This is a genomic window from Streptomyces thermocarboxydovorans, assembly GCF_039524635.1.
Classification (GTDB): domain Bacteria; phylum Actinomycetota; class Actinomycetes; order Streptomycetales; family Streptomycetaceae; genus Streptomyces; species Streptomyces thermocarboxydovorans.
Window position 1 is genome coordinate 1 of sequence record NZ_BAAAGU010000034.1, and the last position, 57671, is coordinate 57671.

General features: G+C 71.5%; 52 protein-coding genes and 1 pseudogene (1 of these 53 running past the window's edge). 4 read left to right on the plus strand and 49 right to left on the minus strand.

Annotation, left to right across the window (positions count from 1 at the left end; all coding sequences use genetic code 11):
* Positions 1-261: 261 nt before the first annotated feature.
* Both ABD198_RS17115 and fmt read right to left on the minus strand, forming a co-directional pair.
* Positions 262-1680, minus strand: a complete 1419-nt coding sequence (locus ABD198_RS17115; protein ID WP_344002091.1) for an RsmB/NOP family class I SAM-dependent RNA methyltransferase — start codon at positions 1678-1680, stop codon at positions 262-264.
* Positions 1681-1755: 75 nt separating this feature from the next.
* Complete coding sequence (gene fmt, locus ABD198_RS17120; protein ID WP_344002094.1) at positions 1756-2688, minus strand: methionyl-tRNA formyltransferase; 933 nt, start codon at positions 2686-2688, stop codon at positions 1756-1758.
* A gap of 293 nt (positions 2689-2981) precedes the next feature.
* Here fmt and ABD198_RS17125 point away from each other — a divergent pair, with 293 nt between their 5' ends.
* The gene (locus ABD198_RS17125) at positions 2982-3530 is read left to right on the plus strand and encodes a hypothetical protein (RefSeq protein WP_344002097.1); all 549 of its coding nucleotides are present in this window, start codon (positions 2982-2984) and stop codon (positions 3528-3530) included.
* A gap of 136 nt (positions 3531-3666) precedes the next feature.
* On the opposite strand, the gene ABD198_RS17130 is transcribed toward ABD198_RS17125, so the two are convergent.
* The 15 genes and pseudogenes from ABD198_RS17130 to pyrR all read right to left on the minus strand — a co-directional run bounded on the left by ABD198_RS17130 (position 3667) and on the right by pyrR (position 20725).
* Positions 3667-5820 carry a primosomal protein N' gene (locus tag ABD198_RS17130; RefSeq protein WP_344002101.1) on the minus strand — a complete coding sequence of 718 codons (2154 nt, stop codon included), beginning with the start codon at positions 5818-5820 and terminating at the stop codon, positions 3667-3669.
* Positions 5821-5989: 169 nt separating this feature from the next.
* Positions 5990-6199, minus strand: a pseudogene (locus ABD198_RS30730) (primosome assembly protein PriA); the annotation flags it as partial.
* Positions 6200-6309: 110 nt separating this feature from the next.
* The gene (metK, locus tag ABD198_RS17140) at positions 6310-7518 is read right to left on the minus strand and encodes a methionine adenosyltransferase (protein WP_344002103.1); all 1209 of its coding nucleotides are present in this window, start codon (positions 7516-7518) and stop codon (positions 6310-6312) included.
* A gap of 237 nt (positions 7519-7755) precedes the next feature.
* On the minus strand, positions 7756-8958 hold the full coding sequence (gene coaBC / locus ABD198_RS17145) for a bifunctional phosphopantothenoylcysteine decarboxylase/phosphopantothenate--cysteine ligase CoaBC (RefSeq protein ID WP_344002105.1): 1203 nt from the start codon (positions 8956-8958) through the stop codon (positions 7756-7758).
* A gap of 111 nt (positions 8959-9069) precedes the next feature.
* Entirely contained in the window at positions 9070-9342 is a 273-nt protein-coding gene (gene rpoZ, locus ABD198_RS17150; RefSeq protein WP_004933985.1) for a DNA-directed RNA polymerase subunit omega, read from the minus strand.
* A 62-nt stretch (positions 9343-9404) separates the two neighbouring features.
* Positions 9405-9998, minus strand: a complete 594-nt coding sequence (gmk, locus tag ABD198_RS17155; protein WP_344002110.1) for a guanylate kinase — start codon at positions 9996-9998, stop codon at positions 9405-9407.
* Positions 9999-10035: 37 nt separating this feature from the next.
* The gene (locus tag ABD198_RS17160) at positions 10036-10359 is read right to left on the minus strand and encodes an integration host factor (RefSeq protein ID WP_344002112.1); all 324 of its coding nucleotides are present in this window, start codon (positions 10357-10359) and stop codon (positions 10036-10038) included.
* 253 nt (positions 10360-10612) lie between these two features.
* Positions 10613-11458 carry an orotidine-5'-phosphate decarboxylase gene (pyrF, locus tag ABD198_RS17165; protein ID WP_344002115.1) on the minus strand — a complete coding sequence of 282 codons (846 nt, stop codon included), beginning with the start codon at positions 11456-11458 and terminating at the stop codon, positions 10613-10615.
* Entirely contained in the window at positions 11455-12561 is a 1107-nt protein-coding gene (locus ABD198_RS17170) for a quinone-dependent dihydroorotate dehydrogenase (RefSeq protein ID WP_344002118.1), read from the minus strand. Before ABD198_RS17170 ends, pyrF begins: the two co-directional genes overlap by 4 nt.
* 144 nt (positions 12562-12705) lie before the next feature.
* Complete coding sequence (gene carB, locus ABD198_RS17175; RefSeq protein ID WP_344002121.1) at positions 12706-16014, minus strand: carbamoyl-phosphate synthase large subunit; 3309 nt, start codon at positions 16012-16014, stop codon at positions 12706-12708.
* Positions 16007-17161, minus strand: a complete 1155-nt coding sequence (carA, locus tag ABD198_RS17180) for a glutamine-hydrolyzing carbamoyl-phosphate synthase small subunit (RefSeq protein ID WP_344002124.1) — start codon at positions 17159-17161, stop codon at positions 16007-16009. Before carA ends, carB begins: the two co-directional genes overlap by 8 nt.
* A complete protein-coding gene (locus tag ABD198_RS17185) occupies positions 17158-17727 on the minus strand; it encodes a PH-like domain-containing protein (RefSeq protein ID WP_344002127.1) in 570 nt (189 codons plus the stop codon). The genes carA and ABD198_RS17185 overlap by 4 nt, the downstream gene beginning before the upstream one ends.
* Complete coding sequence (locus ABD198_RS17190) at positions 17724-19010, minus strand: dihydroorotase (protein WP_344002130.1); 1287 nt, start codon at positions 19008-19010, stop codon at positions 17724-17726. Before ABD198_RS17190 ends, ABD198_RS17185 begins: the two co-directional genes overlap by 4 nt.
* A gap of 5 nt (positions 19011-19015) precedes the next feature.
* Positions 19016-19996 (minus strand): aspartate carbamoyltransferase catalytic subunit, encoded by a 981-nt coding sequence (locus ABD198_RS17195; RefSeq protein WP_344002133.1) that lies wholly within the window; start codon positions 19994-19996, stop codon positions 19016-19018.
* Positions 19997-20140: 144 nt separating this feature from the next.
* Positions 20141-20725, minus strand: a complete 585-nt coding sequence (gene pyrR, locus ABD198_RS17200; protein WP_344002136.1) for a bifunctional pyr operon transcriptional regulator/uracil phosphoribosyltransferase PyrR — start codon at positions 20723-20725, stop codon at positions 20141-20143.
* Positions 20726-21009: 284 nt separating this feature from the next.
* On the opposite strand from pyrR, the gene bldD reads away from it, so the two are divergent.
* Entirely contained in the window at positions 21010-21513 is a 504-nt protein-coding gene (gene bldD / locus ABD198_RS17205) for a transcriptional regulator BldD (protein WP_020938842.1), read from the plus strand.
* Positions 21514-21637: 124 nt separating this feature from the next.
* On the opposite strand, the gene nusB is transcribed toward bldD, so the two are convergent.
* The 18 genes from nusB to ABD198_RS17295 all read right to left on the minus strand — a co-directional run bounded on the left by nusB (position 21638) and on the right by ABD198_RS17295 (position 41113).
* On the minus strand, positions 21638-22069 hold the full coding sequence (nusB, locus tag ABD198_RS17210; RefSeq protein ID WP_344002142.1) for a transcription antitermination factor NusB: 432 nt from the start codon (positions 22067-22069) through the stop codon (positions 21638-21640).
* A 2-nt stretch (positions 22070-22071) separates the two neighbouring features.
* A complete protein-coding gene (gene efp, locus ABD198_RS17215) occupies positions 22072-22638 on the minus strand; it encodes an elongation factor P (RefSeq protein ID WP_167990694.1) in 567 nt (188 codons plus the stop codon).
* A gap of 68 nt (positions 22639-22706) precedes the next feature.
* Complete coding sequence (locus tag ABD198_RS17220; protein ID WP_344002146.1) at positions 22707-23822, minus strand: aminopeptidase P family protein; 1116 nt, start codon at positions 23820-23822, stop codon at positions 22707-22709.
* Between the two features lie 420 nt (positions 23823-24242).
* Complete coding sequence (locus ABD198_RS17225; RefSeq protein WP_344002149.1) at positions 24243-25091, minus strand: Pro-rich N-terminal domain-containing protein; 849 nt, start codon at positions 25089-25091, stop codon at positions 24243-24245.
* Between the two features lie 149 nt (positions 25092-25240).
* Positions 25241-26884, minus strand: a complete 1644-nt coding sequence (gene aroB / locus ABD198_RS17230; protein WP_344002152.1) for a 3-dehydroquinate synthase — start codon at positions 26882-26884, stop codon at positions 25241-25243.
* Complete coding sequence (gene aroC, locus ABD198_RS17235; protein ID WP_344002155.1) at positions 26881-28065, minus strand: chorismate synthase; 1185 nt, start codon at positions 28063-28065, stop codon at positions 26881-26883. Before aroC ends, aroB begins: the two co-directional genes overlap by 4 nt.
* A gap of 165 nt (positions 28066-28230) precedes the next feature.
* Positions 28231-28593, minus strand: coding sequence for a hypothetical protein (locus ABD198_RS17240; protein ID WP_344002158.1), 363 nt, complete (start codon positions 28591-28593; stop codon positions 28231-28233).
* Positions 28594-28644: 51 nt separating this feature from the next.
* Entirely contained in the window at positions 28645-29472 is an 828-nt protein-coding gene (locus tag ABD198_RS17245) for a shikimate dehydrogenase (protein ID WP_344002161.1), read from the minus strand.
* A complete protein-coding gene (gene mltG, locus ABD198_RS17250; RefSeq protein ID WP_344002164.1) occupies positions 29469-31145 on the minus strand; it encodes an endolytic transglycosylase MltG in 1677 nt (558 codons plus the stop codon). The genes ABD198_RS17245 and mltG overlap by 4 nt, the downstream gene beginning before the upstream one ends.
* A gap of 126 nt (positions 31146-31271) precedes the next feature.
* A complete protein-coding gene (gene ruvX, locus ABD198_RS17255; RefSeq protein WP_344002167.1) occupies positions 31272-31736 on the minus strand; it encodes a Holliday junction resolvase RuvX in 465 nt (154 codons plus the stop codon).
* Positions 31736-34405, minus strand: coding sequence for an alanine--tRNA ligase (gene alaS, locus ABD198_RS17260; protein WP_344002170.1), 2670 nt, complete (start codon positions 34403-34405; stop codon positions 31736-31738). Before alaS ends, ruvX begins: the two co-directional genes overlap by 1 nt.
* The gene (locus tag ABD198_RS17265) at positions 34405-34764 is read right to left on the minus strand and encodes a hypothetical protein (RefSeq protein ID WP_344002173.1); all 360 of its coding nucleotides are present in this window, start codon (positions 34762-34764) and stop codon (positions 34405-34407) included. Before ABD198_RS17265 ends, alaS begins: the two co-directional genes overlap by 1 nt.
* A gap of 7 nt (positions 34765-34771) precedes the next feature.
* A complete protein-coding gene (locus ABD198_RS17270) occupies positions 34772-35236 on the minus strand; it encodes a DUF948 domain-containing protein (RefSeq protein ID WP_344002175.1) in 465 nt (154 codons plus the stop codon).
* 679 nt (positions 35237-35915) lie between these two features.
* A complete protein-coding gene (rpsD, locus tag ABD198_RS17275; protein ID WP_344002178.1) occupies positions 35916-36530 on the minus strand; it encodes a 30S ribosomal protein S4 in 615 nt (204 codons plus the stop codon).
* A gap of 301 nt (positions 36531-36831) precedes the next feature.
* On the minus strand, positions 36832-38187 hold the full coding sequence (locus ABD198_RS17280) for a replication-associated recombination protein A (protein ID WP_344002181.1): 1356 nt from the start codon (positions 38185-38187) through the stop codon (positions 36832-36834).
* 44 nt (positions 38188-38231) lie between these two features.
* Entirely contained in the window at positions 38232-38900 is a 669-nt protein-coding gene (locus tag ABD198_RS17285) for a vitamin K epoxide reductase family protein (RefSeq protein WP_344002184.1), read from the minus strand.
* 231 nt (positions 38901-39131) lie between these two features.
* Positions 39132-40394: a histidine--tRNA ligase gene (hisS, locus tag ABD198_RS17290; RefSeq protein WP_344002187.1), complete on the minus strand. Its 1263-nt coding sequence runs from the start codon at positions 40392-40394 to the stop codon at positions 39132-39134.
* 11 nt (positions 40395-40405) lie between these two features.
* On the minus strand, positions 40406-41113 hold the full coding sequence (locus tag ABD198_RS17295; protein ID WP_344002190.1) for an MBL fold metallo-hydrolase: 708 nt from the start codon (positions 41111-41113) through the stop codon (positions 40406-40408).
* A 179-nt stretch (positions 41114-41292) separates the two neighbouring features.
* Between ABD198_RS17295 and ABD198_RS17300 the strand changes: the two genes are divergently transcribed.
* The gene (locus ABD198_RS17300) at positions 41293-42114 is read left to right on the plus strand and encodes a peptidylprolyl isomerase (protein ID WP_344002193.1); all 822 of its coding nucleotides are present in this window, start codon (positions 41293-41295) and stop codon (positions 42112-42114) included.
* Between the two features lie 135 nt (positions 42115-42249).
* Positions 42250-43479, plus strand: a complete 1230-nt coding sequence (locus ABD198_RS17305; RefSeq protein WP_344002196.1) for a DUF349 domain-containing protein — start codon at positions 42250-42252, stop codon at positions 43477-43479.
* Between the two features lie 95 nt (positions 43480-43574).
* On the opposite strand, the gene relA is transcribed toward ABD198_RS17305, so the two are convergent.
* The 14 genes from relA to ABD198_RS17375 form a co-directional block, all read right to left on the minus strand.
* Positions 43575-46103 (minus strand): GTP pyrophosphokinase, encoded by a 2529-nt coding sequence (relA, locus tag ABD198_RS17310; protein ID WP_344002199.1) that lies wholly within the window; start codon positions 46101-46103, stop codon positions 43575-43577.
* Positions 46104-46426: 323 nt separating this feature from the next.
* Positions 46427-46966, minus strand: a complete 540-nt coding sequence (locus tag ABD198_RS17315; protein ID WP_344002202.1) for an adenine phosphoribosyltransferase — start codon at positions 46964-46966, stop codon at positions 46427-46429.
* Positions 46963-48075, minus strand: a complete 1113-nt coding sequence (secF, locus tag ABD198_RS17320) for a protein translocase subunit SecF (RefSeq protein ID WP_344002205.1) — start codon at positions 48073-48075, stop codon at positions 46963-46965. Before secF ends, ABD198_RS17315 begins: the two co-directional genes overlap by 4 nt.
* A gap of 3 nt (positions 48076-48078) precedes the next feature.
* Complete coding sequence (gene secD / locus ABD198_RS17325; RefSeq protein WP_344002208.1) at positions 48079-49833, minus strand: protein translocase subunit SecD; 1755 nt, start codon at positions 49831-49833, stop codon at positions 48079-48081.
* Between the two features lie 134 nt (positions 49834-49967).
* The gene (gene yajC / locus ABD198_RS17330; RefSeq protein ID WP_344002211.1) at positions 49968-50498 is read right to left on the minus strand and encodes a preprotein translocase subunit YajC; all 531 of its coding nucleotides are present in this window, start codon (positions 50496-50498) and stop codon (positions 49968-49970) included.
* Positions 50499-50663: 165 nt separating this feature from the next.
* Entirely contained in the window at positions 50664-51734 is a 1071-nt protein-coding gene (gene ruvB / locus ABD198_RS17335) for a Holliday junction branch migration DNA helicase RuvB (protein WP_344002214.1), read from the minus strand.
* A gap of 25 nt (positions 51735-51759) precedes the next feature.
* Positions 51760-52365, minus strand: coding sequence for a Holliday junction branch migration protein RuvA (gene ruvA, locus ABD198_RS17340; protein WP_344002217.1), 606 nt, complete (start codon positions 52363-52365; stop codon positions 51760-51762).
* A complete protein-coding gene (gene ruvC / locus ABD198_RS17345; protein WP_344002220.1) occupies positions 52362-52892 on the minus strand; it encodes a crossover junction endodeoxyribonuclease RuvC in 531 nt (176 codons plus the stop codon). Before ruvC ends, ruvA begins: the two co-directional genes overlap by 4 nt.
* 116 nt (positions 52893-53008) lie before the next feature.
* Positions 53009-53761, minus strand: a complete 753-nt coding sequence (locus ABD198_RS17350) for a YebC/PmpR family DNA-binding transcriptional regulator (protein ID WP_167990645.1) — start codon at positions 53759-53761, stop codon at positions 53009-53011.
* Positions 53762-53809: 48 nt separating this feature from the next.
* Complete coding sequence (gene pdxT / locus ABD198_RS17355; RefSeq protein WP_344002223.1) at positions 53810-54415, minus strand: pyridoxal 5'-phosphate synthase glutaminase subunit PdxT; 606 nt, start codon at positions 54413-54415, stop codon at positions 53810-53812.
* Between the two features lie 7 nt (positions 54416-54422).
* On the minus strand, positions 54423-55334 hold the full coding sequence (gene pdxS, locus ABD198_RS17360) for a pyridoxal 5'-phosphate synthase lyase subunit PdxS (RefSeq protein ID WP_167990641.1): 912 nt from the start codon (positions 55332-55334) through the stop codon (positions 54423-54425).
* A 220-nt stretch (positions 55335-55554) separates the two neighbouring features.
* Positions 55555-56097: a LemA family protein gene (locus ABD198_RS17365; RefSeq protein WP_344002227.1), complete on the minus strand. Its 543-nt coding sequence runs from the start codon at positions 56095-56097 to the stop codon at positions 55555-55557.
* An 80-nt stretch (positions 56098-56177) separates the two neighbouring features.
* Entirely contained in the window at positions 56178-57341 is a 1164-nt protein-coding gene (locus ABD198_RS17370; protein WP_344002230.1) for a glycosyltransferase family 4 protein, read from the minus strand.
* Positions 57338-57671, minus strand: the final stretch of a protein-coding gene (locus tag ABD198_RS17375) for a phosphatidylinositol mannoside acyltransferase (protein ID WP_344002233.1). 575 nt of this gene lie beyond the right edge of the window; the window shows 334 of its 909 coding nt (coding positions 576-909); its start codon lies off the right edge, out of view; it ends in the stop codon at positions 57338-57340. The genes ABD198_RS17370 and ABD198_RS17375 overlap by 4 nt, the downstream gene beginning before the upstream one ends.

Sequence of the window (57671 nt, forward strand, 5' to 3'; positions counted from 1 at the left end):
AGCCGGAGGCACGGACGCCGGCAGGCCATCGTCGGCAGCACGCAAGCCGGAGGCACGGACGCCGGCAGGCCATCGTCGGCAGCACGCAAGCCGGAGGCACGGACGCCGGCAGGCCATCGTCAGGGCGGGCGAGCCGGAGGCGTGGACGCCGACGGCGACCGTCAGCGCCCTATGAGCCGGAGGCACGGCCCCTGACGGCGGTCGGCGCCGTCAGCCGCTCCCCCGGAAGAGCACGTCCGCCGCCTCCCCTCGGACGCGCCGTCAGCCCGTCCGGCGGATGAGCGCCAGGTACATCGCGTCGATGCCGTGCAGATGCGGCCACAGCTGGACGTCGGGGCCCTCGCCCAGGTCCGGCACGCCCGGCAGCAGCGGCCGGGCGTCGATCAGCTCGGTCTCCGGGAACTGCTTGAGCAGGTCGGAGACGACCGCGCGGGTCTCGGCGAGGTGGGGCGAGCAGGTGGCGTAGCCGACCACGCCGCCGACGCGCACCGACTCCAGCGCGGTGCGCAGCAGCCCCCGCTGGAGCGGCGCGAAGCCGTCCAGGTCCTCGGGGCGGCGCCGCCAGCGGGCCTCCGGGCGGCGGCGCAGCGCACCGAGCCCGGTGCACGGCACGTCCACGAGCACCCGGTCGAAGCTGCCGGGCCGCCAGGCCGGGCGGGTCGCGTCGGCGGCGACCACCTGGTAGGGGCCTGGGTTCCCGGACAGTGCGCGGGCGACCAGGCCGGCGCGGTGCGGCTGCTTCTCCGAGGCGAGCAGCATCGCGCCCCGCTCCGCGCCGAGCGCCCCGAGCAGCGCGGCCTTGCCGCCGGGTCCGGCGCAGCCGTCCAGCCACAGCCGGTCGCGCCCCTCCACCGGGGCACCGGCCAGCGCGAGCGCGACGAGCTGGCTGCCCTCGTCCTGCACCCCGGCCCGCCCCTCGGCCACGGCGGGGACGGCGCCGGGCTCACCGCCCTCGGTCAGCCGCACCGCGTACGGGGACCAGCGCCCCGGCTCCGCGGCCTCCTCGGCGAGCAGTTCCTCGGTCGCGGCGCGTCCGGGCCGGGCGACCAGGGTCACCTCCGGCCGTTCGTTGTCGGCGCGCAGCAGTTCCTCGATCCCGTCGCGCCCGCCGCCCAGGGAGTCCCAGAGCGCGGAGACCACCCAGCGCGGGTGGGAGTGGACGACGGCGAGATGGTCCTCGGGGTCCTCCTCGTAGGGCGGCGCGACCCGCTCCAGCCAGCGGTCGAGATCGTGCTGGGCGACCTTGCGCAGCACCGCGTTGACGAACTTGGCGCGGCCGTCGCCGAGCACCACCCGGGCCAGCTCCACGGTGGCCGACACGGCGGCATGGGTGGGGATCCGCGTGCCGAGGAGCTGGTGGGTGCCCAGGCTGAGCACGTCCAGCACCGGCGGGTCGACCTCGCGCAGCGGGCGGTCGACGCAGTCCGCGATGATCGCGTCGTAGGTGCCCTGCCGGCGCAGCGTCCCGTACACCAGCTCGGTGGCGAGGGCCGCGTCCCGCCCGTCGAAGTCGCCCTTCTCGCGCGCCTTGCGCAGCAGCGGCGGCAGCACCAGGTTGGCGTAGGCGTCCCGCTCGTCCACGGCCCGCAGGGCCTCGAAGGCGAGGATGCGGACGGGGTCCTTCTTGGGCCTGCGGTAGGGCTTGGCGGGCCTGCGGGGCCGACGGGGCTGGTCGCTCACGAAAAGGTGCTCCGGATGTGGGTCGAAGTGCGCCCTCCAGCCTACGGGGTCGGCGCCCGGCGGACCGCCGCGGCCTCAGCCGCCGACCCGCTCCCCGGGGGCGATGCGCACCCCGCGCGCCCAGTCCGCCGCCCGCATCGGCTTCCTGCCCTGCGCCTGCACCCAGAGCAGCTCCACGGCGTGCGAACCGGTGCCGACGTACACGTCGTTCTTGCCGGCGGAGATCTCGCCGGGGGCGAGGTCGGTGCGCTCCGGCGCGGGACGCACCTGGATGAGCTTGAGCCGCTCGCCGCGGAAGGTCGTCCAGGCGCCGGGGGCGGGCGTGCAGCCGCGCACCACCCGGTCGACGCGCAGCGCCGGGGCGCGCCAGTCGACGTGGGCGTCCTCGACGGTGACCTTGGGGGCGTGGCTGACGCCCTCGGCGGGCTGCGGTACGGCCTTCAGGGTGCCGTCCTCGATGCCGTCCATGGTCGCGGCGAGCAGTCCGGCGCCGGCGAAGGCGAGCCGGGTGAGCAGGTCGCCGCTGGTGTCGGTGGGGCGGATCTCCTCGGTGACGGTGCCGTACACCGGTCCGGAGTCGAGGCCCTCCTCGATGAGGAAGGTGGTGGCGCCGGTGATCTCGTCACCCGCCATCAGCGCGTGCTGCACGGGAGCCGCGCCGCGCCAGGCGGGCAGCAGGGAGAAGTGCAGATTGACCCAGCCGTGGGTGGGGATGTCGAGCGCCTCCCTGGGCAGCAGGGCACCGTAGGCGACGACGGGGCAGCAGCCGGGCCCGATCTCCTTCAGCCGCTCCAGGAACTCCGGGTCGCGCGGCCTGACCGGCTTCAGCACCTCGATGCCGGCCTCCTGGGCGCGCTCGGCGACGGGAGAGGCGACCAGCCTCCGTCCGCGCCCCGCCGGGGCGTCGGGCCGGGTGACGACGGCGGCCACCTCGTGCCGTTCGGAGGCGAGCAGGGCGTCCAGTGCGGGAACGGCGACCTCGGGGGTACCGGCGAAGACGAGCTTCATGGGCTGGGCAGGGCCTCTCGGGCGGGGTCGGTGGGCAACGCACAAGTCTATGGGGCGAGCGGGCGCGGACCGCACCGACACCGTCGCCGGACGCGCCTGTGGACCGGCGTCCGGCGGCCGGGAGATGCGTGCGGGACCGGGCGGCGCGGCCGGCGGAGAAGGCAGCGCCCGCATATGCCGCCACGCCCCCACCCCGTGACCCGGGGAGCCGAAACGCGTTGGTCAAGAAAGAGTTGACCACATCGAGCCCCTCGGGGCTCATCCCTTTCAACGCCGGTTCGAGAGGCTTGTTCATGGCCGACCACGCAACCCACGACGCCCAGGCTCGGGCCAGCCTGCACTTGCTGGTGCGGGACATCGAGCGGGTCCGCCGGCAGGTGGACGCACTGCGCACGCTCACCGCCCAGCTGGGCAATGTCTACCGCCCGCGCCGCTCCGGCCCCTCCACGGGCTTCGTCGTCTACGGACGCGCGCCCGCCCCGACCGTCCGCCTCGCCCAGGAACTCAGGGACAGCGTCGAGACGCTGGTCACCGCGGCCGTGGACTTCGACCGCTCGCTCGGCTTCTCGTGGGACGCGGTGGGTTCCGCACTCGGCGTCACCAAGCAGGCCGTGCACCGCCGTTACGGCTCCCGCCGCGCCTCGGCGCGGACCCCTTCCACCGCGGAGTCCGACCGCACCCCGGAACCGTCGACCCCCCGCACGGTCAATGTCGGCGCCGGTGTGTCCACCGTGCCGACGGTTCCCGCCGCCCGCTCCATGCCCACCCAGCCGACCGCGGGCAGCCCCGCGCTGCGCGACGACTCACGCCCCTCGACGTTCCCCGCCCCGCGCAACGGCTGACCCACCACCAACTCCCCCGCCCTCCCGGCCGCACCGCCGCCGGGAGGGCGTTCTCTTCACGCGACTGCGCGCAGCAGGAACTTCACCCAGCAGGAACTTCACGCACAGGAACGGCCGAGCCCCGCTCCCCCGCGCCTCAGCCGATGTCCGGAGGGTCGATCCGTACCCACACCGGATCGTCGTTCCCCCGTGCCATGCGGGCCGCCTGAGCCGTCTTCAGGGCGGCGGCCAGCGCGGCTCCCCGGCCCGGCGGTACCCGGACCAGCGCCCGCTCCCAGTGCTCGCCGGGCGGCGGCGCACCGGGCCGGCGCGGCCTCCCGACAGGCGTGACCGGCAGCGGGACCGGCCCCAGCACCTCGGCCTCCTGCGGGAGTTCGACGGCACGCAGGAAGCCCGCCACCGCCTGCGGGGGGCCGGAGACCGCCGCCATCCGCGACACCGGCGGGAAGCGCAGCTCCGCCCGGTCGGCGAGTTCCCGCACGGCGTGTCCGACCGGGTCCCATCGCACCAGCGCCTGCACGGGCCGCAGGGTCGGCTCGGCGACGACCACCACGGTGCCGCCCGCCGGCTGCGGGCGCACCAGCGCCGCCGCGCCGATCCAGCGGCGCAGCGCGTCCTCCCCGGCCCGCAGGTCGGGCCGGTTGAGCATGGCCCAGCCGTCCAGCAGCAGGGCCGCCGCGTAGCCGCCCTCGGCGACCGGTTCGGCGCCCGGCGTGCTGACCACCAGCGCGGGCGTCCCCGGCACCGTGTCCAGCACATGCTCGCGCCCCGAGGTGCGCACCGGCACCGCGGGAAAGGCCCGCCCCAGTTCCTCGGCGGTGCGCCGTGCCCCCACGACCTGGGCCCGCAGGCGGAAGCCGCCGCACTCGGGGCAGTGCCAGCCGCCCTCCTCACGCCCGCACCAGCCGCACCGCAGATCGGCGGAGCCGGACGCCTGCGCCTGAAGCGGACCCGAGCAGTGCCGGCACCGGGCCGGCGCCCGGCAGGTGGTGCAGGCCAGCCGCGGGACATACCCCCGCCGGGGCACCTGCACCAGCACCGGGCCGTGCTTCAGGCCCTCCCGCGCGACCTGCCAGGCGAGGGTCGGCAGGCGGGCGGCGCGTGCCGCCTCGTCCCGGGCGAGGTCCGCATCGCTCACGGTGCGCACCAGCGGGGCCGCGGCCCGCACCCGGTCCCGCCCGGCGATCAGCGGCCGGGCCCAGCCGGTCTCCACCAGCTGCGCGGCCTCCACCGTGCAGCTCCAACCGCCCAGCAGGAAGCCGCACTTGTCCTGGGCGGCGCGCAGCAGCAGCACCTCCCGGGCGTGCGGCTGCGGGGCGTGCTGCTCACTGTGGCTGTCGTCGCCGTCGTCCCAGACGGCCACCAGACCGAGATCCCGCACGGGCGCGAACATCGCCGCCCGGGTGCCCACCACCGCCCGCACCGAGCCCCGGCGGACGGCCAGCCACTGCGCGTACCGCTTCTCGGGGCCGGCGTCGGCGGTGAGCACCGCGTGCCGTCCCTCGCCGAGCAGCGCGGTGAGCGCCGCGTCCACGCGGGCGACGGCGCGGTAGTCCGGCAGGACGACCAGGGCGCCCCGTCCGGAGGCCAGCGTGGCGGCGACGGCACGGGCCAGTTCCTCGCTCCACTGCGGGCCCGGCAGGGCCTGCCACACGGCCCGTGGGGCGCCTCCGGCCGCCAGCGCCTCCAGGAACGCGGGCCCCTGCTCGTAGCGGGCCCAGGACCCCGCGGAGGGCGCCGGGGGCGGGGGCAGCGGCTCCGGCGAGGGGCGCCGCTCGGCGCGGGCGCTGCGCGGGGGCACGGCGAGCTGCAGCACATCGGCGAGGCTTCCGGCGTACCGGTCGGCGACGGCGCGGGCCAGCCCCAGCAGCTCGGCGTCGAGCACCGGCTCGGGCGAGACCACCTGGGCCAGTGCCGCGAGCGGTCCCGAGTAGTCGGACTCGGCGAGCCGCTCCACGAGGAACCCGTCGATCAGTCCCCCGCCCTCACGGCGTCCCTCGCGCACCCGGTGCCGTCCGGCGCCGAAGCGGACCCGCACCCGCACTCCCGGCTGGGCGTCGGCGTCGAGCTCCTCGGGGACGGCGTAGTCGAAGTACCGGTCGAGATGGAGCACGCCCTTGTCGACGAGCACCCGGGCGACGGGCAGGTGCGGGGCGAGCTTGGCGCCACGCCAGGTGCGCGGCTTGGCCCGGGGCTCCTTCGCCTTGCGCACGCTCTCCCGGATGAGCGCGAGCTGCTCGGGCGGCACGGGCTCGCCCTTGCCGTCCGCCTGTCCGTTCTCGCTGCTCACGCTTGCATTCTTACCAAACGGCAGTGACAGCGGCGCCGGCCCGAGATCCGGCCGGATGCGGACAACGAACGCCGTGAGGCGCTTCTGCCTTGGGCCGCTCGGCCATACCGGTCCACGACCGGCAGCAGGATTCGAACCTGCGAGGGGACTTCCCCGGAAGTATCCGCGCCCATCGCACCAGCGCCTGCACGGGCCGCAGGGTCGGCTCGGCGACGACCACCACGGTGCCGCCCGCCGGCTGCGGGCGCACCAGCGCCGCCGCGCCGATCCAGCGGCGCAGCGCGTCCTCCCCGGCCCGCAGGTCGGGCCGGTTGAGCATGGCCCAGCCGTCCAGCAGCAGGGCCGCCGCGTAGCCGCCCTCGGCGACCGGTTCGGCGCCCGTGCCTCAGCCCGCCACGGCATGTGCGGCCCCGTGAGCAGCGCCGAGGCCCGGCGCCCCTCGTAGGGACGCCGGGCCTCGGTGAGACGCTCGGGTGCTGCCCGCGGGCCTTACAGCCCGGCCGCCTGGCGCAGTGCGTCGACGCGGTCGGTGCGCTCCCAGGTGAAGTCGGGCAGCTCACGTCCGAAGTGACCGTACGCGGCGGTCTGGGCGTAGATCGGGCGCAGCAGGTTCAGGTCGCGGATGATCGCCGCCGGGCGGAGGTCGAAGACCTCGTCGATGGCCTGCTCGATGCGCTCGGTGTCGACCTTCTCGGTGCCGAAGGTCTCGACGAACAGACCCACCGGCTCGGCCTTGCCGATCGCGTACGCCACCTGCACCTCGCAGCGCGAGGCCAGCCCGGCGGCCACCACGTTCTTGGCGACCCAGCGCATGGCGTACGCGGCCGAGCGGTCGACCTTGGACGGGTCCTTGCCGGAGAAGGCACCCCCGCCGTGCCGGGCCATGCCGCCGTAGGTGTCGATGATGATCTTGCGGCCGGTCAGGCCCGCGTCACCCATCGGGCCGCCGATCTCGAAACGGCCGGTGGGGTTGACCAGCAGACGGTAGTTCTCGGTGTCGAGCTTGATCCCGTCGTCCAGCAGCGCCTTGAGCTCGGGCTCCACGACGAACTCGCGGATGTCGGGCGCCAGCAGCGAGTCCAGGTCGATGTCGGAGGCGTGCTGCGAGGAGACCACCACGGTGTCCAGGCGGACCGCCTTGTCGCCGTCGTACTCGATGGTGACCTGCGTCTTGCCGTCCGGGCGCAGGTAGGGGATGGTGCCGTTCTTGCGCACGTCGGACAGCCGCTTGGACAGGCGGTGCGCCAGGAAGATCGGCAGCGGCATCAGGGTGGGCGTCTCGTCGGTGGCGTAGCCGAACATCAGGCCCTGGTCGCCCGCGCCCTGCCGGTCCAGCTCGTCGTCGTCGCCCTCGACGCGGGCCTCGTAGGCCGCGTCGACACCCTGCGCGATGTCCGGGGACTGCGACCCGATGGACACCGACACACCGCAGGAAGCGCCGTCGAAGCCCTTCTTCGAGGAGTCGTAGCCGATCTCGAGGATCTTGTTGCGGACGAGCGTCGCGATGTCCGCGTACGTCTTGGTGGTGACCTCGCCGGCCACGTGCACGAGACCGGTGGTGATCAGAGTCTCGACCGCGACCCGGGAGGTCGGGTCGTCGCGGAGCAACGCGTCGAGGATGGTGTCGCTGATCTGGTCAGCGATCTTGTCGGGGTGACCCTCGGTCACGGACTCCGAGGTGAAGAGACGACGGGACACAACGCTCCCTGGGGTTGCAGCGGCTGCTGGCTGATCATGGGCGGACGGCGGGGGCTGCACCCGGCGCCGTCCGTGGAACAGTTTACGGGTCGCGCAAGGACAGGGGCGCCCCCGTCTCGCCTCTCGGGAGCGCTGTGACCTGCGGCACGGGCATTCTGCCCAGCAACGGGTGGTGTTGACCAGAGGCGCCACGCCCCGGTGAGCGTGGTTTCGGACGGCCGGACGGCGTACCCGGGCTCATCCGAGACGTTCGGCCACCAGGTCCCACACCGTGTCGGCCAGTACCTCCTTGGGGCCGTGGGCGACCGGCGTCTCGCTGCCGTCGGCGCCCAGGATCACGGCCTCGTTCTCCTCGGAGCCGAAGGTGCGGCGCTCCCCCACCTCGTTCACCACGAGCAGGTCGCAGCCCTTGCGCTTGAGCTTGCTGCGGCCGTTGGCGAGGACGTCGTCGGTCTCGGCGGCGAAGCCGACGATCACCTGTCCGGGGCGGGGCCGGTCGGCGGAGATCTCGGCGAGGATGTCGGGGTTGCGGACCAGGGTGATGGGGGCGGGCTCCTGGTCGTCCCTCTTCTTGATCTTGCCGGTGGCGTAGGCGGCGGGGCGGAAGTCGGCGACGGCCGCTGCCATGACCACGGCGTCGGCGTCGGCGGCGGCCCGCAGCACCTCCTCGCGCAGCTGCACGGCGGTGCCCACGGACACCACGTCCACGCCGGCCGGGTCGGGCAGGGCGGTGTTGGCGGCGATCAGGGTGACCCGGGCGCCCCGGGCGGCGGCGGTGCGGGCGAGGGCGTAGCCCTGCTTGCCGGAGGAGCGGTTGCCGAGGAAGCGGACGGGGTCCAGGGGCTCGCGGGTGCCCCCGGCGCTGACCACGACGTGCCGGCCCTTGAGGTCGGGCCCGGTGACGCCGCGGGCCAGCACCCGGCGGCACACCTCGAAGATCTCGGCGGGCTCGGGCAGCCGGCCCTTGCCGGTGTCCACGCCGGTGAGGCGGCCGACGGCCGGCTCGATCACGACGGCGCCGCGGGCGCGCAGGGTGGCCACGTTGTCCTGGGTGGCCGGGTGCTCCCACATCTCGGTGTGCATGGCGGGGGCGAACACCACCGGGCAGCGGGCGGTGAGCAGGGTGTTGGTGAGCAGGTCGCCGGCGAGGCCGTGCGCCGCCTTGGCCAGCATGTCGGCGGTGGCCGGGGCGACCACCACCAGGTCGGCCTGCTGGCCGATGCGCACATGCGGCACCTCGTGCACGTCGTCCCAGACCTCGGTCGCCACGGGGTTGCCGGAGAGCGCGGACCAGGTGGCGGCCCCGACGAACTTCAGCGCGGAGGCCGTGGGCACGACGCGGACGTCGTGTCCGGACTCCGTCAGCCTGCGGAGCAGCTCGCACGCCTTGTACGCGGCGATGCCGCCGCTGACTCCCAGAACGACCCTCGGCTTGTCCACCGTCTCTCCCCGGACCTCGGAAATGTGCGACCACCACCCATGAGACACCACAGGCCCGGCAGACGTGCTGCCGGGCCTGTGGAAAAGTCAGCGAAGACCAGCTGATACGACTTACTGACCGGGGCCCTCGACGGCCTCGGAGGTCAGCAGTCCCGCGTTGATCTCGCGCAGGGCGATCGAGAGCGGCTTCTCGTGGACATGGGTGTCGACGAGGGGACCGACGTACTCGAGGAGACCCTCGCCGAGCTGCGAGTAGTACGCGTTGATCTGACGGGCCCGCTTGGCCGCGTAGATCACGAGGCTGTACTTCGAGTCGGTGGCCTCGAGGAGCTCGTCGATCGGCGGGTTGATGATGCCCTCGGGCGCGGAGATGGAAGAGGACACGCTCTACCTTCCGATGGATGGGGATTCGGTCTCGGTGACCGCCGACGACGATTCGGCAACGATCACACGACGTTCATCAAGGCTAGCAGCTCATGGGCGACGTCCTCGACGGAGGTGTTGACCAGGGTGACGTCGAACTCCGGCTCGGCCGCCAGCTCCGTCCTGGCGGCCTCGAGCCGGCGCTCGATCACCTCCGGCGGCTCGGTGCCCCGCCCGGTGAGCCTGCGCACCAGCTCCTCCCAGGAGGGCGGAGCCAGGAAGACCAGCTGTGCGTCGGCCATGGACTCCCGCACCTGCCGGGCGCCCTGGAGATCGATCTCCAGCAGGACGGGCACGCCCGCCTCCAGGTGCTCGATCACGGCCGCCCGGGGCGTGCCGTAGCGGTTGCCGGCGAACTCGGCCCACTCCAGCAGTTCACCGTTGGCGATCAGCTTGTCCATCTCCTCGTCGGTGACGAAGAAGTAGTGGACACCGTGCTGCTCACCGGGACGGGGCTTGCGGGTCGTCGCCGACACCGAGAGCCAGATCTCGGGGTGTTCCTTGCGCAGATGAGCGACGACCGTGCTCTTGCCGACCCCCGAGGGGCCGGAGAGCACGGTCAGTCGCGGACGTTCGTCCGGGGGCACGGGGGACGTCCCCCGGGGTGTTGCAGCCATGCGGCGATTATTCCAGCAAAGCCGGGGTGCCCGGGAATCAGGACCCGTTGCCGCCGAACTCACGCTCCAGGGAGGCGATCTGGTTGGACCCGAGACCCCGGACGCGGCGGCTCTCGGAGATGCCCAGTCGCTCCATGATCTGCTTGGCGCGGACCTTGCCCACGCCCGGCAGCGACTCGAGCAGGGCGGAGACCTTCATCTTGCCGATGACGTCGTTCTCCTGGCCCTGCTTGATGACCTCGTGAAGAGAGGCGCCGGAGTGCTTGAGTCGATTCTTGACCTCGGCCCGCTCCCGGCGAGCCGCGGCGGCCTTTTCGAGCGCGGCTGCGCGCTGTTCAGGGGTAAGGGGCGGAAGAGCCACGCCTACGTCACCTCGGATGTCGAACTGTCGGATACGGACCGGTGAGGAACCTAGTCGCCCCACACCTGGGGAGCCACGAGCAACACGCTTGCCCGTCCTCTCGTCGGAGACTAGCGGTCAACTCCGCAAGAGTCAGCGAGAACAGCGGAAAAGTCCTGGTCAGCCTCCGGCAGGACGGACATTGAGGACATCTTGCCCCGGATTTGTGAAGGTATCCATACCTGAGCGGCCCTCCGTGAACCTTGTGAGAGGCTCAGACCGCGCCCACCGCGGCCCTGACCTCGTCCGCGAACCGGTCCGCGGCGTCACGCAGTGCAACCATGCGGGGACCGTGGCGCAGCACTCCCCGGCTGACGTTCGGCACCACATTGCGCACCGCGGCGCCGAAGACCGCCGGAAGATCGGCCGCCTTCGCCCCCTGGGCCCCGATGCCGGGCGCCAGCAGCGGGCCGTTGATGTCCAGGTCGTACGACGACAGGTCACCCAGCGTGGCGCCGACCACCGCGCCGAAGGACCCCAGCGGCTCCTCCCCCGCGTTCTCGGCCGACAGGTGCGCGAGCATGGTGGCGCCGACGGTCCGCCCGTCCGGCCGCACCGCGTGCTGCACCTCGCCGCCCTCCGGGTTGGAGGTCAGGGCCAGCACGAACAGGCCCGTGCCGCTCTCCCGGGCCAGGGCGACGGCCGGGCTGAGCGAGCCGTAGCCGAGGTACGGCGAGACGGTGAGCGCGTCGGAGAACAGCGGCGCGTCCTTGCGCAGGAAGGACTCGGCGTAGGCGGCCATGGTGGAGCCGATGTCGCCGCGCTTGGCGTCCATCACCACCAGCGCGCCGGCCTCCCGCGCCTCTCGCACCGTCTTCTCCAGCACGGCGACGCCGCGCGAGCCGAAGCGCTCGAAGAAGGCGCTCTGGGGCTTCAGGACCGCCACCCGGTCGGCCACCGCCTCCACGACGGTGCGGCTGAACCGCTCCAGGCCCGCCACGTCGTCGTTCAGGCCCCACTCGGCCAGCAGGGAGGCATGCGGGTCGATGCCCACGCACAGCGGTCCGCGTTCGTCCATGGCCCGGCGCAGCCGGGCGCCGAAGGGCTGGAGTCCGCTCATCGGGAGGTCCTCACGTCGGCGCCCACCGCGTCGGCGAGCGTGGCGTACGGGCTGGTGCGCAGCCGCGCGGCGAGCCCCTTGTGGATGGAGCGTGCCCAGAAGGGGCCCTGGTAGATGAACCCGGTGTACCCCTGGACCAGCGTGGCCCCGGCCAGGATCCGCTGCCAGGCGTCCTCGGCGTTCTCGATGCCGCCGACCCCGACCAGGGTGATCCGGTCGCCCACGCGGGCGTACAGGCGCCGCAGCACCTGCAGGGAGCGCTCCTTCAGCGGGGCGCCGGACAGGCCGCCGGTCTCCTTCACCAGCGCGGGGTCGGAGCGCAGCCCGAGTCCCTCGCGCGCGATGGTGGTGTTGGTGGCGATGATCCCGTCCAGGCCGAGGCCGACCGCGAGGTCGGCGACGGCGTCGATGTCCTCGTCGGCGAGATCGGGGGCGATCTTGACCAGCAGCGGGACCCGGCGGCCCGGCACGCTGCGGTCGGCGGCCCCGCGGACCGCGGTCAGCAGCGGCCGCAGCTGATCGACGGCCTGGAGGTTCCGCAGGCCCGGGGTGTTCGGCGAGGAGACGTTGACGACCAGGTAGTCCGCGTACGGCGCCAGGCGCTCGGCGGACTTCACGTAGTCGGAGACGGCCTCCTCCTCGGGCACGGCCTTGGTCTTGCCGATGTTGACGCCGACGACCGCCTTGAAGACGGGCCGGCGGGAGGCGAGGCGGGCGGCGACCCGCAGCGAGCCCTCGTTGTTGAAGCCCATGCGGTTGATCAGGGCCCGGTCCTCGACCAGGCGGAACAGCCGCTTCTTGGGGTTGCCGGGCTGCGCCTCCCCGGTGACGGTGCCGATCTCGACGTGGTCGAAGCCGGTCATGGCCAGGCCGTCGATGCCGACGGCGTTCTTGTCGAAGCCCGCGGCGAGGCCGAAGGGGCTGTGCAGCCGCAGCCCCAGGGCCTCGGTGCGCAGCTCCCGGTAGCGGGGCGCCAGCACGGCGGCGACGATGGTCCGCAGCACCGGCACGCGGGCCACCAGGCGGATCCAGCGGAAGGCCAGCTGGTGGGCCTGCTCGGGGTCCATGTGCCGGAAGACCAGGCGGAAGAAGAGCTGATACATCTCGAGTCCTCACACTGAGGGGGGACGCCGCTCCCGGCGTCCCCCCTCATCGGCGGCTAAGGGTCCGCGCCCGGAAGGGGCGCGGGGAACTGACCGACCAGCCACAACCGGACCGCGGCTGTGGACACGGCCTTTCGCGGAGCGCTAGTCGCGGGCCGCGATCAGGTGCTCGGCGTGCTCCTGCAGCGAGCGGACGCTGACCTCGCCGCGGTTCAGGGCGTCGATGCCCTGGACCGCCGCCGCCAGCGCCTGGACCGTCGTCAGGCAGGGCACCGAGCGGGCCACCGCCGCCGTGCGGATGTCGTAGCCGTCGAGGCGGCCGCCGGTGCCGTACGGGGTGTTGACGATCAGGTCGACCTCGCCGTCGTGGATGAGCTGCACAATGGTCCTCTCGCCGCCGGGGCCGGGGCCCTCGGAGTGCTTGCGCACCACCTTGGCGTTGATGCCGTTGCGCTTGAGCACCTCGGCCGTGCCGGAGGTCGCGAGCAGCTCGAACCCGTGCGCCACCAGCTCGCGCGCCGGGAAGATCATCGAGCGCTTGTCGCGGTTGGCGACCGAGATGAACGCCCGCCCCTTGGTCGGCAGCGGCCCGTAGGCGCCCGCCTGCGACTTGGCGTACGCCGTGCCGAAGACGTTGTCGATGCCCATGACCTCGCCGGTGGAGCGCATCTCCGGGCCGAGCACCGTGTCCACCCCGCGGCCGTGGATGTCCCGGAAGCGGGACCAGGGCATCACGGCCTCCTTGACGGAGATCGGCGCGTCCAGCGGCAGCTCGCCGCCGTCGCCCGTGGCCGGGAGCAGCCCCTCGGCGCGCAGCTCGGCGATGGTTTCGCCGAGCGAGATCCGGGCGGCGGCCTTGGCCAGCGGCACCGCGGTCGCCTTCGAGGTGAAGGGCACGGTGCGCGAGGCGCGCGGATTGGCCTCGAGGACGTAGAGGATGTCGCCGGCCATCGCGAACTGGATGTTGATCAGTCCGCGCACGCCGACGCCGCGGGCGATGGCCTCGGTGGAGGCGCGCAGCCGCTTGATGTCGAAGCCGCCGAGGGTGATCGGGGGCAGCGCGCACGCCGAGTCGCCGGAGTGGATGCCGGCCTCCTCGATGTGCTCCATGACGCCGCCGAGGTACAGCTCGTGGCCGTCGTAGAGCGCGTCGACGTCGATCTCGATGGCGTCGTCGAGGAACCGGTCGACCAGAACCGGCCGGGACGGGCTGATCTCGGTCGACTCGGCGATGTACGCCTCCAGCCGGGCCTCGTCGTAGACGATCTCCATGCCGCGTCCGCCCAGCACGTAGGAGGGCCTGACGAGGACCGGGTAGCCGATCTCGTCGGCGATGGCCTTGGCCTCGGCGAAGGTGGTCGCGGTGCCGTGCTTCGGGGCCGGCAGGCCGGCCTCCTTCAGGACCCGGCCGAAGGCGCCGCGGTCCTCTGCGGCGTGGATGGCCTCGGGCGGCGTGCCGACGATCGGCACGCCGTTGTCCTTGAGCGCCTGGGACAGGCCGAGCGGGGTCTGCCCGCCGAGCTGGACGATCACCCCGGCGACCGGTCCGGCCTGCTGCTCGGCGTGGACGATCTCCAGCACGTCCTCGAGCGTGAGCGGCTCGAAGTACAGGCGGTCGGAGGTGTCGTAGTCGGTGGAGACGGTCTCCGGGTTGCAGTTGACCATCACGGTCTCGTACCCGGCGTCGCTCAGCGCGAAGGAGGCGTGGACGCAGGAGTAGTCGAACTCGATGCCCTGGCCGATGCGGTTCGGGCCGGAGCCCAGGATGATCACGGCCGGCTTCTCGCGCGGTGCGACCTCGGTCTCCTCGTCGTAGGACGAGTAGAAGTACGGGGTCCGCGCGGCGAACTCGGCGGCACAGGTGTCGACCGTCTTGTAGACCGGGCGGATGCCGAGGGCGTGCCGTACCTCGCGGACCACGTCCTCGCGCAGGCCGCGGATCCCGGCGATCTGCTGGTCGGAGAAGCCGTGCCGCTTGGCCTCGGCGAGCAGCTCGGGGGTGAGCTCGGGCGCCTCGGCGAGCTCGTCGGCGATCTCCTTGATCAGGAAGAGCTGGTCGACGAACCAGGGGTCGATCCTGGTGTGCTCGAAGATCTCCTCGGGGGTGGCGCCGGCGCGGATGGCCTGCATCACGGTGTTGATGCGGCCGTCGGTCGGGCGCACGCACTCCCGGAGCAGCTCGTCCTTGTCGCCGGGGTCGCCGGTGAAGGTGAACTGGCTGCCCTTCTTCTCCAGCGAGCGCAGCGCCTTCTGGAAGGCCTCGGTGAAGTTGCGGCCGATGGCCATGGCCTCGCCGACCGACTTCATGGTGGTGGTCAGCGTGGAGTCGGCGCTGGGGAACTTCTCGAAGGCGAAGCGGGGCGCCTTGACGACCACGTAGTCCAGGGTCGGCTCGAAGGAGGCCGGGGTCTCCTGGGTGATGTCGTTGGGGATCTCGTCGAGGGTGTAGCCGACGGCGAGCTTGGCGGCGATCTTGGCGATGGGGAAGCCGGTCGCCTTGGAGGCGAGCGCCGAGGAGCGCGACACGCGCGGGTTCATCTCGATCACGATGACGCGGCCGTCGGCCGGGTTCACCGCGAACTGGATGTTGCAGCCGCCGGTGTCGACGCCGACCTCGCGGATCACGGCGATGCCGATGTCGCGCAGGATCTGGTACTCGCGGTCGGTGAGGGTCATCGCCGGCGCCACGGTGATCGAGTCACCGGTGTGCACGCCCATGGGGTCGAAGTTCTCGATGGAGCAGACGACCACCACGTTGTCGTGCTTGTCGCGCATCAGCTCCAGCTCGTACTCCTTCCAGCCGAGGATGGACTCCTCCAGGAGCACCTCGGTGGTCGGCGACAGGGCGAGGCCCTGGCCGGCGATGCGGCGCAGCTCCTCCTCGTCGTGCGCGAAGCCGGAGCCGGCGCCGCCCATGGTGAAGGAGGGCCGGACGACGACCGGGTAGCCGCCGAGCTCCTCGACGCCCTTGAGGACGTCGTCCATGGAGTGGCAGATGCAGGAGCGGGCGGACTCGCCGTGGCCGGTCTTCCTGCGGACCGCCTCGACGACCTCCTTGAACTCGTCGCGGTCCTCGCCCTTGCGGATCGCCGCCACATTGGCGCCGATCAGCTCGACGCCGTACTTCTCCAGGACGCCGTTCTCGTGGAGGGAGATCGCGGTGTTCAGGGCCGTCTGGCCGCCCAGGGTGGGCAGCAGGGCGTCGGGACGCTCCTTGGCGATGATCTTCTCGACGAACTCGGGGGTGATCGGCTCGACGTAGGTGGCGTCGGCGATCTCCGGGTCGGTCATGATCGTCGCCGGGTTGGAGTTGACCAGAATGACGCGCAGGCCCTCGGCCTTGAGCACCCGGCACGCCTGGGTGCCGGAGTAGTCGAACTCGGCGGCCTGGCCGATGACGATCGGGCCGGAGCCGATGACCAGGACGGACTGGATATCGGTGCGCTTAGGCACGCTGGCCCTCCATCAGGTTGACGAAGCGGTCGAACAGGTAGGCGGCGTCGTGCGGGCCCGCTGCCGCTTCGGGGTGGTACTGGACGCTGAAGGCCGGCTTGTCGAGCAGCCTGAGGCCCTCCACCACGTTGTCGTTGAGGCAGACGTGGGAGACCTCCACGCGGCCGTAGGGGGTCTCGGAGACCTTGTCGAGCGGGGCGTCGACGGCGAAGCCGTGGTTGTGCGCGGTGACCTCGACCTTGCCGGTGGTGCGGTCCTGCACGGGCTGGTTGATGCCGCGGTGGCCGTACTTCAGCTTGTAGGTGCCGAAGCCGAGGGCGCGGCCGAGGATCTGGTTGCCGAAGCAGATGCCGAACAGCGGGGTGCCGCGCTCCAGCACGGCCTGCATGACCGCGACGGGGTGGTCGGCGGTGGCCGGGTCGCCGGGGCCGTTGGAGAAGAACACACCGTCCGGATTGACGGCGTAGACGTCCTCGACGCTCGCCGTGGCGGGCAGCACGTGCACCTCGATGCCGCGCTCGGCCATGCGGTGCGGGGTCATGCCCTTGATGCCGAGGTCGACGGCGGCGACGGTGAACTTCTTCTCGCCGATCGCGGGCACCACGTACGGCTCGGTGGTGGAGACCTCGGCGGAGAGGTCGGCGCCCTTCATCTCGGGGGCCTGGCGCACCTCGGCGAGCATGGTGCCCGCGTCGGGCAGCGCCTCGCCGGAGAAGATGCCGACGCGCATGGCGCCGCGCTCGCGCAGATGGCGGGTGAGGGCGCGGGTGTCGATGCCGCAGATGCCGACGACGCCCTGGGCGCGCAGCTCGTCGTCGAGGGTGCGGCGGGAGCGCCAGCTGGAGGGCACGCGTGCGGGGTCGCGCACGACATAGCCGGAGACCCAGATCTTCCGGGACTCCATGTCCTCGTCGTTGACCCCGGTGTTGCCGATGTGCGGGGCGGTCATCACGACCACCTGGCGGTGGTAGGAGGGGTCGGTGAGGGTCTCCTGGTAGCCGGTCATCCCGGTGGAGAACACGGCTTCGCCGAAGGTCACCCCCACGGCCCCGTAGGCACGGCCGCGGAACATCCGGCCGTCCTCGAGGACGAGTACGGCGGGAGCAGTGTGCCTGTGCGAGGCCGCTCCCCTGGTGGAGGTCGTCATCGTTCGGCGCCTTCCGTGCTGTTGTTCTCGGTCATGGAGTTGAGGGTGTCGACCCACTCGGTGTGCTCGGCGGCGTGGTCGGAGCGGAAGCCGGAGTCGATCAGCCGCTCGCCGTGCTCCCAGGTCACCACCAGCAGGCCGCCCTCGGTGAGGACCTTGCCGGCGATGCCCTTGTCGAGCCGGGCGCCGCGCAGCGCGTGAGCAGGGATGAAGAAGTCCTGCGCGCCGGGGCGCACGACGTCCAGTCCCGCGTCGGTGAGCGTGAGCTCGGCCCGGCTCCGGGTGCCCAGGCCGTGCGCCACGATGCGGTCGAGCCACTGCCCCGCGGTGGTGGAGCCGTGATAGCGGCCGCTCATGCTCAGTCTGGCCGGACCGGGCTCGTCCGGCGCGCTGTGCAGCTCCGGCAGGTCGCTCTGGAGCGTGCCGCGCCACTTCCAGCCCTCGCGCATCAGCCAGTAGACGAGCGCGACGAACAGGGCGAGGCCGACGACCCAGCCGATGCGGGCGGCCCAGTCGGTCACTTCCGCCGATTCCTTCTCGGCGGCCAGCAGGATCAGAGGTGTCACGTGAGCTTCCCGTCGACGAGCGTGGCCTTGCCCCGCAGCCAGGTGTGGGTGACACGGCCCGGCAGCTCACGTCCCTCGTAGGGGGTGTTGCGGCTGCGTGAGGCGAAGCCCGCGGGGTCCACCGGGCCACGGTAGGCGGTGTCGACGAGGGTGAGGTTGGCCGGCTCACCTGCCGAGACGGGCCGGCCATGGCCCCCGGCCCGTCCGATGCGCGCGGGCGTGAAGGACATGCGGTCGGCGACGCCGGCCCAGTCCAGCAGGCCGGTGTCGACCATGGTCTCCTGGACCACCGACAGCGCGGTCTCCAGGCCGACCATGCCCATGGCGGCCGCGGCCCACTCGCAGTCCTTGTCCTCGTGCGGGTGCGGGGCGTGGTCGGTGGCGACGATGTCGATGGTGCCGTCGGCGAGCGCCTCGCGCAGCGCCATCACGTCGCGCTCGGTGCGCAGCGGCGGGTTGACCTTGTAGACCGGGTTGTAGGTGCGCACCAGCTCGTCGGTGAGCAGCAGGTGGTGCGGGGTGACCTCGGCGGTGACGTCGATGCCGCGGGACTTGGCCCAGCGGACGATCTCCACGGACCCGGCGGTCGACAGGTGGCAGATGTGCACGCGGGAGCCGACGTGGTCGGCGAGCAGCACGTCCCGGGCGATGATCGACTCCTCGGCCACGGCCGGCCAGCCGCCGAGGCCCAGCTCGGCGGAGACGACGCCCTCGTTCATCTGGGCGCCCTCGGTGAGCCGGGGCTCCTGCGCGTGCTGGGCGATCACCCCGCCGAAGGCCTTCACGTACTCCAGGGCGCGCCGCATGATCACGGCGTCGTGGACGCACTTGCCGTCGTCGGAGAAGACGGTGACCGCGGCCGCCGACTCGTGCATGGCGCCCAGCTCGGCGAGCTTCTGGCCCTCCAGGCCGACGGTGACGGCGCCGATCGGCTGCACGTCGCAGTAGCCGTGCTCCTTGCCGAGCCGCCACACCTGCTCGACCACGCCGGCGGTGTCCGCGACGGGGAAGGTGTTGGCCATGGCGAACACGGAGGTGTAGCCGCCGCTGGCGGCGGCGCGGGTGCCGGTGAGGACCGTCTCGGAGTCCTCGCGGCCGGGCTCGCGCAGATGGGTGTGCAGGTCGACCAGGCCGGGGAGCAGCACCTTGCCGCCGGCCTCGACGACCTCGGCGCCCTCGGCGGACAGCCCGGTGCCGACCTCGGCGATGGTCTCGCCGTCGATCAGGACGTCCCGCGCCTCGCCGCCGAGCACCTTCGCACCACGGATCAGGGTCTTGCTCATCTGTCTTACTTCTCCTCGGTGGTACGGGCGGGGGTGACGGCGGGCTCGTTGCCGCCCAGCAGCAGGTAGAGGACGGCCATCCGGATGGAGACACCGTTGGTGACCTGCTCGGTCACGGTGCAGCGGGGGGAGTCGGCGACCTCGGCGGTGATCTCCATGCCGCGCACCATCGGGCCGGGGTGCATCACGACGGCGTGCTCGGGCATCCGCGCCATGCGGTCGCCGTTCAGGCCGTAGCGGCGGGAGTACTCGCGCTCGGTGGGGAAGAACGCGGCGTTCATCCGCTCGCGCTGGACGCGCAGCATCATCACGGCGTCCGACTTGGGCAGCGTGGAGTCGAGGTCGTAGGAGACCTCGCAGGGCCAGGTGTCGACGCCGACCGGCAGCAGGGTGGGCGGGGCGACCAGGGTGACCTCGGCGCCGAGGGTGTGCAGCAGGTCGACGTTGGAGCGGGCGACCCGGCTGTGCAGGACGTCGCCGACGATGGTGATGCGCCGGCCGGAGAGGTCCTGGCCGATCCCGGCGTCCGGGCCGATCAGGCGGCGCCGCATGGTGAAGGCGTCGAGCAGCGCCTGGGTGGGGTGCTGGTGGGTGCCGTCGCCGGCGTTGATGACATGGGCGTCGATCCAGCCGGAGGTGGCCAGGCGGTAGGGGGCGCCGGAGGCTCCGTGCCGGATGACCACGGCGTCGACGCCCATCGCCTCCAGGGTCCGGGCGGTGTCCTTGAGCGACTCGCCCTTGGAGACGCTGGAGCCCTTGGCGGAGAAGTTGATGACGTCGGCGGACAGCCGCTTCTCGGCGGCCTCGAAGGAGATCCGGGTTCGGGTGGAGTCCTCGAAGAAGAGGTTGACCACGGTGCGGCCGCGCAGGGTGGGCAGTTTCTTGATGGGCCGGTCCGCGACCCGGGCCATCTCCTCGGCGGTGTCGAGGATCAGGACGGCGTCGTCGCGGGTGAGGTCGGCGGCCGAGATGAGATGACGCTGCATCTGTCAGGCTCCGTAAGGCAGTTCATTCGGGAGATTCGGGAAGAACCGGGGCAGAACCAGGGCAGTACCGGGCCTGGGCGGGCAGCCGGGCGGGCGTGCGCGGGCGCACTTGGACACGCGTGGCCGGCTCTGCTGTTCTGCTGGCTACTGACCGGTCCGCTTGGCACCGAGCAGCACGGTGTCGCGACCGTCCTCCTCGGCGAGCTGGACCTTGACCGTCTCCCGCAGCGACGTGGGGAGGTTCTTGCCGACGTAGTCGGCGCGGATGGGCAGTTCACGGTGGCCGCGGTCGACGAGCACGGCGAGCTGCACCGCGCGGGGGCGGCCGATGTCGTTGAGCGCGTCGAGGGCGGCGCGGATGGTGCGGCCGGAGAAGAGCACGTCGTCGACGAGGACGACCAGACGGCCGTCGATGCCGTCACCGGGGATGTCGGTGCGGGCCAGCGCACGCGGCGGGTGCATGCGCAGGTCGTCGCGGTACATGGTGATGTCGAGCGAGCCGACCGGGACCTTGCGCTCGGTGATCTGCTCGAGCTTGGCGGCGAGCCGCTGGGCGAGGAAGACGCCGCGGGTGGGGATGCCGAGGAGCACCACGTCGTCGGCACCCTTGGCGCGTTCGACGATCTCGTGGGCGATGCGGGTCAGGACGCGCGCGATGTCAGGAGCCTCGAGTACGGCTCGTGCGTCGGCGGGTTGCGCGTCGGACGGCGGGTCCTGCTGCTTGTCCATTCTAAACGGACCTCCTTCTCCGCCTCACGGGACGGACCTTAAAGGACGTCGGGATTGCGTCACCCACCGTATCAGGTCGCCCCGAAACCCCCGGCGGCCCCCTGGTCACTCCCGGAGGCGGCCGCGATCACCCGTTCGGCGTAAGCGATCTTCGTTAGCACGGAAGAGTCGGTGTGGACCATTCGGCTTGACGCGCGAGAGTAACTCTGCGTAACCTCACAGTGAGTTACCAGCTGCGCGGCAGGAACCCCTCCCGCCGCGTCGACCCAGTGCCGGGGAGCTATATGTCCAGCGAATACGCCAAACAGCTCGGGGCGAAGCTCCGGGCGATCCGCACCCAGCAGGGCCTTTCCCTCCACGGCGTGGAGGAGAAGTCCCAGGGACGCTGGAAGGCGGTCGTGGTCGGTTCGTACGAGCGCGGCGACCGCGCGGTGACCGTTCAGCGCCTTGCGGAGCTGGCGGACTTCTACGGCGTCCCGGTGCAGGAGCTGCTGCCGGGCACGACCCCTGGCGGTGCCGCCGAGCCGCCGCCGAAACTGGTCCTCGACCTGGAGCGGCTGGCCACGGTGCCGGCCGAGAAGGCGGGCCCGCTGCAGCGCTACGCGGCGACGATCCAGTCCCAGCGCGGCGACTACAACGGCAAGGTGCTCTCGATCCGCCAGGACGACCTGCGCACCCTCGCCGTCATCTACGACCAGTCGCCCTCGGTCCTCACCGAGCAGCTGATCAGCTGGGGCGTCCTGGACGCGGACGCGCGTCGCGCGGTGGCCACGCACGAGGACGCGTAAGTCGTCGCGGGCCTGAGCAGAAACGTGCCGCCGGGGTGGGCGGAACCGATCGGTTCCGCCCACCCCGGCGGCTTTGTCGTGATCGTGCGCGGTGCGCCTGCGGTGCCTGGTGCTGCGGTGCCGCTCAGGCCTCGCGGCGCAGCGACGGCTTCAGCTCCTTCAGCCGGCCGAGCAGGCCGTTGATGAACGAGGGCGACTCCTCGGTGGAGAACTCCTTGGCGAGCTGCACCATCTCGTCCAGCACCACCGCGTCCGGCGTCTCGTCGACCCAGATCAGCTCGTAGGCGCCGAGACGGAGGATGTTGCGGTCCACCACCGGCATCCGGTCCAGCGTCCAGCCGACCGCGTACTGCGAGATCAGCTCGTCGATCCGCTTCGCGTGGTCCGCGTAGCCCTCGACGAGCTGCATCGTGTACTCGCTGACCGGCGGCTGCCGGGGGTCGGTGCGCGAGTGCCGGACCCAGTCGGCGAGCACGGTCAGGACGTCGGCGCCCCGCTGGTCGCCCTCGAAGAGGATCTGGAAGGCACGCTTGCGGGCCGTGTTGCGGGCAGCCACGGTTAGCTGTTCACCCGGCCGAGGTAGTCGCTGGTACGGGTGTCGACCTTGATCTTCTCACCGGTGGTGATGAAGAGCGGGACCTGGATCTGGTGGCCGGTCTCCAGCGTCGCGGGCTTGGTGCCACCGGTGGAGCGGTCGCCCTGGACGCCGGGCTCGGTCTCGGCGACGGTCAGCTCGACGGCGGCCGGGAGCTCGACGAAGAGCACCTCGCCGTCGTGCTGGGCGACGGTGGCCTCGAATCCCTCGACGAGGAAGTTGGCGGCGTCGCCGACGACCTTGCGGTCCACGTGCAGCTGGTCGTAGGTCTCCATGTCCATGAAGACGAAGTAGTCGCCGTCCATGTAGGAGAACTGCATGTCACGCTTGTCGACGGTGGCCGTTTCGACCTTGACACCGGCGTTGAAGGTCTTGTCGACGATCTTGCCGGAAAGCACGTTCTTCAGCTTGGTGCGCACGAAGGCCGGGCCCTTGCCGGGCTTGACGTGCTGGAACTCGACGACGGACCAGAGCTGGCCGCCTTCGAGCTTGAGCACCATGCCGTTCTTGAGGTCGTTCGTGGAAGCCACGGTTGAGGATTCTCCTGGACTGGACTGACGTGGACGACCCCGGGGCGGACATGCGCACAGCGTGAGGGCTAGAGCGCGAGCAGCTCCTTGGTCGTAATGGTGAGTAGCTCGGGTCCGCCATCCGCCTCGGGGCGGACGACGAGCGTGTCATCGATCCGGACACCGCCCCGGCCCGGGAGGTGGACCCCCGGTTCGACGGTGACCGGCACGCAAGCGTCCAGTTTACCCATGGCCGACGGGGCCAGCTGAGGGTCCTCGTCGATTTCGAGTCCCACACCATGACCGGTCAGCGGCTGGAGGGCGTCGGCGTAGCCCGCGGAGTCCAGTACCTGGCGGGCGGCGTGGTCCACGTCGCGGCAGGCCGCGCCGGGCACCAGGGACTCCCGGCCGGCGCGCTGGGCGGCGAAGACGAGGTCGTAGAGCTCGATCTGCCAGTCGGCGGGCGCGGTGCCGATGACGAATGTGCGGCCGATCGCGCAGCGGTAGCCGCGGTAGGTGGCGCCCAGGCAGACGGAGAGGAAGTCGCCCTCCTCGACGCGGCGGTCGGTGGGGCGGTGGCCGCGGCGGCCGGCGTTGGGGCCGGTGCCGACGGAGGTGGGGAACGCGGGGCCGTCGGCGCCGTGGTCGACGAGGCGGCGCTCCAGCTCCAGGGCGAGGTGGCGTTCGGTGCGGCCGACGAGGATGGATTCCAGGAGCTCGCCGAGGGCCTGGTCGGCGATCTCGGCGCCGATGCGGAGGCAGGAGATCTCCTCCTCGTCCTTGACGACCCTGAGCTGCTCGACGGCGCCGCCGATGTCGGCGAGGCGGAGGGTGGGGGCGGCGGAGCGGATGGCGCGGTGGCGGCTGACGGTGAGGTGGTGCTCCTCTACGGCGAGGGAGTCGGCGCCCTGGGAGGCCGCGAGGGCGGCGGCTGTCAGGGCGGGGTCGGCGTTGGCGCCGGGGGCGAGGCGGACGGGGAGGTTCTCGTCGGGGCGGGACCCGGGGGTGCCGGGGGCACGGTCGTCTGGTGTGCCGGGGCAGACGAGGACGTCGTCGGTACGGCCCAGCAGGAGGACGGCGCCCTCGGGGGCGGGGCCGGCGAGGTAGCGCACATTGGCGGGCCGGGACACCAGCGCCGCCGCGCTGCCGCCCGCGTTGCAGCATTCCCGGAGCCGGGTACGGCGGACCGCGTACACCTCTGACATGCACCGAGCGTATGAGCTCCGACCGAATGTCGCCGTTCGAGCGGGGCCGAGTGGGGGGGGCGGGGGGCGGGGGGCGCGGGGCGCGGGGCGCGGGTGTGACGGGTCGGTGGTGGGTCGGGGGTGCGGCGGCGTGACCGAGGGGGCCGCAGTCGCGCCCCTCCCTGCGCGGCCACAGGCACCCGGCGTGGGGCTCTGGTAAGCGGCCCCCTCCGCCCCACCACCACACCCCCTCACGCCGTACACAGCCTGCGGGTCCATCCCGGCTTCGCCACCCACGCAGCTGCGGGCAGTCGTGCCGCTGGGGCGATGGGGGTCCCCCTGCTCGAGCGAAGCCGAGAGTGGGGGAGGGTGGGCGCAGCGGCAGCCCGCCAGCGCCGGTGAGCGCCACCTACCCCCGGCCGGCACCTGCACCGGGTGCCGTTACCACTTGAGGGGACTGGCGATGGCCCTCGCCAGGACCTCGTCCAGGACTTTGGCCGTTTCCGGAATATCCATCTGCGAGTTGTCGATGATCGGCAGACCCGAGCCGTACCAGCCGGCCATGCGGCCGTGGATGCGGGCAACCTCCTCGTCGCTCAGCCGGCGGTTGCCCGTGCGCTCCGCGTTGCGTTCGAGGACGATCTCCAGTCCGGGGAGAAGGACGACCGGGAGCAGCCCGGGGCCCACGTGCCGCTTCCAGCCGCCGAGGCCCACGACCGGGCGGTCGGGAAACACCGCGTCGTCGAGGATGCAGGAGATCCCGTTGGCCAGGAAGTTGCGCGCCGCGAAGCCGCAGGTGCGCCGGGCCAGTCGGTACTGGGCCTCGGAGTTGTCGTTCCACCCGGCCTGCGGATCGGCGAAGCCGGAGCGGACCCATTCGCGCACATCGTCCAGGCTGATGTGGGCGGTGGGGACGCGCCGGTGGTCGGCCCAGTACTTGGCCACGCTCGTCTTGCCCGCACCGGCGGGGCCTATGAGCAGCACCGCGATGGTGGTGGCGGTCGGGTCGGGCGGCGCGGTGGCCTGGGGCGGGTTCGGTACGGCGACGGGACCGCCCGGGGGCAGCGGCACATGGCCGGTGGTGTCGGGCGGCGGCGCCGAGGGGTGCTGGGCGCCCCCGGGGGGTGGCGGCGGAGGCACGGGATAGCCGCCCGGCGCCTGTGGCGGCGCGGGCATGGGTGCGGGCCCTTGGTGCGGACCCGGGTGGTGTGCGGCCGGTGACCAGCCGGTGGCCGGTCCCTGCCCCGGCTGATGGGGCGGCGGCAGCGGAGAACCCACTGCATGCTGCATCCGGTGCCACTCCGTCTCGTACAGGCGTTGGGGCGCTGACAGCAGGGGGTGACCCCGCTGCGTACCGAACGGTACCGCCCCCGGTCGTCACGGTGTGAACGGGCGAGGGCGGCCCTGAGTGCCCGTCATGCCGGGCTGATCGGGGTCGATTACTCGCCGACCTCGCCGTATGCGGCGAGCAGGACGGCCGGGTCGGGACCCTCCAGCACCGTGGGCTTGGCGAGGCCGTCCAGGACGATGAAGCGCAGCAGGTCCCCGCGGGACTTCTTGTCGACCTTCATCGTCTCCAGCAGCTTGGGCCACTGGTCGTAGCGGTAGTGCAGCGGCAGGCCCACCGCTTCGAGGATCGTGCGGTGGCGGTCGGCCGTGGCGTCGTCCAGGCGGCCGGCCAGGCGGCCGAGTTCGGCGGCGAAGTGCATGCCGACGGACACGGCGGCGCCGTGGCGCCACTTGTAGCGCTCGTTCTTCTCGATGGCGTGGCCCAGGGTGTGGCCGTAGTTGAGGATCTCGCGCAGGCCGGACTCCTTCAGGTCGGAGGAGACCACCTCGGCCTTCACCCGGATCGAGCGTTCGATGAGCTCGGCGGTGTGCGGGCCGGCGGGGGTGCGCGCGGCCTGCGGGTCGGACTCGATGAGGTCGAGGATCACCGGGTCGGCGATGAAGCCGGCCTTGATGACCTCGGCGAGCCCGGAGACGTAGTCGTTGACCGAGAGGGAGTCGAGGGCGGCGAGGTCGCACAGGACGCCGGCGGGCGGGTGGAAGGCGCCGACGAGGTTCTTGCCCTCGGCGGTGTTGATGCCCGTCTTGCCGCCGACGGCCGCGTCCACCATGGCGAGGACCGTGGTGGGGACGGCGATCCAGCGGACGCCGCGCAGCCAGGTCGCCGCGACGAAGCCGGCGAGATCGGTGGTGGCGCCGCCGCCGACGCCGACGATGACGTCGGTGCGGGTGAAGCCGGACTGGCCGAGCGCCTTCCAGCAGTAGGCGGCGACCTCGGCGGTCTTGGCCTCCTCGGCGTTGGGCACCTGGACGGCGATGGTCTCGTAGCCCTGTTCGGCCAGGTCGGCGCGGAGCGCCTCGCCGGTCTCGGCGAGCGCCTCGGGGTGGATGACGGCGACCCGCTTGGCCTTGGTGCCGATCAGTCCGGCCAGCTCGCCGAGGAGTTGACGGCCGACCAGGACGTCATAGGGTTCGGTGCCCGCCGTGCCGCCGACGTGGATCCGGGTGACGGGGGCTGGCATGGCTTCCTCCTGCCGGGGCCCGGGGGTCGCTCCCCCGGTGGGTGCGGGCAACTGCAGTGCGTCCAGGACGGCTTGGGCGACCTCGTCGGGGGTGCGGCCGTCGGTGGGGACGACGGCCGTGGCGACCTCCTCGTACAGGTGCCGCCTGGCCTCCATCAGTTCGCGCCACTGCTTGCGCGGGTTGACCGCGAGCAGGGGGCGGGCGGCGTTGAGGCCGGTGCGCTTGACCGCCTCCTCGACGTCCATGGAGAGGTAGACGACCCGCAGCGGGGCGAGGAGCGCGCGGGTACCGGCGTCCAGGACGGCGCCGCCGCCGAGCGCGAGGACGCCCTCGTGCTCGGCGACGGCGGTGCGCACCGCCTGCTTCTCCAGGGCGCGGAAGGCGGGCTCGCCGTCGTCGACGAAGATGTCGGAGATGGAGCGGCCCTCGGCGGCGACCACGTCGTCGTCGGTGTCCCGGAAGCCGGTGCCCAGCCGCTCGGCGAGGATGCGCCCGACGGTGGACTTGCCCACGCCCATCGGGCCGACCAGCACGATCAGCGGTGCGCTCATCGGATGGCCAGGTTGTCGAGGTAGGAGCGCACGTTGCGGCGGGTCTCGGTGACGCTGTCGCCGCCGAACTTCTCCGCGACCGCGTCCGCGAGGACCAGCGCCACCATGGCCTCGGCCACGATGCCGGCCGCGGGGACGGCGGAGACGTCGGAGCGCTGGTGGTGCGCCTGCGCCGGCTCGCCGGTGGTGACGTCCACCGTCCTCAGGGCGCGCGGGACGGTGGCGATCGGCTTCATCGCCGCGCGGACGCGCAGCAGCTCGCCGGTGGACAGCCCGCCCTCGGTGCCGCCGGAGCGGCCGGAGACCCGCCGGATGCCCTCGGGCGTGCTGACGATCTCGTCGTGCGCCTTGGAGCCGGGGACGCGGGCGAGTTCGAAGCCGTCGCCGATCTCGACGCCCTTGATGGCCTGGATGCCCATGAGCGCCCCGGCAAGCCGGGCGTCCAGCTTGCGGTCCCAGTGGACGTGCGAGCCGAGGCCCACGGGGACGCCGTAGGCCAGCACCTCGACCACGCCGCCGAGCGTGTCGCCGTCCTTGTGCGCCTGGTCGACCTCGGCGACCATCGCCTTCGAGGTGTCCGCGTCCAGGCAGCGCAGCGGGTCGGCGTCGAGCTTCTCGACGTCGGCCGGGGTGGGGTAGACGCCCTGCGGTGCCTTGACCGAGCACAGCTCGACCACATGGGAGACGATCTCGATGCCGGTCGTCTCCTTCAGGTACGAGCGGGCGACCGCGCCCAGCGCGACCCGGGCCGCCGTCTCACGGGCGGAGGCGCGCTCCAGCACCGGACGGGCCTCGTCGAAGCCGTACTTCTGCATGCCCGCCAGATCGGCGTGGCCGGGCCGGGGGCGGGTCAGCGGCGCGTTGCGCGCGAGGCCGGCCAGCACCTCCGGGTCCACCGGGTCGGCCGCCATGACCTGCTCCCACTTGGGCCACTCGGTGTTGCCGACCATGATCGCGACCGGGGAGCCGAGGGTCAGCCCGTGCCGGACGCCGCCGAGGAAGGTCACCTCGTCGCGCTCGAACTTCATCCGGGCACCGCGACCGTAGCCCAGCCGCCGCCTCGCGAGATGGTCCGCCACCATGTCCGTGGTGATCGGCACGCCGGCGGGAAGACCCTCCAGCGTCGCGACGAGTGCGGGACCGTGGGACTCTCCCGCGGTCAGCCAGCGCAACCTGCTCAACGGTGCTCCTCAGTGCTCGCGCCCGGTGTACTGCCCTGCGCACGCGCGTCCTCGCGTGCGGCTGTGGCGTGAACGGGGTGCGCGCTGCCCCGGCCCGCCACCTCCGATCCTCCCACGTCCGGGCCGGGTGCCCGGTCGTCGGTCCATCAGACGGACGCCCGCGCGTCAGCCGTCCTGCGGGTGCCGCCGCGGAGCGTAGGCGCCGAGGAAGTCCGCCCCGCTCTGCCGCTGGACGGGCGCGGGCGGCGCGGGCTGCGCGTTCTGCGGGGCGTACGGGCCGAGGTGATCGGCGCCCCGGCCCTGGCCGGGCTGAGCGGCGGCGGGGACCGGCTGTCCGGAGCGGGCGGCGCGGGCGGCGCGCCGCTGGGCGATCTTGCGCTTGATCTTCAGGCCCCAGTAGACGAGGACGGCGAGCGCCAGCAGGGCGTACACCGTGATCTGCACCCAGTCGGGCAGGAAGCCCAGCAGTGACTCGACGATCTGGGTCTTCCAACTGGCCAGTTCGATGCCGGTGGACCCGGTGGACATGGACGTCGCTCCCCTCCCCCGTTCCGCCCCCTGCGGTACGGCGAGTGGATCTTAGCGGTTCGCCAGCGCCCGCTCGCCGGCTTTTCGCATCGCCTCCAGCGGCGCCGGGGAGCGTCCCGTCATCTGCTCGACCTGGAGGACGGCCTGGTGCACCAGCAGGTCGAGCCCGCTGATCACCGCCCCGCCGTACGCCGACCAGCGGGCGGCGAGGACGGTCGGCCAGGGGTCGTAGAGCACGTCGAAGAGGGCGGCCGGGCGTTCCGGGACGGCGCGGGCGAGCGGGTCGGTGACCCCGGCCGGGGTGGTGGTGATCACCAGCGGGGCGTGCAGGGCCTGTTCGGCGTCGGCCCAGTCGGCGATGCGCACCTCGACCTGGAGCCGCTCGGCCCACCGGCGCATCTCGGCGGCGCGCGCCTCGCTGCGCACGTAGACGGTGACCTCGCCGGTGCAGATCCGGGCGAGGGCGGCGAGGGCGGAGGAGGCGGTGGCGCCGGCACCGAGGACGGCGGCGCGGTCCACCGTGTCGATGCCGTGCTCGCGCAAGGCGGCCACCATGCCAGGAATATCGGTGTTGTCCCCGGTCCGCCGGCCGTCGGCGGTGAAGACGACGGTGTTCACGGCGTCGACCGAGGCGGCGGTGTCGCTGATCGAGTCCAGCAGCGGGATCACCGCCCGCTTCAGCGGCATGGTCAGCGACAGGCCCGCCCACTCGGGCCCCAGCGTCTCGAAGAATCCGGGCAGTGCCTTCTCGTCGACCTCGAAGCGGTCGTACGTCCACCCCTCGAGCCCCAGCTCGGCGTACGCGGTGCGGTGCAGCACCGGGGAGAGGGAGTGTGCGATCGGGGAGCCGAGTACGGCAGCCCGGCGCGGTGAGGTCATCCGTTCTTCCTCGAGGCGTTGAACTTGTCGACCAGCTTCTGGTGCTCGGCGTTGGTCTTGGTGAACTCGCTGGTCTTCCCATCGAGCGAGATGAAGTAGTACCACCCGTCGTCGGTCGGGTTGAGCGCGCCCTTGACCGCATCCTCACCGGGGTTGCCGATGGGGCCGGGCGGCAGGCCCTTGTAGTAGTACGTGTTGTACGGGTTGTCGTAGTTGCGCAGTTCGGAGAGCGAGAGGTCGATCTTGCTCTGGTTCTTGATGTAGTTGTACGTGGAGTCGAACTCCAGCATGCCGTTGGTCTCGGTGTTGCCGGGCTCGAGCCGGTTGTAGATGACCTCGGCCATCTTGCGGAAGTCGCTGTGGCTGGTGCCCTCGGCCTGGACGAGGCTGGCGACGGTGACGAGCTGCCAGGGGTCCTTGAGACCGAGTCCCTTGGCCTTCGCCTCGACGCCGAGCTTCTCGTAGACCTTGTTGGCCTGCTCGACCATGTTCTTGAGGACGTCCTCGGGCTTCTGCCCCTTGGAGACGCCGTAGCTGGACGGGAAGAGGAACCCTTCCAGCGGGTCCTTGACGTTCTTGTGGCCCTTCGCCCAGCCGGGGAGGCCGAGCTGGTCCGCCTTCTCCTTGGCGATCTTCGCGGTGGTGCCCGCCTTGAGTTCGAGGCGTTTGTCGATGAGTTCGTAGACCTGCGCGTTGCGCAGTCCCTCGCGGATGATCAGGTTGTTGCGGCTCTCCGGGCTGAGCATCAGCTCGACCGCGCTCGCGGCCGACATCTGCTTCTCCAGCGTGTAGACGCCGTCCTGGATGGACTTGCCCTGGGGATTGCCCGCCTGCGCCGCCACGAAGGCGTCGACGCTCTTGACCACGCCGGCCTTCTTCAGCTGCTGGCCGATGACCGCGCCGGTGGCGCCCTTGGGGATGGTGACGGTCACCTTCTGCCCGTTGCCGTCGCCGGCGAAGTCCGGGGCGCTGCCGAAACGATCCTGGTAGAACTGCCAGCCGTAATAGCCCGCACCGGCCAGACCGCCGCCCAAGACCAGGGCCACCACCAGGCAGGCGCAGCCGCTGCGGCGCTTCTTCTCCTTGCCGCCCCGGCGGCGGCGGTCGCCCGGCTGGTCGTAGTCGTCGTCCTCGTCGTCACCGCCGCCCGCGAAGAAGGCGTGTTCGCCCTGGTCGGGTCCGGGGTCCCAGTCGGTCGGCGGCTCGGGCTCGGGTTCGGGGGCGGCGCGCCTGCGGCTGGGCGGCTCGGGCGGAGGGTAGGCCTCCGGGCTGCCGTAGTAGTCGGACTGCTGCCCGTAGTCGGACTGCTGCCCCGGGTAGCCGCCGCCCTGCCCGTAGGGGTCCTGCGGCGCGGCGGCGTAGGGGTCCTGCGGGTGGGTGCCGGTGTGCCAGCCGCCGGTGTCGTACTGCTGCTGGTGCTGCTGGTGCTGTGGGGCGTACTGCTGGTCGTACTGCGGATACTGCTGTCCGCCGTATCCGTTCTGCTCGGCAGTGCCCCAGTCCCCGTACTGCTGGTGCGTGTGCGACTGCTGCGGGTAATGCTGCTGCGGCTGGCCGGCGTAGGGAGCCTGCGGGCCCTGATCGGCCTGCTGCCCTCCCCATCCGCCGTCCCCGTACAACGGGTCGTCCGGATGCCACGGTTCGGAGCCTTGGCCCCGGCCATACTCAGTCATCGATCCCCTAGAGCCGCGAGGCGGTGACCGCCGGGCCACCTGAAGACCGCGGCTTGTGTTCCGCCTCTCTCTGTGCGGCGGCTGTTCGAACACCGCCGCATCGCGCGGAACGTTACCGTATCGCGATCAGATGACCACTTCGACGCCCTCGCCGGGTGCATTGCCTGACACCCGTTCGGATTCGAGGGCCTGCTGCAGGATGATCACGGCCGCTGCCTGGTCGATGACCGATCTGCCCTTCTTGGACTTCACGCCCGAGGCACGCAGTCCCTGGCTCGCTGTGACGGTGGTCATACGTTCGTCGACGAGCCGTACCGGGACGGGGGCGATGCCCTTGGCCAGCTCCTGGGCGAAGGCGCGCACCTTGGCGGCGGCCGGGCCCTCGCCCCCCTTGAGGGAGCGAGGGAGACCGACCACGACCTCGATGGGCTCGTACTCCTCGACGAGTTGCCGCAGGCGCCGGTGCGCGGCCGGGACGTCCCGGCCGGGGACGGTCTCGACCGGTGTGGCGAGGATCCCGTCGGGGTCACAGGAGGCGACCCCGATGCGGGCGTCCCCGACGTCGACGGCGAGACGGCGTCCCCTGCGCATTACTTGGCCGTCTCCGCGACCAGGCGCTCGACGGCCTGGACGGCCTCGCCGACGGCGGCCGGGTTCTGGCCGCCGCCCTGGGCGACGTCCGGCTTGCCGCCACCGCCGCCGCCGAGGGTCTTGGCGGCGGTGCGCACCAGTTCACCGGCCTTCAGTCCGCGCTCGCGGGCGGCCTCGTTGGTAGCGATCACCGTGAGCGGCTTGCCGTTGTTCACGGTGAACAGGGCGACCACGGCGGCCCGTCCGCCCCGGATGCGGCCGCGCACGTCGAGGACCAGCTTGCGCAGATCGTCGGCGGTGGTGCCGTCCGGCACCTGGCCGGTGACCACGGCGACGCCGTGGATGTCCTTGGCGGACTCGGCGAGACCGGCGGCGGCCTGCAGCACCTTCTCGGCGCGGAACTTCTCGATCTCCTTCTCGGCGTCCTTCAGCCGGCCGAGCATCGCGGAGACCTTCTCGGGCAGCTCCTCCGGGCGGCCCTTGAGCAGTTCCGTGAGCTGGTTGACGACCGTGTGCTCGCGGGCGAGGAAGCTGTAGGCGTCCACGCCGACGAGAGCCTCGATGCGGCGCACACCGGAGCCGATGGAGGACTCGCCCAGCAGCTTCACCAGGCCCAGCTGGGCGGTGTTGTGGACGTGGGTGCCGCCGCACAGCTCCTTGGAGAAGTCGCCGATGGTCACCACGCGCACCCGGTCGCCGTACTTCTCGCCGAACTCGGCGATGGCGCCCTGCTTCTTGGCCTCGTCGATGCCCATGATCTCGGCGTGGACGTCGAGGTCGCGGGCGAGCACCTCGTTGATCTTCTGCTCGACGTCGAGCATCACCGTCTGCGGCACGGCGGACGGCGAGCCGAAGTCGAAGCGGAAGCGGCCGGGCTGGTTCTCCGAACCGGCCTGGGCGGCCGTCGGGCCGAGGGCGTCGCGCAGGGCCTGGTGGGTGAGGTGGGTGGCCGAGTGGGCGCGGGCGATTGCCTTGCGGCGGGGGGCGTCGATGGCGGCGTGGGCCTTGGCGCCGACGGTGACCTCGCCGACCTGCACGACGCCCTTGTGGACGTAGACGCCGGGGACCGGCTGCTGGCAGTCGCGGACCTCGATGACGGCACCGGCGTCGGTCTTGATCCGGCCGGTGTCGCCGATCTGGCCGCCGCCCTCGGCGTAGAACGGGGTGCGGTCCAGGACGACCTCGACCTCGTCGCCCTCGGTGGCGGCCGGGGAGGAGACACCGTCGACGAGGATGCCCACGATCGTGGACTCGCCCTCGGTGTCGGTGTAACCGATGAAGTCGGTGGCGCCGGCCCGGTCGGCGATCTCGCGGTAGGCGCCGAGGTCGGCGTGGCCGGTCTTCTTGGCCTGGGCGTCGGCCTTCGCGCGCTCCCGCTGCTCCTTCATCAGGCGGCGGAAGCCCTCCTCGTCCACGGACAGGCCCTGTTCGGCGGCCATCTCCAGGGTGAGGTCGATCGGGAAGCCCCAGGTGTCGTGGAGCAGGAAGGCCTTGTCGCCGGGCAGCACGGTGGAGCCGGCGGCCTTGGTCTCGGCGACGGCGGTGTCGAGGATGTTGGTGCCGGCCTTGAGGGTCTTGAGGAAGGCGTTCTCCTCGGCGAGGGCGACCTTCTCGATGCGCTCGCGGTCGGTGATCAGCTCCGGGTACTGCTGGCCCATCATGCCGATGACGACGTCGATCAGGTCCTTGACGACCGGGCCGGTGGCGCCGAGCAGGCGCATGTTGCGGATGGCGCGGCGCATGATGCGGCGCAGCACATAGCCGCGGCCCTCGTTGCCCGGGGTGACACCGTCGCCGATGAGCATGGTGGCGGTGCGCATGTGGTCGGTGACCACGCGCAGGGACACGTCCGAGTCCTCGGAGTCGCCGTAGCGGACGCCGGTCAGCTCGGTGGCCTTCTCGATCACGGCCATCGAGGTGTCGATCTCGTACATGTTCCGCACGCCCTGCAGAATCATGGCGAGCCGCTCGAGGCCGAGGCCGGTGTCGATGTTCTTGCTGGGCAGTTCGCCGAGGATCGGGTAGTCCTTGCCGGGACCCTCGCCCCGCACGTACTGCATGAAGACGAGGTTCCAGATCTCCACGTACCGCTCGTCGTTGACGGCGGGGCCGCCCTCGGGGCCGAACTCGGGGCCGCGGTCGTAGTTGATCTCGGAGCAGGGGCCGCACGGGCCGGGGACGCCCATGTCCCAGAAGTTGTCCTTCTTGCCCAGGCGCTGGATCCGCTCGGCCGGCACGCCGATGACGTCGCGCCAGATCTGCTCGGCCTCGTCGTCGTCCTCGTACACGGTGATCCACAGACGGTCGGGCTCGAGGCCGTAACCACCCTTGTCCTGGGGCGTGGTGAGCAGCTCCCAGGCGAGCTTGATGGCGCCTTCCTTGAAGTAGTCGCCGAAGGAGAAGTTGCCGCACATCTGGAAGAACGTGCCGTGCCGGGTGGTCTTGCCGACCTCTTCGATGTCCGGCGTGCGCACGCACTTCTGGACGCTGGTGGCGCGCGGGAAGGGCGGCTTGACCTCGCCCAGGAAGTAGGGCTTGAAGGGCACCATGCCGGCCGGGACGAGCAGCAGAGTCGGGTCGTCCGCGATGAGCGACGCCGACGGGACGACGGTGTGCCCGCGCTCCTCGAAGAAGCTCAGCCAGCGGCGGCGGATCTCGGCCGACTCCATCAGTGGTCCTCATTCCGGTTGTACGGGTACGTCTTGTACGTCAGGCCCTCGGCGTACGGGGGTCTGCTGCGGTTCTCGATGACGGCGTAGTGCCGGGGGGCGGGCAGTTCGCGGTCGACGGGGGCGTTGAGCCCGAGCGCGTCGCCGAGTTCGGCCTCGCGGCGGGCCATGTTGTCGCGGACCTCGAGCGCGAAGTCCACCGCGCGGTCCTTCAGCCGGCCACCGGCCTCGAGCGCCTTGTTCGCCGCGGCGACGGCGAGGTGCTCGGGCGTCAGCTGCTTGAGCTTGCGGTTGACCTTGGTGGTGGCCCACACGCCGGCTGCGACGCCGGTGGTGAACCAGAACGTACGGCGGAACATCGCTGGGTCAGTCTCTCTTTCCCCGGGAGGTCCCGCGGCTGCGCCGGTCGCGGCGCGCGCCCGGGACGGTACGGCCCACGATCACGGTGCGTCCCGGCACCCGGGCGGGCGCCTCGTCCTTGCGGCCGCTCAGGGCCCGGCGTACGCCGTAGCCGAAGGCGGCGACCTTGACCAGAGGGCCGCCGAAGGTGGAGGCGACGGTGGTGGACAGCGCGGAGGCGTTGGAGGTGACCTCCTGCACGTCGGAGGCGATCGCGTCGACCCGTTCGATCTGGGTCTGCGCGGAGCGCACCGCCGCGGAGGCGTCGGCCAGCAGCGGGACGGCCTGGTCGGTCACGTCCGCCACGAGCTTGGTGGTCGCCCTGAGCGTCTGGGCCAGCCTCGCGAGAGCCACCGCGAGGAAGGAGACCAGGATCGCCCAGAAGACGGCCACCAGGATCCCGGCCACCTCTCCACCGGACACTGTGTGCACCCGCTCCCTGAAACGTGCCTGAACATCGAGAAAGTCGTGTCACCGAGCCTATCGCGCCGGTGATGCGACTCCGTACCGGATTAGCCTCCGGCGCCGGCGGAGCTGCGAGCACCGATTGTACGGACCGCACAGGCATGACTACGCTCCACGCCCCCGCGCGGCGGACCGCTCAACCTGGACGCCGAGGAGGGCCTGCTGGTTCCTCTGGTGGGACGTCAGGCGATGCCGGTACCGCACAGTTCCGAGCATCCGGTGGACGCCTTCCCGGATCTGGCTGCCGAGCCGCTGCGGCGGGGGCGCCGGGGCAGTTGGGCGCTCACCGCGGGGAACAAGGCGCCGTAGGTCTGCGAACGGATGGTGCGGTGGGGCGGGAGGCCGGACCGGGGTCGGAGGTGTCGCGGGCGCGCTCGGCGCCTTGGGGGGGGCGGGCCGCGTGGTGGTGTCGGGCGGTGGGATGAGGCGGTCCGGCGCCGGGTCCGGGCCCAGAACTGGGGCATCCCGCGCCGGGCCCGGGACCGGGACCCGGGCGGCACGCGCCCTGGCCCGGAAGCCGGGCGCCACCCGGGCCCGGCCCGGGTGGCCCTTTCCGGGCCGGGTGGCCCGGAAAGGGAAGACCCGCCGCTCCCCCGCCCGGGAGGGCGGGGAGGCGGCGGGCTGAGGTGCCGGTTGCCTGCTGGGGTCAGCGGGCGTAGTACTCGACGACGAGCTGCTCGTCGCAGACCACCGGGATCTCCTTGCGGTTCGGCTCGCGGTCCAGGCGGAACGCCAGGGCCTTGAGGTTCACCTGGAGGTAGCGCGGGGTCTCGCCCTCCGGGGCGAAGCCACCCTCGCGGGCGATCTGGAAGAGCGTCTTGTCCTTGGAGCGGTCACGGACCTGCACGACGTCGTCCGGGCGGACACGGAAGGAGGGCTTGTCGACCTTCTTGCCGTTGACCTGGATGTGGCCGTGCGTGACCATCTGGCGGGCCTGGTAGATCGTGCGGGCGATGCCCGAGCGCAGGACCAGCGCGTCGAGGCGCTTCTCCAGCTCCACGATCAGGGCCTCACCGGTCTTGCCCTGCACCTTGGCGGCACGCTCGTAGGCGCGGACCAGCTGGCGCTCGGAGATGTCGTACTGCGCGCGCAGACGCTGCTTCTCCAGCAGACGGACCTTGTAGTCCGAGTTCTGCTTGCGCCCACGGCCATGCTCACCGGGCGGGTACGGACGGGCCTCGAAGTACTTGACGGCCTTCGGGGTCAGCGCGATGCCGAGGGCACGCGACTTCTTGACCTTGGGGCGGGACTGGTTCGCCACTGTTACTCATTTCCTAGTGTCGGCTTGTCAGGTCTGCTGGGAGGTCGCATCCGCAGCCGGGGAATCCCTGCGGGTCCGCGAGGGACCTGCCGGGCAGCCGCTCCCCTGGTCTGGGCACATACGTGCAGCACGCGAGTGGCCCACCGACCGTTCCCGGAGCTCCGGGTGGTGGTGGGCTGCCCGCGACACCGTTCGCCGGTGCGCGACGCTCCTGGAACCGATCCCGCCGGGATCGGGCTCCGGCTGACTGTCCCGCTCTGACAGCACAGGACGCAGCACTCCGGCAAAGTTTACAGGGTCCTCAGGACCGCTTGCGCCCCAGGTGCTTCCTGGTCCACTGCACGGCGTCCGCGTAGCGGGCCTCGGCGCCGTGCCGGGTGGGCTGGTAGTACTCCCGGTCCTTGAGGGCGTCCGGGGCGTACTGCTGCTCGGCGATGCCCTCGGGCAGGTCGTGCGGGTAGACGTACCCCTTGCCGTGGCCGAGCTTGGCCGCGCCGCGGTAGTGGCTGTCCCGCAGGTGGGCCGGCACCGGCCCGGCCAGGCCCTTGCGCACGTCCTCCAGGGCGGCGCCGATCGCCGTGGTCGCCGCGTTGGACTTGGGGGCGAGGGCCAGGGCGATGGTGGCGTGGCTGAGGGTGAGGGCGGCCTCCGGGAAGCCGATCATGGCGACGGCCTGGGCTGCGGCGACCGCGATGGGCAGGGCGTTGGGGTCGGCGAGGCCGATGTCCTCACTGGCGGAGATCATCAGGCGCCGGGCGATGAAGCGGGGGTCCTCGCCGGCCTCGATCATGCGGGCCAGATAGTGCAGCGCGGCGTCCACGTCGGAGCCGCGGATGGACTTGATCAGGGCGCTGGCCACGTCGTAGTGCTGGTCGCCGTCCCGGTCGTACTTCACGGCCGCCCGGTCGACGGTCTCTTCCAGCGTGGTCAGCGAGACCTCGCTCTCGCCCTTGTCGAGGGCGGCCCCGGCGGCCGCCTCCAGCGCGGTCAGCGCGCGGCGGGCGTCGCCGCCGGCGATGCGCAGCAGGTGGTTCTCGGTGTCCTCGGCGAGCGTGACGGCGCCCTTGAGGCCCCGCTCGTCGGTGAGCGCCCGCCGGATCAGGCCGCGGATGTCGTCGTCGGTGAGAGGTTCGAGGGTGAGCAGCAGGGAGCGGGAGAGCAGCGGGGAGATGACCGAGAAGTAGGGGTTCTCGGTGGTCGCGGCGATCAGGGTCACCCAGCGGTTCTCCACGGCCGGGAGCAGCGAGTCCTGCTGGGCCTTGCTGAAGCGGTGGATCTCGTCGAGGAAGAGGACGGTCTCCTGGCCGTAGCCGCCGGAGGCGCGGCGGGCGCCGTCGATCACCGCGCGGACCTCCTTCACGCCCGCGGTGATCGCCGACAGTTCCACGAAGCGCGCGTTGGTGGCCTTGGAGACGACGTAGGCCAGGGTCGTCTTGCCCGTGCCGGGCGGGCCCCAGAGGATCACCGAGGAGGGCCCGGCGGGGCCGGAGGCGCTCTCGCCGACCAGTCTGCGCAGCGGGGACCCGGGCTTGAGCAGATGCTGCTGGCCCACCACCTCGTCGAGGGTGCGCGGGCGCATCCGGACCGCCAGGGGGCTGCCGGTCGGATCCTTCTCCTGGCGTTCTTCGGCTGCGGCGGTGAACAGGTCGGGCTCCACGACAAGAACCCTAAATCACCGCGCCGACACCCGGGCCGGGGCCGTCAGCCGGTCCAGAAGCTCCACCAGCGGGTGAGGATCAGCATGCCGATGACGCCGATGTGCAGCACCGGCATGACCCAGGTGAACTCGCCGAAGAAGCTCTTCAGCCAGGAGGGCGCGGGCAGGAAGCCGTTGCGCACGTTGAAGGAGGTCACGTACCAGAACATGATGATCGTGGCGACCCAGGCCAGGCAGCACCACAGGCACAGGGCGTTGATCCGGTACAGGGACTGGAACATCAGCCAGGCGCAGAAGGCGACGCCGAAGAGGGTGCCGGCGTTGAAGGTGAGCCAGTACCAGCGCGGGAAGCGGGCCCCGGCGAGCAGGCTCATGCCGACGCAGATCACGATGCCGTAGGTGACGAGGCCGAGCACCGGGTTGGGGAAGCCGAAGACGGAGGCCTGGTCGCTCTCCATCACGCTGCCGCAGGAGACGACCGGGTTGAGGCTGCAGCCCGGCGTGAAGGTCTCGCCTCTGACCTTGGCCTCGAGGATCTTGAACTTGTCCAGCGTGATGACCCAGGCGGCGAGCACTCCGGCCGCGCCGGTGATCACCAGCAGCAGGGCGAGGGCCCGGCTGCTGCCCTCGGTGCGCCGCGCGCCGGCCGTGCGCTGCCGCGCGGGCGAGTGCTCGGGCTCCATGGCGACGTCCTTGACTGTCGTCTTGCTCATCACGCCGATTCCGTCACTAGCGAGTGTGGACCTTGCTTCGGGCAGGGGCCATTGTGCCGCACGGGCCTGTGGCGACGCCGTTCGCTGGACATAAGGAATGACCGGCACTCACTCGCGAGCGTTCGGTTTCGGCCGATGTTCGTCGCAGTGCCGTACGGCTGTACGACTGCTCGAAGGCGCCGGGGGCCATCGGCCCCCCGGCGCCTCGAACCGTCTGAGCGGAGCGGTCCGTCAGCCGAGCCGGGACTCCAGCTCCGCCACGATCTCGTTGACGCCGACCGGGACCTGCTCGCCGGACTCCATGTCCTTCAGCTGGACCACGCCCTCGGCGAGATCGCGCTCGCCGGCGACGATCGTGTAGCGGGCGCCGCTGCGGTTGGCGTTCTTCATGGCGCCCTTCAGGCCCTTGCCGCCGTAGGAGAAGTCCGCCGCGATGCCGTTCTTGCGCAGCTCGGTGACCTTGGTGAACAGCACCCGGCGGGCCTCCTCGCCCAGCGGGACGGCGAACACGCTGGTGGTGGCGGGCAGTTCGAGCTCGATGCCCTCCGCCTCGAGGGCGAGGACCGTGCGGTCGACGCCGAGGGCCCAGCCGACGGACGGCAGCGCGGGGCCGCCGATCATCTCCGACAGGCCGTCGTAGCGGCCGCCGCCGCCCACCGCGGACTGGGAGCCGAGGCCGTCGTGGACGAACTCGAAGGTGGTGCGGGTGTAGTAGTCGAGGCCGCGCACCAGCTTGGGGTCGTCCTCGAAGGCCACGCCCGCCGTGGTGATCAGCTCGCGGACCTCCTCGTGGTACGCCTTGCAGGCGTCGCACAGGTAGTCCCGCAGCAGCGGGACCCCGGCGAGCTGCTTTTGCACCGACTCCCGCTTGTCGTCGAGCACCCGCAGCGGGTTGATGTCGATGCGGCGGCGGGTGTCCTCGTCCAGGTCGAGCCCGCGCAGGAAGTCCTGCAGCGCGGCGCGGTAGACCGGGCGGCACTCCTTGTCGCCGAGGCTGTTGAGCAGGATCCGGAAGTTCTGCAGGCCCAGCGAGCGGTACGCCTGGTCGGCGAGGATGATCAGCTCGGCGTCGAGCGCCGGGTCCTCCGCGCCGATCGCCTCGGCGCCGACCTGGGAGAAGTGACGGTAGCGGCCCTTCTGCGGGCGCTCGTAGCGGTAGTACGAGCCGGAGTACCAGAGCTTGACCGGGAGGTTGCCCGCCTTGTGCAGGTTGGCCTCCAGGGCGGCGCGCAGCACGGAGGCGGTGCCCTCGGGGCGCAGGGCGAGCTTGTCGCCGCCCTTGGTCTCGAAGGCGTACATCTCCTTGGTCACGATGTCGGTGGACTCGCCGACGCCGCGGGCGAACAGCTCCACGTTCTCGAAGCCGGGCGTCTCGATGTAGCCGTAGCCGGAGTTGCGCAGCGGGGCGGCGAACGCCTCCCGGACGGCGAGGTACTTGGCCGAGTCCGGCGGGATCAGGTCGTACGTGCCCTTGGGGGCCTTGAAAGTGCTCACGGAAGGTCTCGTCACATTCCTCGTCGGGGAGCCTCCTGGGCTCCCAGGCCGGCGGCCACCTGCCGCAGATACGGGTTGGTGGCGCGCTCCTGGCCGATGGTGGTCTGGGGGCCGTGGCCGGACAGCACCACGGTCGAGTCGTCGAGCGGCAGGCACACGCGGGCCAGCGAGTCGAGCATCTCGGCCATGTCACCGCCGGGCAGGTCGGTGCGTCCGACGGAGCCGGCGAACAGCAGGTCGCCCGAGAACAGGATCGGCGGGATGTCCGCCGCCTCGGGCAGGCCGAAGGTCACCGACCCCTTGGTATGGCCCGGTGCGTGCGAGACACCGAACTCCAGACCCGCCAGCTGAAGCTTCACGCCGTCGGCCAGCTCCTTGACGTCGTCCGGCTCCCCCACGGTCAGCTCGCCCAGCAGCGGCATCCCGATGGAGCGGCCCAGCGCCTTCTCGGGGTCGCTCATCATGTACCGGTCCTCGGGGTGGATCCACGCGGGGACGTCGTGGGCGCCGCAGACGGGGACGACCGAGGCGACGTGGTCGATGTGGCCGTGCGTGAGGACGACGGCGACCGGCTTCAGCCGGTGCTTGCGGACCGCCTCCTCCACTCCGGGCGCGGCCTGGTGGCCGGGGTCGATGATCACGCACTCCTCACCGGCTGCGGGGGCGACGAGATAACAGTTCGTCCCCCATGCTCCGGCGGGGAACCCGGCAATGAGCACGATCGTCCTTCGTTCGAGTCGGTACGAGAGGCTTACGGCGGGCCGAGCCCGTGGTCAGAGCCTACCGGCGCTGCCGAATCCTCAGCGAACCCATATACGGTACGGGGCACACGCAGACGGTCGGCTCACCGCACGCACGCGTACCGGTCGACACACGAGACGCATGAGGAGTTAACCCGGTGGTCAGCCAGGAACAGCGGCGGCGTCAGCTCGCCCGGGAGAAGTTCTTGCGGCAGCAGCAGCGGCGTATCGAAGCGCGGCGCAAGGCGCGCATCCGCAACTCGGTGATCGCTTCGGTGCTCGGTGTCGTCCTGATCGGCAGCCTGGCGTTGTACACGACCGGGGTGCTCAAGCAGGACGACGAGAAGACCAACGCGAGCGCGGAGATCACCCCCGGCGCCACCCCGACCAGCAAGGCGCCGGACCCCTGCGACAAGCCGGCACCGGGCAAGCCGAAGCCGAAGACGTGGAAGAAGGAGCCGGCGCTCGAGATCGACAAGTCTGCGAAATACACGCTGAAGCTGGACACCACGTGCGGCGAGATAGACGTGGCGCTGAAGGCGTCGGCCGCGCCGCACACGGTCAACTCGTTCGAGTTCCTTGCCGGCCAGGGCTACTTCGACCACACCAAGTGCCACCGGCTCACTACTCAGGGCATCCATGTGCTGCAGTGCGGCGACCCCACGGGCATGGGCACCGGCGGGCCCGGCTACACGATCCCGGACGAGAATCTGAAGGACAAGAGCCTCAAGAACAACATCTACCCCGCCGGCACGGTCGCGATGGCGAACACCGGGCAGAAGAACAGTGGAGGCAGCCAGTTCTTCCTGGTCTACAAGGACAGCCAGCTGCCGCCCAACTACACACCGTTCGGTACGGTCTCGGAGGCGGGCATGAAGGTGCTGAAGAAGATCGCCAAGGCCGGGGAGAGCACGGGCATGGGCGACGGGGCGCCCAACGCGACGGTCGTGATCGACAAGGCCAGCGTCACGAAATCCTGACCCCCATCTGCGAGATTTCGGTCGCGCGGGATGCGGACAGGCATCCCGTCGGTCGCCTATGTTGGCCGTGACGAAACTGTGGACGATGCCCGGGGGAGCACAAGCGACTCGCAGGCATCATGTGGAGGAGGCGCTGTGAGCAGCGACCCGTGGGGCCGCGTCGACGAGACGGGGACCGTGTACGTGCGTACGGCCGACGGCGAGAAGGTCGTCGGTTCCTGGCAGGCAGGCTCCCCCGAGGAGGCTCTGGCCTACTTCGAGCGCAAGTACGAGGGCCTGGTTGTCGAGATCGGCCTCCTCGAGAAGCGAGTGAAGACCACCGACCTGTCGTCGAAGGACGCCCTGGCCGCGATCGAGCACATCCGCGAGCAGGTGGACGCCCATCACGCGGTGGGTGACCTGGACGCCCTGAAGGTCCGGCTGGACAAGCTCGTGGAGCTGGTGGAGAAGCGCCGCGAGGAACGCAAGGCGCAGCGGGCCCGGCAGGCCGAGGAGGCGCGGCGGGCCAAGGAGGAGCTGGTCAGCGAGGCGGAGCAGCTGGCCACCTCCGATCAGTGGCGGGCGGCCGGTGAGCGGCTGCGGGCGCTGGTGGACACCTGGAAGAGCCTGCCGCGGCTGGACCGCAAGTCCGACGACGAGCTGTGGCACCGGTTCTCGCACGCCCGGTCGCAGTTCTCCAAGCGGCGCAAGCAGCACTTCGCGCAGCTGGACGCGCAGCGCGAGGAGGCCCGCCGCATCAAGGAGCGGCTGGTCGCCGAGGCGGAGGCGCTGTCGGACTCGACGGACTGGGGTCCGACGGCGGCGCGCTACCGGGAGCTGATGGCGGAGTGGAAGGCCGCGGGACGCGCCCAGCGCGAGCACGAGGAAGACCTCTGGAACCGCTTCCGCGGCGCCCAGGACATCTTCTTCGCGGCGCGCAGCGCGGTGTTCGCCGAGCGTGACGCGGAGCAGGCGGAGAACCTCAAGCTGAAGGAGGAGCTGGCCGAGGAGGCCGAGAAGCTGCTGCCGATCACGGACCTGAAGGCGGCCCGGGCCGCGTTCCGTGCGATCAACGAGCGCTGGGAGACCATCGGCCATGTGCCGCGGGACGCCCGCCCGAAGGTCGAGGGCCGGATGCACGCGGTGGAGCGGGCCATCCAGGAGGCCGAGGAGGCCGAGTGGCGCCGCACCAACCCGGAGGCCCGGGCGCGTGCCGAGGGTCTGACCGGCCAGCTGCAGGCGGCCGTGGACAAGCTCAAGGGCCAGATCGAGCAGGCCCGCGCCCAGGGCAACACCGCCAAGGCGGAGAAGCTGGAGCGCGAGCTGGAGGGCCGCCAGGCCCTCCTGGACCAGGCCCTGAAGGGCCTGCAGGAGTTCGGCGGCTGAACCACCAGCACAAGAGGGCTTCCGTACCAGTACGGGAGCCCCTCTTGCCGTCTCCTGGACTCTTCCCGGCGCGTTGGGCGCCCGTGCGCCCGGTGTCAGCCCCGGTTGCGGGCCGAGGTGACGCGGTAGACGTCGTAGACGCCCTCGACGCCGCGGACGGCCTTGAGGACGTGGCCGAGGTGCTTGGGGTCGCCCATCTCGAAGGTGAAGCGGGAGGTGGCGACGCGGTCGCGGGAGGTCTGGACGGCCGCGGAGAGGATGTTGACGTGCTGGTCGGACAGCACCCGGGTGACGTCCGAGAGCAGCCGGGAGCGGTCCAGCGCCTCGACCTGGATGGCGACCAGGAACACCGACGACTGGGTGGGTGCCCACTCGACCTCGAGGATCCGCTCGGGTTCCTTGGACAGCGAGTCGACGTTCACACAGTCGCTGCGGTGCACCGAGACGCCGCTGCCGCGGGTGACGAAGCCGATGATCGGGTCGCCGGGCACGGGGGTGCAGCAGCGGGCGAGCTTGACCCAGACGTCCTCGACGCCCTTGACGATCACGCCGGGGTCGGAGCTGGAGCGGCGCTTGCGGCTGCGGGAGCGGGCCGGGGGCACCGCCTCGTCGATCTCCTCGCTGGCCGCCTCCTCGCCGCCGAGGGCCTGGACCAGCTTCTGCACGATGTTCTGTGCGGAGACATGGCCCTCGCCGATCGCCGCGTACAGCGCGGAGATGTCCGAGTAGCGCATCTCGTGCGCGAGGGTGACCAGGGAGTCCCCGGTGAGGATCCGCTGGATCGGCAGGTTCTGCTTGCGCATGGCGCGGACGATGGCGTCCTTGCCCTGCTCGATCGCCTCGTCGCGGCGCTCCTTGGAGAACCAGGCGCGGATCTTGTTGCGGGCGCGCGGCGACTTGACGAAGCCCAGCCAGTCCCGGGAGGGGCCGGCGCCGGGCGCCTTGGAGGTGAAGACCTCGACCAGGTCGCCGTTGTCCAGGGTGGACTCCAGCGGCACCAGACGGCCGTTGACCCGCGCCCCTATGGTGCGGTGCCCGACCTCGGTGTGGACCGCGTATGCGAAGTCCACCGGGGTGGCGCCGGCCGGGAGCGCGATCACGTCGCCCTTGGGCGTGAAGACGAAGACCTCGTTGCGGGACAGGTCGAAGCGCAGCGACTCCAGGAACTCGCCCGGGTCCTCCGTCTCCTTCTGCCAGTCGAGCAGCTGCCGCAGCCACGCCATGTCGTTGATGGCGTCCTTGTCCTTGCCGGACGACTTGGGCGCGTCGGTGCGGATCTTGGAGGCGCCGGCCACGGCCTCCTGCTTGTACTTCCAGTGCGCGGCGATGCCGTACTCGGCGCGGCGGTGCATGTCGAAGGTGCGGATCTGCAGCTCGACCGGTTTGCCGCCGGGACCGATGACCGTCGTGTGCAGCGACTGGTACATGTTGAACTTCGGCATCGCGATGTAGTCCTTGAACCGGCCGGGGACCGGGTTCCATCGCGCGTGCACGGTGCCGAGGGCCGCGTAGCAGTCGCGGACGGTGTCCACGAGGACGCGGATGCCCACCAGGTCGTAGATCTCCGCGAAGTCACGGCCGCGGACGATCATCTTCTGGTAGACGCTGTAGTAGTGCTTGGGCCGGCCGGTGACGGTCGCCTTGATGCGGGCGGCGCGCAGGTCCTGCTGGACCTCGTCGGTGACGATGGCCAGGTACTCGTCACGCTTGGGGGCGCGCTCGGCCACCAGGCGGACGATCTCGTCGTACATCTTGGGGTAGAGGATCGCGAAGGCGAGGTCCTCCAGCTCCCACTTGATGGTGTTCATGCCCAGCCGGTGGGCGAGCGGCGCGTAGATCTCCAGGGTCTCGCGCGCCTTCTTCTCCTGCTTCTCGCGCTTGAGATAGCGCATGGTGCGCATGTTGTGCAGGCGGTCGGCGAGCTTGATGACCAGGACCCGGGGGTCCTTGGCCATGGCGACGACCATCTTGCGCACGGTCTCGGCCTGGGCGGCCTCGCCGAACTTGACCTTGTCCAGCTTGGTGACGCCGTCGACGAGCAGGGCGACGGTGTCGCCGAAGTCGCGGCGCAGCTGATCCAGGCCGTACTCGGTGTCCTCGACGGTGTCGTGCAGCAGTCCGGCCATGAGGGTGGCCGGGTCCATGCCGAGCTCGGCGAGGATCGTGGTCACCGCGAGCGGGTGGGTGATGTACGGGTCGCCGCTCTTGCGCTTCTGGCCGCGGTGCCAGCGTTCGGCGACCTGGTAGGCCTTCTCGATCTGGCGGAGCGTGGAGTTCTCGATCTTGGGGTCGTTGCTGCGCACTATCCGCAGCAACGGCTCCAGGACCGGGTTGTACGGGTTGGCGCGCTGCACACCGAGCCGGGCGAGGCGGGCGCGGACGCGGTTGGAGGAGCCGGAACGGGCGGGCTGGCCGGTGTTGGGGCGGGTCGTGGGGGCCAGGCGCTCCGGCGGGGCCGGCTTGGACCGGGACTGCTCGGGCTTGTCGACGGGTGCTGCCTGGGCGCGCTGGACCGGCCCGCGGGTGTCGTTCTTCGCCTGGGGCGTGTCCGGCGCGGGCTTGCCCGCGGCCGCCGAGGCGGACTCGGGCTTGGCGGCGGTCAGGTGCTGGGCCTCGTCTGGCAAGAGGACTCCTCGTGCGCGATCCGGGTCCCCGGTCAGGCTCCGGAGATCCCATGGTAGCGATCCAGGACCGTTCGATCGCCTGTTGCCCGGTGTGAGGACCGTCAACCGGAAAAACGCCCGGGACGTGCGCCTGATTCCTCCCGGTCCGCTCCGTGCGGTGCGCCCTTCCTCCCGGTCCCCGCTCCGTGCGGTGCGCTCCGGTCCGCTCCCCGCGGTGAGCCGCCGCCTCACCGGGAACGCGGGCCGACGCGACGGTGCCCCCGCCGCTCCCCGTCTCCGGGGCGGGCGGCGGGGGCACCGTGGTGGTACCGGTCCGCTGAGCCTCACAGGCGCAGCAGGGCCTCCAGCGGGGCGCCCGCGAGGGCGGGCTCCAGGCGTTCCCGGCCGCCGAGGAAGCCGAGCTCCATCAGGACCGCGAGGCCCGCGACCTCGGCGCCGGCCCGGCGGACGAGCTGGACGGACGCCTCGGCGGTGCCGCCGGTGGCCAGCACGTCGTCGACGATCAGGACGCGGTCGTCGCCGCCGAGGTCCTCCGCGTGCACCTCGATCTCGGCGGAGCCGTACTCCAGCTCGTAGGCCTGGCTGAGGGTGGCTCCGGGGAGCTTGCCCGCCTTGCGCACGGGCACGAAGCCGAGGCCCGCGCGGACGGCGACCGGGGCGCCGAGGATGAAGCCGCGCGCCTCCAGACCGATGACCTTGGTGGCGCCGGTCTGCCCGGCGATGCCGGCCAGCGCGTCGGTGAGCGCGGTGAAGGCCGCCGGGTCCGCCAGCAGGGGCGTGATGTCCTTGAACATCACCCCCGGCTGCGGGTAGTCGGCCACATCACGGATGCGGCTGAGCAGGAGGTCCCGGATCTCGGTCATCGGCGCTTCCCCGAGGGCCTGCCGCGGCCGCGGTTGCGGGGCGCCGGCTGGTTGCGGGGGCCGACGACCGCGGGAGCGGCGTCCCGCGCCTCGTCGGCGTAGCCGCCGCTGCCGACGGGCTCGGGCTCGGGGGCGGACTTGCCCTGGGCCCGCTTGGCGAGCACCCGCTTCTTCAGCGCCTTCATCGCCGGGTCGCGCTCCTTGAGGTCGGCGACGAGCGGGGTGGCGATGAAGATCGAGGAGTACGCACCGGCGGCGAGGCCGACGAACAGTGACAGGGAGATGTCGTTCAGCATGCCGGCGCCCAGGACACCGCCACCGATGAACAGCAGGCCGGCCACCGGCAGCAGCGCGACCACCGTGGTGTTGATGGAGCGGACCAGGGTGCTGTTGATCGAGCGGTTGGCGATCTCGCTGTAGGTCCAGCGGGTCTGCTTGGTGATGTCCTTGGTCTGCTCCTTGAGGCTGTCGAAGACGACGACCGTGTCGTAGAGCGAGTAACCGAGGATGGTGAGCAGACCGATCACCGTGCCCGGTGTGACCTCGAAGCCCACCAGGGCGTAGATGCCGACGGTGATCGTGATGTCGTGGATCAGGGCGACGAAGGCGGCGAACGCCATGCGCCATTCGAAGGCGATCGCCAGATAGATCACCACCAGGACCAGGAAGATGCCCAGGCCCTGCCAGGCCTTGTTGGCGATCTGCTCGCCCCAGCTCGGACCGACGAGTTCGGCGTTGATCTGCTCGGACTCGACCTTCAGGTCCTCGGACAGCTTGTCCTTGATCTTGTCCGAGGCGCCCGTGTCGATGCCCGCGACCTGGATGCGCAGGCTGCCGTCACCCAGCTTCTGGACGATGGCGTCGTGGCCCGACGCCTCCTCCGCGTACTCCTCGGCCTGGGCGACCGAGACGCTCATGTTCTTCGGGGTGGTGAAGACCGCTCCGCCCTGGAACTCGATGCCCATGTGCAGGCCGCGCACCGCCAGGCCGACGATGGCCGTGATGGTGATCAGGATGGAGATGCCGTACCAGATCTTGCGGTTCTTGACGAAGTCGTAGCCGATTTCGCCATGGTGCAACCGGGCGCCGAGGGTGCCGAGTTTCGACATCGCTCACGCCTCCTTCGTCTCGACGGGAACGGCGGGGCGGCGGGTGCGGCGCAGCGGAGGCTTGGCGCCCAGGGCCTTGGGGTCGAGACCCGACCACTTGTGACCGCTCGCGAAGAACTTCCGGCGGGCCATCAGCGTCAGCAGCGGCTTGGTGAACAGGAAGACCACCACCACGTCGAGGACGGTGGTCAGACCGAGCGTGAACGCGAAGCCCTGGACCTTGCCGACCGTGACGGCGAACAGCACCGCGGCGGCGAGGAACGACACGAAGTCGGAGACCAGGATCGTGCGCCGGGCGCGCGGCCAGGCCCGCTCCACCGCCGGACGCAGCGAGCGGCCCTCGCGGATCTCGTCCCGGACGCGTTCGAAGTAGACGATGAACGAGTCCGCGGTGATGCCGATGGCGACGATGGCGCCGCAGACGGCCGGGAGGTTCAGCGCGAAGCCGATGGTCGGGCCGAGCAGCGACATGATCAGGTAGGTGAGCGCCGCGGAGACCAGCAGCGAGGCGACGGCGATGAACGACAGGCCCCGGTAGTAGATCAGCAGGTAGGCGACGACCAGGGCGAGGCCGATGGCACCCGCGATCAGACCGGCCTGCAGCTGCTCACCGCCGAGGGCGGCGGTGACGGTGGTGACGCTGTCCTCCTTGAAGGTCAGCGGCAGAGCGCCGTAGGAGAGGACGTTGGCCAGGTTCTTGGCCGACTCCTGGGTGAAGTTGCCGGAGATCTCGGCGTTGCTGCTCAGCGACTGCGTGACGTACGGGTTGGAGACCACGTTGCCGTCCAGAACGATGGCGAACTCGTTCTGCGGGGACTGCTGCTGCGCCAGCTTGCCGGTGATGCTCGCGAACTTCTTCGAGCCCTTGTCCGTGAAGCCCAGGGTGACCTTCCAGCCGGTGCCGGCCTGGGTGTCGTAGACCGCCTGGGCCTCGTCGACGTCCGTGCCGTCGACCTCGGCGGGTCCGAGCAGGTACTTCTGCCACTGGCCCTGCGAGTCCTGGCCGCAGGCGACGGTGGCCTCGGTGGGCTTGGCGCCCTTGCCCGCCTTGGTCCGCTGGTCGGGCTTGGTGCAGTCGAGGGCGGCGTACTCGGCCTGCAGCTTGCTGTTCTGCGGGTCTGCCTTGTCGCCCTTGTCGCCCTTGTCGCCGGAGTCCTTGGACTCGGAGGCCTTCGGGGTGGGGGACGGGCTCGCGTCGGCCTTGAGGCCGTCGGTGACCGCGCGTCCCTGAGAGGTGGCCGAGGGGCTGGGCGTGGTGCCCTCGTCCTTCTTCTCGTCCTTCTTGTTCTCCGTCTTCTTGTCGGAGCCGGCCGAAGGACTCGAGGACGCCTCGGGGGTGGGGGCGGCGCCCCCCGCCTCCCGGGCGATCACCGGGCGGAAGTACAGCTTGGCCGTGGTGCCGACCTGTTCCCGGGCCTGCTTGGAGTTCGTGCCCTTGGGGATGTTGACGATGATGTTGCGATCACCCTGGGTCTGGACCTCGGCCTCCGAGACGCCGAGACCGTTGACCCGGCGCTCCATGATGGAGACGGCCGTTTCCATGTTGGTCTTGTTGATCGCGGACTCCTGGCCCGCCTCGGGTTCCGCACGCAGCGTGATGCTGGTGCCGCCCGCCAGGTCGATGCCCAGTCGCGGGGTGGTGTGGCCGGAGGCGAACATTCCGGCGGTGAGCCCCACGATGGCGATCAGGATCAGGGCCAGTGAGCGCCATGGCTTGCTCTGGGCGCTCGCATTCCGGCCCTTTTTAGGTGCTGCCACCTTCTCGTACTCCCTCTCGGGCCGCCTCGCGCCGGGTCGGCGGGCGGGCGGCCATGACATGGTCTAGGGATTCCGTGCGAGCTGGGCACATCGCGGGGCGCGCGGGGTCCTGCCCCGCGCGCCCCGCGACATGACTACTTCACCTCGGAGTCGCCCTCGGACTTCTTCGCCTTCTCGTCCGTCTTCGCCTCGGCGGCGTCGTCCGTCTTCGCCTCGGCGGCGTCGGCCGTCTTCGCCTCGGCGGCGTCGGCCGCCTCGTCGGCCTGGTCCTTCTTGCCGAGGTCGACAGGCGTGTCGTCGGAGGCGGCAGCGTCGGTGGAGTCGTCGGTCTCGGTGAGGGAGGAGGCGTCGTCGGGCACGAGGTCGGACTTCAGGTCGTGCTCGATGCCGTGGACGATGCGGTTGTACTCGTCGTCGCTGAGCACGGCACCGATGGCGTTCTTGGCGAAGAGCAGCTCGACGCCCGGCCCGGCGTCGAGGAGGACCGTGTCCTCGTTGACCTCCTTGACCGTGGCGTACATGCCCCCGATGGTGCGGACGCCGGAACCGGGCTGCATCTGGTTCCGCATCTCGATGGCCTGCTGTTGCTTCTTCTTGGCCGACCGGGTCATCAGGAACATGGCCCCGATGAGCACAATGAACGGGAGGAGGGTCAGGAGACTCACGGGTCGGAACTTCCTTCACACGACCGCGATGGTGAACGGCCTGATGGTTGGGGGTATGTGATGCCGCCGACAACGGTGGCATCGGCGGAGTCTAAGCGAGTCCGCGCGCATGGAACAACGCTCAGCATGGCACCGGGGTTCCTGCCCCGGCCACCACGCACGCCGTCACGCCCCGAACAGGTCCCCTTGTCCGTTTCCGGCGGCCTGTGAGCGGGGCGGGGTGAGGCCGAGATGCGCCCATGCCGCCGGGGTGGCGACCCGGCCGCGGGGCGTGCGCGCGAGCAGACCTTCCCGTACCAGGAAGGGCTCGGCCACCTCTTCCACCGTCTCACGTTCCTCGCCGACCGCGACGGCGAGCGTGGACAGGCCCACCGGTCCCCCGCCGAACAGCTTCAGCAGGGCCTGAAGGACCGCCCGGTCCAGCCGGTCCAGGCCCCGGGCGTCGACCTCGTAGACGGCGAGGGCCGCCGAGGCGATCTCCCGGGTGATCCTGCCGTCGGCCTTGACCTGCGCATAGTCGCGGACGCGGCGCAGCAGGCGGTTGGCGATGCGCGGGGTGCCGCGGGAGCGGCCGGCGATCTCGGCGGCGCCGTCGGCGTCGATCTCGACGTCCAGCAGGCTCGCTGAGCGGTGGATGACCCGCTCCAGCTCGGCCGGCTCGTAGAACTCCATGTGGGCGGTGAAGCCGAAGCGGTCGCGCAGCGGGGGCGGCAGCAGTCCGGCGCGGGTGGTGGCGCCGACCAGGGTGAAGGGGGGCAGCTCCAGCGGGATCGCGGTGGCGCCGGGGCCCTTGCCGACGATCACGTCGACGCGGAAGTCCTCCATGGCCATGTAGAGCATCTCCTCGGCGGGCCGGGACATGCGGTGGATCTCGTCGAGGAAGAGCACCTCCCCTTCCTGGAGGGAGGAGAGGATCGCGGCGAGGTCGCCGGCGTGCTGGATGGCCGGTCCGCTGGTGATGCGGATCGGGGCGTTCATCTCGGCCGCGATGATCATGGAGAGGGTGGTCTTGCCGAGGCCGGGGGCGCCGGAGAGCAGCACATGGTCGGCGGTGGCGCCGCGGGCGCGGGCGGCCCGCAGCACCAGGTCGAGCTGTTCGCGGACCTTCTCCTGGCCGATGAACTCGCCCAGGTCCTTGGGGCGCAGGGCGGCCTCGACGGCCTGGTCCTCGCGGTCGGCGGACGCGCCGACGAGCCGCTCGGCGGCGGGGGTGTCGGCCGTGTCGTCCCAGTTCATGCGTGTGCCTCAGCTCTCCGTACGGCTATCGGGCGCGGTTCAGCGTCTGCAGGGCGGCCTTGAGCAGCGCGCCGATCTGGGGTGTGCCCCCGGCGGCCTCGGCCTGCGGCGCCACGGCGGCGACCGCCTCGTCGGCCTCACGGGTGGCGTACCCGAGGCCGATCAGGGCGGCGTGCAGCTGGTCCCGCCAGCCGCCGCTCGCGGGGGCACCTGCGGCGGGCGGGCCGGCCGGTTCGCCGAGCCGGTCCTTCAGCTCCAGCAGCAGCTTCTGCGCGCCCTTCTTGCCGATGCCGGGGACGGCGGTGAGCGCCTTCTCGTCGCCGGTGGCGACGGCGCGGCGCAGGGCGTCGGGGCTGTGCACGGCGAGCATCGCCTGGGCGAGCCGCGGTCCGACGCCGCTGGCGGTCTGGAGCAGCTCGAACACCTGCCGCTCGTCCTCGTCGGCGAAGCCGTACAGCGTCAGCGAGTCCTCGCGGACCACGAGGCTGGTGTGCAGCTTGGCGGGCCGGCCGACGCGGAGCCCGCCGAGGGTGTTCGGGGTGCACTGCACGGCCATGCCGACACCGCCGACCTCGACCACCGCGGCGTCGGGGGCGAGCGCGGCGACCGTGCCGCTGACGAAGGCGATCATGTCGTACGGCCTTTCGATGCGTGCAGGGCGGCGGCCTGCTGGAGCCGGTTCTGCGCGGGGGCGCGCCAGATGTGGCAGATGGCGAGGGCGAGGGCGTCGGCGGCGTCCGCGGGCCGGGGCGGGGCGGTGAGCCGCAGCAGCCGGGTGACCATGGCGCCGACCTGCGCCTTCTCCGCGCGGCCGCTGCCGGTGACGGCGGCCTTGACCTCGCTGGGGGTGTGCAGGGCGACGGGGATGCCGCGGCGGGCGGCGCACAGCGTGGCGACGGCGCTGGCCTGGGCCGTGCCCATGACCGTGCGGACGTTGTGCTGGCTGAAGACGCGCTCCACGGCGACGTACTCGGGCCGGTACTCGTCCAGCCATTCCTCGAGGCCCTGCTCGATGGCGACCAATCGGTGGCCCAGCTCGGCGTCCACCGGGGTCCGCACGACGCCGACGCCGAGCATGGTCAGCGGACGGCCCGCCACCCCCTCGACCACCCCGACGCCGCACCGGGTCAGTCCCGGGTCCACCCCCAGTACGCGCACGAGCGCCCTCCCATCGATCACCTGTTTGTGCAGGCTATCGGGTGCCACCGACAACGCGACGGGCCGACGGGTGTGTCCCGTCGGCCCGTCCGGTCCGCTCAGCCGGCCGCGCGGCGTCAGGCGCCGACCTTCTCCATGATCTCGTCGCTGACGTCGAAGTTGGCGAAGACGTTCTGCACGTCGTCGCTGTCCTCCAGCGCGTCGATGAGCTTGAAGATCTTCTTCGCGCCCTCCTCGTCCAGCTGGACCTGCATGGTCGGGACGAAGTTGGCGTCGGCGGACTCGTAGTCGATGCCGGCGTCCTGCAGCGCGGTGCGGACCGCGACCAGGTCGCCCGGCTCGCTGATCACCTCGAAGTTCTCGCCGAGGTCGTTGACCTCCTCGGCGCCCGCGTCCAGGACGGCCGCGAGGACGTCGTCCTCGGTCAGGTCGCCCTTGGGGACGATCACCACGCCCTTGCGGTTGAACAGGTACGACACCGAGCCCGGGTCGGCCATGGAGCCGCCGTTGCGGGTCATGGCGACGCGCACCTCGGAGGCGGCGCGGTTGCGGTTGTCGGTGAGGCACTCGATGAGCACCGCGACACCGTTCGGCCCGTAGCCCTCGTACATGATCGTCTCGTAGTCGGCGCCGCCGGCCTCCAGGCCCGCACCGCGCTTGACCGCCGATTCGATGTTCTTGTTCGGGACCGACGACTTCTTGGCCTTCTGGATGGCGTCGTACAGCGTCGGGTTACCGTCGGGATCGGCACCGCCCATCCGGGCCGCGACCTCGATGTTCTTGATCAGCTTCGCGAAGAGCTTGCCGCGCTTGGCATCGATCACGGCCTTCTTGTGCTTCGTCGTGGCCCATTTAGAGTGGCCGGACATCTGCCTGTCTCCTTCGCGTAACCCATCTCTGCAACGAACGCTGGAATCCTACAAGGACTGCGCCGTCCTCCAGGTGCGCACCATGTCCACGAACAGGCGGTGCACCCGGTGGTCGCCGGTGAGTTCCGGGTGGAACGAGGTGGCCAGCGCGTTGCCCTGACGGACCGCGACGATGTGACCGCCGTGCTCGGCGAGCACCTCGGCCCCGGCGCCGACGGACTCGACCCAGGGGGCGCGGATGAAGACGCCCTCCACAGGATCGCCCTCGATGCCCTTGACGTCGACCGCGGCCTCGAAGGACTCGTTCTGCCGTCCGAAGGCGTTGCGGCGCACGATCATGTCGATGCCGCCGACGGTCTCCTGCCCGGAGCGCGGGTCGAGGATCTTGTCGGCGAGCATGATCATGCCGGCGCAGGTGCCGTAGACGGGCATCCCGTCCCGCACCCGCGCCCGCAGGGGCTCCATCACGCCGAACAGATGGGCGAGCTTGGAGATGGTGGTGGACTCACCGCCGGGGATGACCAGGCCGTCCACCTCGGCGAGCTCCTCGGGGCGCCGCACCGGCCTGGCCACGGCGTCGGCCGCGGCCAGGGCGACAAGGTGCTCCCGGACGTCGCCCTGGAGTGCCAGGACGCCGATGACAGGGGTGTTCATACGTGCCTTACCAGCCGCGGTTGGCGTAACGCTCGGTCTCGGGGAGGGTGTCGCAGTTGATGCCGACCATGGCCTCGCCGAGGTTGCGGGACGCGTCCGCGATGATCTTCGGGTCGTCGTAGAAGGTGGTCGCCTTGACGATGGCGGCGGCGCGCTTGGCCGGGTCGCCGGACTTGAAGATGCCGGAGCCGACGAAGACGCCCTCGGCGCCGAGCTGGCGCATCAGCGCGGCGTCGGCCGGGGTGGCCACACCGCCGGCGGAGAACAGCACCACCGGGAGCTTGCCCAGCTCGGCGACCTCCTTGACCAGCTCGTAGGGGGCGCGCAGCTCCTTGGCGGCGGCGTACAGCTCGTGGTTGTCCAGGCCGCGCAGGCGGGCGATGTCGTTCTTGATCTGGCGCAGGTGGCGGACGGCCTCGACGACGTTGCCGGTGCCGGCCTCGCCCTTGGAGCGGATCATCGCGGCGCCCTCGGCGATCCGGCGCAGGGCCTCGCCCAGGTTGGTGGCACCGCAGACGAAGGGGGTGGTGAAGGCCCACTTGTCGGAGTGGTTGACCTCGTCGGCCGGGGTGAGGACCTCGGACTCGTCGATGTAGTCGACGCCGAGCGACTGCAGCACCTGGGCCTCGACGAAGTGGCCGATGCGGGACTTGGCCATCACCGGGATGGAGACGGCGTTCATGATGCCCTCGATCATGTCCGGGTCGGACATGCGGGCCACTCCGCCGTCCTTGCGGATGTCGGCCGGGACCCGCTCCAGGGCCATGACGGCGACGGCGCCCGCGTCCTCGGCGATCTTGGCCTGCTCCGGCGTGACGACGTCCATGATCACGCCGCCCTTGAGCTGCTCGGCCATGCCGCGCTTCACACGGGCGGTGCCGGTCTCGGGACCCTGGTTCTCGGAGAGCGTGCTGGACACGAATGACCTCACTGAAGGGGAAGGAGGGTTGTTGCCAGCACCGAGGAAACGGGACCCGACCAGTCCACAGCAAGGGCCAATGCCAAGCCGGTGGATCGTTTTACCACCACGGCCACGTCACCGCTGGCCGGACCACACGGTTTTGCGGCGCGCCGTGTGAACAGGCTCACGCGGGGCGGGATCAGGTTCATCGGGCGGCGGCCCGAGGACGCGAGCAAACTCATGCGGCGCGGTCTATGAGGGCCGCGGGGGGTTCGTCGTCCATTTCGAAGGCCATGGGGAAGGGGGCGTGGCCTGCCAGGCGGAACCAGCGGACCTTGCGGTGTCTGCGCAGGGCGCGGGCGGCGCGTACGGCGTCGTTGTGGAAGCGGCGGGCCATGGGGACCCGGCGGACCGCCTCGGCGAGTTCCAGCGCCGCCTCCTCTCCCCCGGGCGCCTCCTTGACCGCCTCCATCTGCTCCCGTTCGGCGAACACGGCGCGCAGCGCCTGGCTCAGCTCGCTCTCGGCGACCTCCCGCTGCTCCTCGACCGCCTGCCGGGCCGCGTGGGCGGCCTCGTAGAGCACGATCGAGGCGGCCGGGTCGAGCACCCCGGAGGTGGCCAGCTCCTGGGCCACCGACGCCCGGCGCAGCAGCTGGGCGTCGAGTGCGGCGCGCGCGGCGTCGATCCGTGCGTGCAGCCGGTCCAGCCGCCCCGCCGTCCAGCTCAGATAGATGCCGATCAGGACGAGGACGACGAGGATCCAGATGAGGGTTGCGGTCACGGGCGGCAAGGTTACCGGGGCGGTCGGGCGCTCTTCGGCCCCCGGCCGGTCCGTGGCTCAGGCCCCGGCCGGCCCGGGGCTCAGTCCCTGGCCAGTCCGAGGCGCGACCACAGACCGGTGGTCCGGTCGTCGGCGGCCACCGCGGCGGCTCCGGCGGTGACGGTCTCGTACACCGACAGGATGTCCGCACCGACCGTCGACCAGTCGAAGCGGCGGACGTGCACGCTGCCGCGCTCGCGCAGCTCGGCGCGGCGCTCGGGGTTCCCCAGGAGTTCCAGCGCCTTGTCGGCGAGGGCGTCGGCGTCCTCGTTGGGGAACAGCTCGCCGGCCGCGCCCCGGTCGAGGACCTGGGCGAAGGCGTCCAGGTCGGAGGCGAGGACGGGGGCGCCCGCGGACATGGCCTCGACGAGGATGATGCCGAAGCTCTCGCCGCCGGTGTTGGGCGCCACGTACAGGTCGACGCTGCGCAGCAGCCGGGCCTTGTCCTGGTCGCTGATCATGCCGAGGAACTCGACCCGGGAGCGGAGTTCCCTCGGCAGGTCCTCCACGGCCTCCTTCTCGTCGCCCCGGCCCGCGACCAGCAGCCGCGTCTGCGGGCGGGCGGCGAGGATCTTCGGCAGGGCCTTCATCAGCACCGGCAGGCCCTTGCGGGGCTCGTCGATCCGGCCGATGAAGCCGATGGTGTCGCCCTGCCACTCGGGGTTGGGGTCGGCCTTGGCGAAGAAGTCGACGTCGACGCCGTTGGGGATGACCACGGCGTCTCCGCCGAGGTGCTCGACGAGCGTGCGGCGGGCGTACTCGCTCACCGCGATCCGGGCGCTGATCTTCTCCAGCGCCGCCTGGAGGATGGCGTAGGCGGCGATCATCGCGCGGGAGCGCGGGTTGGACGTGTGGAAGGTGGCCACGATGGGCCCCTGGGCGGCCCAGCAGGCCAGCAGGCCGAGCGAGGGCGAGGTGGGCTCGTGGATGTGGATGACGTCGAAGGAGCCCTGCTGCAGCCACCGCCGCACCCGGGCGGCGCTGAGGAAGCCGAAGTTCAGGCGGGCCACCGAGCCGTTGTACGGCACCGGCACCGCGCGGCCCGCGGAGACCACGTACGGCGGCAGCGGGGTGTCGTCGTCGGCCGGGGCGAGCACCGAGACGTCGTGGCCGAGGCGGATGAAGTACTCGGCCAGGTCGCGGATGTGGAACTGGACGCCCCCGGGCACGTCCCAGGAGTAGGGGCAGACGATGCCGATTCTCACGCCTGCCCCTTCGCGGGATCGAGGTCCTTGAGCCACAAGCGCTGCAGCATGTGCCAGTCCTCCGGATGCTCGGCGATCCCCGTGGCGAAGGCGTCGGCCAGGGCCTGTGTCATGACGGACGTCTTTTCCGCCCGGGTACCTGACTGGGGCACCTCGACCGGCGGGTGGACCCGCCCCTGCATGACCGGGGAGTCGTCGTACCAGAGTGTCACCGGCAGCAGCGGGGCGCCGGTCTGCTGGGCGAGCAGGGCGGGCCCGGCGGGCATCCGCGCGGTCTCGCCGAAGAACTCGACCTCGACGCCGGAGGCGGACAGGTCCCGGTCGGCGACC

Coding starts and splice junctions, on each gene's coding strand:
- fmt (WP_344002094.1), bottom strand. CDS start 2,688: ATGAAGCTCGTCTTCGCCGGTACCCCCGAGGTCGCCGTTCCCGCACTG.
- ABD198_RS17125 (WP_344002097.1), top strand. CDS start 2,982: ATGGCCGACCACGCAACCCACGACGCCCAGGCTCGGGCCAGCCTGCAC.
- gmk (WP_344002110.1), bottom strand. CDS start 9,998: ATGGCTGCAACACCCCGGGGGACGTCCCCCGTGCCCCCGGACGAACGT.
- pyrF (WP_344002115.1), bottom strand. CDS start 11,458: ATGAGCGGACTCCAGCCCTTCGGCGCCCGGCTGCGCCGGGCCATGGAC.
- ABD198_RS17170 (WP_344002118.1), bottom strand. CDS start 12,561: ATGTATCAGCTCTTCTTCCGCCTGGTCTTCCGGCACATGGACCCCGAG.
- carA (WP_344002124.1), bottom strand. CDS start 17,161: ATGACGACCTCCACCAGGGGAGCGGCCTCGCACAGGCACACTGCTCCC.
- ABD198_RS17190 (WP_344002130.1), bottom strand. CDS start 19,010: ATGAGCAAGACCCTGATCCGTGGTGCGAAGGTGCTCGGCGGCGAGGCG.
- ABD198_RS17195 (WP_344002133.1), bottom strand. CDS start 19,996: ATGCAGCGTCATCTCATCTCGGCCGCCGACCTCACCCGCGACGACGCC.
- pyrR (WP_344002136.1), bottom strand. CDS start 20,725: ATGGACAAGCAGCAGGACCCGCCGTCCGACGCGCAACCCGCCGACGCA.
- bldD (WP_020938842.1), top strand. CDS start 21,010: ATGTCCAGCGAATACGCCAAACAGCTCGGGGCGAAGCTCCGGGCGATC.
- ABD198_RS17220 (WP_344002146.1), bottom strand. CDS start 23,822: ATGTCAGAGGTGTACGCGGTCCGCCGTACCCGGCTCCGGGAATGCTGC.
- ABD198_RS17225 (WP_344002149.1), bottom strand. CDS start 25,091: ATGCAGCATGCAGTGGGTTCTCCGCTGCCGCCGCCCCATCAGCCGGGG.
- aroB (WP_344002152.1), bottom strand. CDS start 26,884: ATGAGCGCACCGCTGATCGTGCTGGTCGGCCCGATGGGCGTGGGCAAG.
- ABD198_RS17240 (WP_344002158.1), bottom strand. CDS start 28,593: ATGTCCACCGGGTCCACCGGCATCGAACTGGCCAGTTGGAAGACCCAG.
- ABD198_RS17245 (WP_344002161.1), bottom strand. CDS start 29,472: ATGACCTCACCGCGCCGGGCTGCCGTACTCGGCTCCCCGATCGCACAC.
- mltG (WP_344002164.1), bottom strand. CDS start 31,145: ATGACTGAGTATGGCCGGGGCCAAGGCTCCGAACCGTGGCATCCGGAC.
- ruvX (WP_344002167.1), bottom strand. CDS start 31,736: ATGCGCAGGGGACGCCGTCTCGCCGTCGACGTCGGGGACGCCCGCATC.
- alaS (WP_344002170.1), bottom strand. CDS start 34,405: ATGGAGTCGGCCGAGATCCGCCGCCGCTGGCTGAGCTTCTTCGAGGAG.
- ABD198_RS17265 (WP_344002173.1), bottom strand. CDS start 34,764: ATGTTCCGCCGTACGTTCTGGTTCACCACCGGCGTCGCAGCCGGCGTG.
- ABD198_RS17285 (WP_344002184.1), bottom strand. CDS start 38,900: ATGAGCAAGACGACAGTCAAGGACGTCGCCATGGAGCCCGAGCACTCG.
- ABD198_RS17315 (WP_344002202.1), bottom strand. CDS start 46,966: ATGACCGAGATCCGGGACCTCCTGCTCAGCCGCATCCGTGATGTGGCC.
- secF (WP_344002205.1), bottom strand. CDS start 48,075: ATGTCGAAACTCGGCACCCTCGGCGCCCGGTTGCACCATGGCGAAATC.
- ruvB (WP_344002214.1), bottom strand. CDS start 51,734: ATGAACTGGGACGACACGGCCGACACCCCCGCCGCCGAGCGGCTCGTC.
- ruvA (WP_344002217.1), bottom strand. CDS start 52,365: ATGATCGCCTTCGTCAGCGGCACGGTCGCCGCGCTCGCCCCCGACGCC.
- ABD198_RS17350 (WP_167990645.1), bottom strand. CDS start 53,761: ATGTCCGGCCACTCTAAATGGGCCACGACGAAGCACAAGAAGGCCGTG.
- pdxT (WP_344002223.1), bottom strand. CDS start 54,415: ATGAACACCCCTGTCATCGGCGTCCTGGCACTCCAGGGCGACGTCCGG.